This is a genomic window from Streptomyces sp. NPDC045695, assembly GCF_056432025.1.
Window position 1 is genome coordinate 1 of the sequence record NZ_JBWKJU010000005.1, and the last position, 55,251, is coordinate 55,251.

At 72.4% G+C, this 55,251-nt stretch carries 52 protein-coding genes and 2 pseudogenes (1 of these 54 only partly in view); 36 read left to right on the forward strand and 18 right to left on the reverse strand.

The genetic code is table 11. The features are described 5' to 3' along the window. Window positions 1-91: 91 nt before the first annotated feature. On the reverse strand, window positions 92-859 hold the full coding sequence (gene map / locus AC07DU_RS11025; RefSeq protein ID WP_479027912.1) for a type I methionyl aminopeptidase: 768 nt from the start codon (window positions 857-859) through the stop codon (window positions 92-94). Between the two features lie 64 nt (window positions 860-923). Here map and AC07DU_RS11030 point away from each other — a divergent pair, with 64 nt between their 5' ends. The 10 genes from AC07DU_RS11030 (at window position 924) to AC07DU_RS11075 (ending at window position 13,125) form a co-directional block, all read left to right on the forward strand. Further along, the gene (locus AC07DU_RS11030) at window positions 924-1,175 is read left to right on the forward strand and encodes a helix-turn-helix domain-containing protein (protein WP_479110772.1); all 252 of its coding nucleotides are present in this window, start codon (window positions 924-926) and stop codon (window positions 1,173-1,175) included. 125 nt (window positions 1,176-1,300) lie between these two features. Beyond that, entirely contained in the window at window positions 1,301-1,480 is a 180-nt protein-coding gene (locus tag AC07DU_RS11035) for a hypothetical protein (RefSeq protein WP_360889411.1), read from the forward strand. Window positions 1,481-1,571: 91 nt separating this feature from the next. Continuing rightward, window positions 1,572-1,952, forward strand: coding sequence for a PPOX class F420-dependent oxidoreductase (locus AC07DU_RS11040; RefSeq protein ID WP_360889408.1), 381 nt, complete (start codon window positions 1,572-1,574; stop codon window positions 1,950-1,952). Between the two features lie 99 nt (window positions 1,953-2,051). Beyond that, entirely contained in the window at window positions 2,052-3,623 is a 1,572-nt protein-coding gene (locus AC07DU_RS11045; RefSeq protein ID WP_479110774.1) for a hypothetical protein, read from the forward strand. Window positions 3,624-3,803: 180 nt separating this feature from the next. After that, window positions 3,804-4,646 carry a nitrilase-related carbon-nitrogen hydrolase gene (locus AC07DU_RS11050; protein ID WP_453373041.1) on the forward strand — a complete coding sequence of 281 codons (843 nt, stop codon included), beginning with the start codon at window positions 3,804-3,806 and terminating at the stop codon, window positions 4,644-4,646. Then, window positions 4,643-5,938 (forward strand): aspartate aminotransferase family protein, encoded by a 1,296-nt coding sequence (locus AC07DU_RS11055; protein ID WP_479110776.1) that lies wholly within the window; start codon window positions 4,643-4,645, stop codon window positions 5,936-5,938. The genes AC07DU_RS11050 and AC07DU_RS11055 overlap by 4 nt, the downstream gene beginning before the upstream one ends. 12 nt (window positions 5,939-5,950) lie before the next feature. Next, window positions 5,951-7,351, forward strand: a complete 1,401-nt coding sequence (gene hydA / locus AC07DU_RS11060) for a dihydropyrimidinase (protein WP_360889396.1) — start codon at window positions 5,951-5,953, stop codon at window positions 7,349-7,351. Window positions 7,352-7,369: 18 nt separating this feature from the next. Continuing rightward, window positions 7,370-8,371 (forward strand): TIGR03842 family LLM class F420-dependent oxidoreductase, encoded by a 1,002-nt coding sequence (locus AC07DU_RS11065; RefSeq protein WP_360889393.1) that lies wholly within the window; start codon window positions 7,370-7,372, stop codon window positions 8,369-8,371. 126 nt (window positions 8,372-8,497) lie between these two features. Next, window positions 8,498-8,953 (forward strand): hypothetical protein, encoded by a 456-nt coding sequence (locus AC07DU_RS11070; protein WP_479027900.1) that lies wholly within the window; start codon window positions 8,498-8,500, stop codon window positions 8,951-8,953. After that, the gene (locus AC07DU_RS11075) at window positions 8,950-13,125 is read left to right on the forward strand and encodes a tetratricopeptide repeat protein (protein WP_479110778.1); all 4,176 of its coding nucleotides are present in this window, start codon (window positions 8,950-8,952) and stop codon (window positions 13,123-13,125) included. Before AC07DU_RS11070 ends, AC07DU_RS11075 begins: the two co-directional genes overlap by 4 nt. A gap of 251 nt (window positions 13,126-13,376) precedes the next feature. Here AC07DU_RS11075 and AC07DU_RS11080 read toward each other — a convergent pair whose 3' ends face one another. Both AC07DU_RS11080 and AC07DU_RS11085 read right to left on the reverse strand, forming a co-directional pair. Beyond that, entirely contained in the window at window positions 13,377-14,360 is a 984-nt protein-coding gene (locus tag AC07DU_RS11080; protein WP_479110780.1) for a GNAT family N-acetyltransferase, read from the reverse strand. A gap of 42 nt (window positions 14,361-14,402) precedes the next feature. Continuing rightward, a pseudogene (locus tag AC07DU_RS11085) lies at window positions 14,403-14,618 on the reverse strand (IS256 family transposase); the annotation flags it as partial. 291 nt (window positions 14,619-14,909) lie between these two features. Between AC07DU_RS11085 and AC07DU_RS11090 the strand changes: the two are divergent. Beyond that, complete coding sequence (locus tag AC07DU_RS11090) at window positions 14,910-15,602, forward strand: hypothetical protein (protein WP_479110782.1); 693 nt, start codon at window positions 14,910-14,912, stop codon at window positions 15,600-15,602. Between the two features lie 17 nt (window positions 15,603-15,619). Here AC07DU_RS11090 and AC07DU_RS11095 read toward each other — a convergent pair whose 3' ends face one another. Beyond that, a complete protein-coding gene (locus AC07DU_RS11095; RefSeq protein WP_479027895.1) occupies window positions 15,620-16,252 on the reverse strand; it encodes a hypothetical protein in 633 nt (210 codons plus the stop codon). Between the two features lie 293 nt (window positions 16,253-16,545). Here AC07DU_RS11095 and AC07DU_RS11100 point away from each other — a divergent pair, with 293 nt between their 5' ends. From AC07DU_RS11100 to AC07DU_RS11120, 5 genes are all read left to right on the forward strand, one after another. After that, window positions 16,546-18,528, forward strand: coding sequence for an APC family permease (locus AC07DU_RS11100; protein WP_479110784.1), 1,983 nt, complete (start codon window positions 16,546-16,548; stop codon window positions 18,526-18,528). A 196-nt stretch (window positions 18,529-18,724) separates the two neighbouring features. Then, window positions 18,725-19,612 (forward strand): STAS domain-containing protein, encoded by an 888-nt coding sequence (locus AC07DU_RS11105; RefSeq protein ID WP_479110786.1) that lies wholly within the window; start codon window positions 18,725-18,727, stop codon window positions 19,610-19,612. Beyond that, on the forward strand, window positions 19,609-20,016 hold the full coding sequence (locus tag AC07DU_RS11110; protein ID WP_479110788.1) for an STAS domain-containing protein: 408 nt from the start codon (window positions 19,609-19,611) through the stop codon (window positions 20,014-20,016). The genes AC07DU_RS11105 and AC07DU_RS11110 overlap by 4 nt, the downstream gene beginning before the upstream one ends. After that, complete coding sequence (locus tag AC07DU_RS11115; RefSeq protein ID WP_479110790.1) at window positions 20,000-20,473, forward strand: anti-sigma regulatory factor; 474 nt, start codon at window positions 20,000-20,002, stop codon at window positions 20,471-20,473. Before AC07DU_RS11110 ends, AC07DU_RS11115 begins: the two co-directional genes overlap by 17 nt. A 193-nt stretch (window positions 20,474-20,666) precedes the next feature. Next, window positions 20,667-21,947, forward strand: a complete 1,281-nt coding sequence (locus tag AC07DU_RS11120) for a PP2C family protein-serine/threonine phosphatase (RefSeq protein ID WP_479027881.1) — start codon at window positions 20,667-20,669, stop codon at window positions 21,945-21,947. Between the two features lie 21 nt (window positions 21,948-21,968). Here AC07DU_RS11120 and AC07DU_RS11125 read toward each other — a convergent pair whose 3' ends face one another. Continuing rightward, window positions 21,969-22,469, reverse strand: a complete 501-nt coding sequence (locus AC07DU_RS11125; RefSeq protein ID WP_479027878.1) for a MarR family winged helix-turn-helix transcriptional regulator — start codon at window positions 22,467-22,469, stop codon at window positions 21,969-21,971. 410 nt (window positions 22,470-22,879) lie between these two features. Here AC07DU_RS11125 and AC07DU_RS11130 point away from each other — a divergent pair, with 410 nt between their 5' ends. From AC07DU_RS11130 to AC07DU_RS11140, 3 genes are all read left to right on the forward strand, one after another. After that, on the forward strand, window positions 22,880-23,890 hold the full coding sequence (locus AC07DU_RS11130; protein ID WP_479110791.1) for a SpoIIE family protein phosphatase: 1,011 nt from the start codon (window positions 22,880-22,882) through the stop codon (window positions 23,888-23,890). Beyond that, complete coding sequence (locus tag AC07DU_RS11135; RefSeq protein WP_479110793.1) at window positions 23,887-25,158, forward strand: PP2C family protein-serine/threonine phosphatase; 1,272 nt, start codon at window positions 23,887-23,889, stop codon at window positions 25,156-25,158. Before AC07DU_RS11130 ends, AC07DU_RS11135 begins: the two co-directional genes overlap by 4 nt. A 98-nt stretch (window positions 25,159-25,256) precedes the next feature. Further along, window positions 25,257-25,760 carry a MarR family transcriptional regulator gene (locus AC07DU_RS11140; RefSeq protein WP_360889356.1) on the forward strand — a complete coding sequence of 168 codons (504 nt, stop codon included), beginning with the start codon at window positions 25,257-25,259 and terminating at the stop codon, window positions 25,758-25,760. Between the two features lie 35 nt (window positions 25,761-25,795). Here the strand turns inward: AC07DU_RS11140 and AC07DU_RS11145 are convergent, their stop codons facing one another. From AC07DU_RS11145 to AC07DU_RS11155, 3 genes are all read right to left on the reverse strand, one after another. Beyond that, window positions 25,796-26,980 carry a PP2C family protein-serine/threonine phosphatase gene (locus AC07DU_RS11145; protein ID WP_479110795.1) on the reverse strand — a complete coding sequence of 395 codons (1,185 nt, stop codon included), beginning with the start codon at window positions 26,978-26,980 and terminating at the stop codon, window positions 25,796-25,798. Between the two features lie 227 nt (window positions 26,981-27,207). Then, window positions 27,208-27,690, reverse strand: a complete 483-nt coding sequence (locus AC07DU_RS11150; protein ID WP_479110797.1) for an ATP-binding protein — start codon at window positions 27,688-27,690, stop codon at window positions 27,208-27,210. A 367-nt stretch (window positions 27,691-28,057) separates the two neighbouring features. After that, window positions 28,058-28,909, reverse strand: coding sequence for an aldo/keto reductase (locus AC07DU_RS11155; RefSeq protein ID WP_479110798.1), 852 nt, complete (start codon window positions 28,907-28,909; stop codon window positions 28,058-28,060). A 264-nt stretch (window positions 28,910-29,173) separates the two neighbouring features. Between AC07DU_RS11155 and AC07DU_RS11160 the strand changes: the two genes are divergently transcribed. The 5 genes from AC07DU_RS11160 to AC07DU_RS11180 all read left to right on the forward strand — a co-directional run bounded on the left by AC07DU_RS11160 (window position 29,174) and on the right by AC07DU_RS11180 (window position 32,650). After that, window positions 29,174-29,926 (forward strand): hypothetical protein, encoded by a 753-nt coding sequence (locus tag AC07DU_RS11160; RefSeq protein ID WP_479110800.1) that lies wholly within the window; start codon window positions 29,174-29,176, stop codon window positions 29,924-29,926. 9 nt (window positions 29,927-29,935) lie between these two features. Continuing rightward, window positions 29,936-30,181: a DUF3072 domain-containing protein gene (locus tag AC07DU_RS11165; RefSeq protein WP_479027859.1), complete on the forward strand. Its 246-nt coding sequence runs from the start codon at window positions 29,936-29,938 to the stop codon at window positions 30,179-30,181. Between the two features lie 133 nt (window positions 30,182-30,314). Next, a complete protein-coding gene (locus AC07DU_RS11170; protein WP_479110802.1) occupies window positions 30,315-30,710 on the forward strand; it encodes a hypothetical protein in 396 nt (131 codons plus the stop codon). 485 nt (window positions 30,711-31,195) lie between these two features. Further along, window positions 31,196-31,627, forward strand: coding sequence for an NfeD family protein (locus tag AC07DU_RS11175; RefSeq protein WP_479027853.1), 432 nt, complete (start codon window positions 31,196-31,198; stop codon window positions 31,625-31,627). A 3-nt stretch (window positions 31,628-31,630) separates the two neighbouring features. Then, entirely contained in the window at window positions 31,631-32,650 is a 1,020-nt protein-coding gene (locus tag AC07DU_RS11180; protein WP_360889338.1) for an SPFH domain-containing protein, read from the forward strand. A gap of 43 nt (window positions 32,651-32,693) precedes the next feature. Here AC07DU_RS11180 and AC07DU_RS11185 read toward each other — a convergent pair whose 3' ends face one another. From AC07DU_RS11185 to AC07DU_RS11195, 3 genes are all read right to left on the reverse strand, one after another. After that, complete coding sequence (locus AC07DU_RS11185; RefSeq protein WP_479110804.1) at window positions 32,694-33,557, reverse strand: hypothetical protein; 864 nt, start codon at window positions 33,555-33,557, stop codon at window positions 32,694-32,696. Window positions 33,558-33,646: 89 nt separating this feature from the next. Then, window positions 33,647-33,949: a hypothetical protein gene (locus AC07DU_RS11190; RefSeq protein ID WP_479111138.1), complete on the reverse strand. Its 303-nt coding sequence runs from the start codon at window positions 33,947-33,949 to the stop codon at window positions 33,647-33,649. A gap of 273 nt (window positions 33,950-34,222) precedes the next feature. Next, a complete protein-coding gene (locus AC07DU_RS11195) occupies window positions 34,223-35,707 on the reverse strand; it encodes an MFS transporter (RefSeq protein WP_479110806.1) in 1,485 nt (494 codons plus the stop codon). Between the two features lie 141 nt (window positions 35,708-35,848). On the opposite strand from AC07DU_RS11195, the gene AC07DU_RS11200 reads away from it, so the two are divergent. From AC07DU_RS11200 to AC07DU_RS11210, 3 genes are all read left to right on the forward strand, one after another. After that, the gene (locus AC07DU_RS11200) at window positions 35,849-36,670 is read left to right on the forward strand and encodes a helix-turn-helix transcriptional regulator (RefSeq protein WP_479111140.1); all 822 of its coding nucleotides are present in this window, start codon (window positions 35,849-35,851) and stop codon (window positions 36,668-36,670) included. Window positions 36,671-36,763: 93 nt separating this feature from the next. Beyond that, the gene (locus AC07DU_RS11205; protein WP_479110808.1) at window positions 36,764-37,588 is read left to right on the forward strand and encodes an inositol monophosphatase family protein; all 825 of its coding nucleotides are present in this window, start codon (window positions 36,764-36,766) and stop codon (window positions 37,586-37,588) included. Between the two features lie 123 nt (window positions 37,589-37,711). Beyond that, on the forward strand, window positions 37,712-39,130 hold the full coding sequence (locus tag AC07DU_RS11210; protein WP_479110810.1) for a phytoene desaturase family protein: 1,419 nt from the start codon (window positions 37,712-37,714) through the stop codon (window positions 39,128-39,130). A 57-nt stretch (window positions 39,131-39,187) separates the two neighbouring features. On the opposite strand, the gene AC07DU_RS11215 is transcribed toward AC07DU_RS11210, so the two are convergent. From AC07DU_RS11215 to AC07DU_RS11225, 3 genes are read right to left on the reverse strand one after another with little or no spacing between them, the layout of a single operon-like run. Next, a complete protein-coding gene (locus AC07DU_RS11215) occupies window positions 39,188-39,550 on the reverse strand; it encodes an STAS domain-containing protein (RefSeq protein ID WP_479027838.1) in 363 nt (120 codons plus the stop codon). After that, complete coding sequence (locus AC07DU_RS11220; protein WP_479110812.1) at window positions 39,547-40,833, reverse strand: PP2C family protein-serine/threonine phosphatase; 1,287 nt, start codon at window positions 40,831-40,833, stop codon at window positions 39,547-39,549. The genes AC07DU_RS11215 and AC07DU_RS11220 overlap by 4 nt, the downstream gene beginning before the upstream one ends. Further along, window positions 40,833-41,636 (reverse strand): alpha/beta fold hydrolase, encoded by an 804-nt coding sequence (locus AC07DU_RS11225; RefSeq protein ID WP_479027832.1) that lies wholly within the window; start codon window positions 41,634-41,636, stop codon window positions 40,833-40,835. Before AC07DU_RS11225 ends, AC07DU_RS11220 begins: the two co-directional genes overlap by 1 nt. 111 nt (window positions 41,637-41,747) lie before the next feature. Here AC07DU_RS11225 and AC07DU_RS11230 point away from each other — a divergent pair, with 111 nt between their 5' ends. Then, window positions 41,748-42,266 (forward strand): O-acetyl-ADP-ribose deacetylase, encoded by a 519-nt coding sequence (locus AC07DU_RS11230; RefSeq protein ID WP_479027829.1) that lies wholly within the window; start codon window positions 41,748-41,750, stop codon window positions 42,264-42,266. 13 nt (window positions 42,267-42,279) lie between these two features. Here AC07DU_RS11230 and AC07DU_RS11235 read toward each other — a convergent pair whose 3' ends face one another. Further along, window positions 42,280-42,747, reverse strand: a complete 468-nt coding sequence (locus tag AC07DU_RS11235; RefSeq protein WP_360889309.1) for an Lrp/AsnC family transcriptional regulator — start codon at window positions 42,745-42,747, stop codon at window positions 42,280-42,282. 133 nt (window positions 42,748-42,880) lie between these two features. On the opposite strand from AC07DU_RS11235, the gene AC07DU_RS11240 reads away from it, so the two are divergent. From AC07DU_RS11240 to AC07DU_RS11250, 3 genes are all read left to right on the forward strand, one after another. Then, window positions 42,881-43,858 carry a DMT family transporter gene (locus AC07DU_RS11240; protein WP_479027825.1) on the forward strand — a complete coding sequence of 326 codons (978 nt, stop codon included), beginning with the start codon at window positions 42,881-42,883 and terminating at the stop codon, window positions 43,856-43,858. Further along, on the forward strand, window positions 43,851-45,068 hold the full coding sequence (locus AC07DU_RS11245) for an amino acid aminotransferase (RefSeq protein WP_479110814.1): 1,218 nt from the start codon (window positions 43,851-43,853) through the stop codon (window positions 45,066-45,068). The genes AC07DU_RS11240 and AC07DU_RS11245 overlap by 8 nt, the downstream gene beginning before the upstream one ends. Window positions 45,069-45,502: 434 nt before the next feature. Continuing rightward, window positions 45,503-47,572, forward strand: a complete 2,070-nt coding sequence (locus tag AC07DU_RS11250; RefSeq protein WP_360889300.1) for a SpoIIE family protein phosphatase — start codon at window positions 45,503-45,505, stop codon at window positions 47,570-47,572. A 72-nt stretch (window positions 47,573-47,644) separates the two neighbouring features. On the opposite strand, the gene AC07DU_RS11255 is transcribed toward AC07DU_RS11250, so the two are convergent. Both AC07DU_RS11255 and AC07DU_RS11260 read right to left on the reverse strand, forming a co-directional pair. Further along, window positions 47,645-50,434, reverse strand: coding sequence for a SpoIIE family protein phosphatase (locus AC07DU_RS11255; RefSeq protein ID WP_479027818.1), 2,790 nt, complete (start codon window positions 50,432-50,434; stop codon window positions 47,645-47,647). Next, complete coding sequence (locus AC07DU_RS11260) at window positions 50,431-51,429, reverse strand: GlxA family transcriptional regulator (protein WP_479110816.1); 999 nt, start codon at window positions 51,427-51,429, stop codon at window positions 50,431-50,433. Before AC07DU_RS11260 ends, AC07DU_RS11255 begins: the two co-directional genes overlap by 4 nt. Before the next feature lie 112 nt (window positions 51,430-51,541). Here AC07DU_RS11260 and AC07DU_RS11265 point away from each other — a divergent pair, with 112 nt between their 5' ends. Further along, entirely contained in the window at window positions 51,542-52,120 is a 579-nt protein-coding gene (locus AC07DU_RS11265) for a cysteine hydrolase family protein (protein WP_479027815.1), read from the forward strand. Between the two features lie 159 nt (window positions 52,121-52,279). Here the strand turns inward: AC07DU_RS11265 and AC07DU_RS11270 are convergent, their stop codons facing one another. Then, a complete protein-coding gene (locus tag AC07DU_RS11270) occupies window positions 52,280-53,437 on the reverse strand; it encodes a glycerate kinase (protein WP_453373075.1) in 1,158 nt (385 codons plus the stop codon). 238 nt (window positions 53,438-53,675) lie between these two features. On the opposite strand from AC07DU_RS11270, the pseudogene AC07DU_RS11275 reads away from it, so the two are divergent. The 4 genes and pseudogenes from AC07DU_RS11275 to AC07DU_RS11290 all read left to right on the forward strand — a co-directional run. Next, window positions 53,676-54,020 (forward strand): annotated as a pseudogene (locus AC07DU_RS11275) (BCCT family transporter); the annotation flags it as partial. Window positions 54,021-54,073: 53 nt separating this feature from the next. Further along, complete coding sequence (locus tag AC07DU_RS11280) at window positions 54,074-54,346, forward strand: BCCT family transporter (RefSeq protein ID WP_479110818.1); 273 nt, start codon at window positions 54,074-54,076, stop codon at window positions 54,344-54,346. Window positions 54,347-54,355: 9 nt separating this feature from the next. Next, window positions 54,356-54,856 carry an NUDIX domain-containing protein gene (locus AC07DU_RS11285; RefSeq protein WP_453373076.1) on the forward strand — a complete coding sequence of 167 codons (501 nt, stop codon included), beginning with the start codon at window positions 54,356-54,358 and terminating at the stop codon, window positions 54,854-54,856. A 97-nt stretch (window positions 54,857-54,953) separates the two neighbouring features. Then, window positions 54,954-55,251, forward strand: the 5' portion of a protein-coding gene (locus AC07DU_RS11290; RefSeq protein ID WP_468448059.1) for a hypothetical protein. It continues 131 nt past the right edge of the window; the window shows 298 of its 429 coding nt (coding positions 1-298); the start codon lies at window positions 54,954-54,956; the stop codon falls past the right edge of the window.

Sequence of the window (55,251 nt, forward strand, 5' to 3'; positions counted from 1 at the left end):
CGAGTACGTCCCGTACACGGGCGCCCCTCCGCCTTGCGATGCACGGCACCGGACACCGCGGGCCTGACCGGCGCTACTTTGACGACAGCGCCTAGACCGCGGTGAGGATCCGCGGGCCGTCGGCGGTGATCGCGACCGTGTGCTCCGCGTGAGCGGCACGGCTGCCGTCGACGGTCCGCAGGGTCCAGCCGTCGTCGTCGCACCGGTAGTCGTCCGTACCGCCCGCGGTCAGCATGGGCTCGATGGCGAGGACCATGCCGGGGCGCAGCTTCATGCCGCGTCCCGGCGGGCCCTCGTTGGGCACGCCCGGGTCCTCGTGCATGGCGCGGCCGATGCCGTGGCCGCCGAAGCCGTCGGGGACCCCGTACCCGGCGGCGCGGCAGACCGTACCGATGGCGTGGGCGATGTCCCCGATCCTGTTGCCCGGCACGGCGGCGGCGATCCCGGCGGCGAGCGCCGCCTCGGCGGTCCCGATCAGCCGGAGGTCGGCGGGGAGGGCCCGGCCGACGGTGAAGCTGACCGCCGCGTCCCCGACCCAGCCGTCGAGCTTCGCCCCGCAGTCGATGCTGACCAGGTCGCCGTCCCGCAAGCGGTAGGCGTCCGGGATGCCGTGCACGATCGCGTCGTTGACCGAGGCGCACACCACGGCGGGGAAGGGCACCGGGGCGAACCGCGGCCGGTAGCCCAGGAAGGGTGAGCTCGCCCCGGCCTCCCGGAGCACTCCCCGCGCCACCCCGTCCAGCTCCAGCAGGGACATCCCCACGCGGGCGGCCGCCCGTACGGCGGCCAGCGCCTGGGCCACCACCCGGCCCGCGGCGCGCATCTCGTCGATCTCTCGGTCCGTCTTCAGTTCCACCATGCCAATAACTATACCGGTATAAGAATAACGGGATAGTTATTGGCGTGCCGGGTAGGATGAGGGCATGGTTCGTACTCCTCTCACCCCCGAAGAGCGCGAGCGCGGCGAGCGGCTGGGCGCGCTGCTGCGCGAGGCCCGGGGCAGCCGCAGCATGGTCGAGGTCGCGGCCGGCGCCGGGCTCTCCGCCGAGACGCTCCGCAAGATCGAGACGGGCCGGGCGCCCACCCCCGCCTTCTTCACGGTCGCCGCCCTCGCCGAGACGCTCGGGCTCTCCCTGGACGACCTGCTCAGGCGCAGCGCCGCGGTCCCCGTCTGACCGGCTGCTCTGGGCCTCTGCTCTGGGCCTCTGCTCTGGTCGGCGGATCTGCCGTTCGGGCGGGCCCGCAGGCCGATCGGCCCAATCGCGGTGGGACCGCCGGAGCGCGGGGGAAGCGTGAATGCGTGTCAGCCACGAACGCATCCCAGCGACTCGGTTTCGGCCTCGTCGGCGCCCTCCTCGCGGGCGGCCTGCTGCTCGCGGCCTGCGCCGCCCCGGACGGCCCGCCGCGCTCCGGTGACGTGCTCGTCCACCACCCGGGCGTCGTCGCCGGCCACACCGAGCTCCAGCGCGCGACGCCGTGAGGATCACGGACGCAAGTCCGCCCGGTCCGCGTCATCCGGGGGGCGCGGACCGCCGGGCACCCACACGGCCCCGCCCGCTTAGGGTCTCGGTATGGATCTCGAAGAGCTCGGCAGGGCGCGGTACGTCAGTCTGACCACCTTCCGCAAGGACGGCACGGCCGTGGCCACGCCGGTGTGGGCGGCGGCCGACGGCGGTGAGCTGTACGTGTGGACGCGCAGCGATTCGTGGAAGGTCAAGCGCATCAGGAACAGCGGCCGGGTCACCGTCACCGCGTGCGACGTGCGCGGGCGCGTCGTGGAGGGCGCGCCCGTGCGGGAGGGCGAGGCCCGGCTGCTCGACGAGGCGGGGCTGCGGCGGGTGCGGAAGCTGCTGTCGCGCAAGTACACGTGGCAGTTCTGGATGGTGGACGTACCCGCCACCCTGGCGCGGCGGGGGAAGCGCCCGCACACCGCGATCGCCGTCAAGCTTTGAGGCTCCCGTAGCCCGCCCGTAACACAGGTGGGGTCCAATGCGGTCATGGAGAGCGCGACTTCGCCGGCGATCAGTCAACTCTGCGCGTACTTGCGGGGGTTGACGCAGAGGCTGGATCCCGGGGCAGGCTGGTACGGGGAGTTCCTGCGCCGGGATCCGGAGGGGATGCGGGCCTGTCTCGACGGGGCCGCGATGCCGCCCTGGGACGTGGTGGAATCGCTGCTGCGGGACCTGGCGGTGGCGCGGGGCGCGGAGTTCGCGGCGCGCGAGAGCGCACACGCGGCGCGGCTGCGGGCCGCGGCCGTCACCGTGTGGGACCGGCTGCCGGGCGGCGAGGCGGAGCTCCGGACCCTGCTCGCGGCGTCCGCCTCCCAGCGGGCCGAGTCCGAGGCGGCCCTGCGGAGCCTGACGGCGCGTCTCGGCACGACCACCGACCGGGCCGGGGCCGACGCCCTGTCCCGGGAGCTCTCCTGGACCCAGGACGACGCGGCCCGCGCGGCCGCCCGCTACGAGGACCTCGCGGCCCGCCTGACGGCCCTGCAAGCCGACGCACTGGGACCGGCCCCGTCGCCACAACCCCCACCCGCAGCCCCGCCGACGGCCCACCCGACCCCCCCGGTCCCCCCACCGCCCGGACGAACCAACCCCGGCCCACCGCCGGCCCCACACGCCGGGCGCGGTAAGGCTGGGGCGGCGCCCGACGTGCGGGCCGTGCACGACGGGGAGTCGGGGTGGGGTGGAGGGTCCGGGCCGGCTGACGCCGGAACCGCGGTGGCGGCCGAAGGGCCGGTGGGGCGGGCCGAGGGGCGGTGGCTGCGGGGTGGGCGGCGAGCCGGGGGTGCCCGGTACGCCGGCTCGGCCGCCCCCGCGGCCCCGGCGTTCACCGCCCCGCCGGGCCACCCGGGCGGTACCGGCCCGGAGCCCGGGCCCGAGCCCGGCGGCCTTCCCGCCCCGCGCGGCGCCCGCTTCGGCACCCCGCAGGATCCCGCGCCCCGCGGCACCCGCTTCGGCAGGCGCGAAGGGCGGGCCCCCGAATCCGCCGCCCCGGGCGCCCCCGGGTCCCGGCCGGAGCCGGTGTCCGCCGACGCCCTGGTCGAACCGCCCGCGGGGGCCGGGGAGCGCCCCGGTTACCCCCGGGCGGGTGAAGAGCGCCGCGCGGAGGCCCTCGCCGCCGAGCTCCTCGCGCTGCGCGCGCAAGGGCGGAGCGGGGAGGCGCACGCGCTGCTGTGCGAGGCCGCGGCCTGGCCCGCAGGGCGGTTGCCCGCACTGGCCACCGCACTGGCCCGCGCCGGGCTCGCGGCGGACTGGGACACCCTGCTCTGGGAGGCGGCCTCGCTCCCGCCCGGGCACCTCGCGGCCACCGCCGCCGCCCTCGGGGACGCCGGCCGGCGAGCCGACTGTGACCGCCTGCTGCGCCAGGGCGCGGCCCGTCCGGCCGCCGAGGTCGCGGCCGCGGCGCTCGCCCTCGACGGGGCCGGCCGGATCCGGGAGGCCGAGGCACTCCTCGGCGCCTTCGTCCGGGTCCGCACCGCCGAGGAGGCGGCCGGGCTGGCCCGCCGCGACCCGCAGTGGTTCGCCCCGCGCCTGCTCGGGGCGGCCCGCGCCCTGGCCGGGTCCCACCACCGCGACCTCGCCCACGCCTTACGCGTAGCAGGCCTCGTCACCCCCTGAGTCGAGACGTAACCCGCCCGCCTGCTGACCGCAATCGACCGAGGGGCGACGTAACGTGATCGACTACTCCAACTGTGCAAGGCGGTCTTGCCCCGGGCTGTGACGAGGCCTACGTTCTACTCCCTACGTACTCCGTCTACGTGCGTAGAACCCGGCGTTCCCGTTCGCGAGGAGCAGCTCATGGCCCAAGTCGTCCGCGCCGCGCTGGTCCAGGCCACCTGGACCGGAGACACCGAATCGATGATCGCCAAACACGAGGCGCACGCCCGCCGGGCCGCCGCCCAGGGCGCACAGATCATCGGCTTCCAGGAAGTGTTCAACGCCCCCTACTTCTGCCAGGTCCAGGAGCCCGAGCACTACCGCTGGGCCGAGCCCGTCCCCGACGGCCCGACGGTCCGCCGCATGCAGGACCTCGCCCGCGAGACCGGCATGGTGATCGTCGTACCGGTCTTCGAGCTGGAGAGCGCGGGCTTCTACTACAACACCGCCGCCGTCATCGACTCCGACGGCAGCTACCTCGGCAAGTACCGCAAGCACCACATCCCCCAGGTCAGGGGGTTCTGGGAGAAGTACTACTTCCGCCCCGGAAACCTCGGCTGGCCGGTCTTCGACACCGCCGTCGGCAAGGTCGGCGTCTACATCTGCTACGACCGCCACTTCCCCGAGGGCTGGCGGCAACTGGGCCTTGCCGGAGCTCAGCTGGTCTACAACCCGTCCGCGACCCACCGCGGCCTCTCCTCGCACCTGTGGCAGCTGGAACAGCCCGCCTCCGCCGTCGCCAACGAGTACTTCATCGCCGCCATCAACCGGGTCGGCCAGGAGGAGTACGGCGACAACGACTTCTACGGCACCAGCTACTTCGTCGACCCGCGCGGCCGGTTCGTCGGCGAGGTCGCCAGCGACAAGGAAGAGGAACTCCTCGTCCGCGACCTCGACTTCGGCCTCATCGAAGAGGTCCGCACCCAGTGGGCCTTCTACCGCGACCGCCGCCCCGACGCCTACGGAGGACTCGTACAGCCGTGACCAACCCGATCCCGCTCCACAGTCGCCACCGCACCGTCCTGCCCGACTGGCTCGCGCTCTACTACAAGCAGCCCATCGAGCTCACCCACGGCGAGGGCCGCCACGTCTGGGACGCCGACGGCAACCGCTACCTCGACTTCTTCGGCGGCATCCTCACCACGATGACCGCGCACGCCCTGCCCGAGGTCACCAAGGCCGTCTCCGAACAGGCCGGGCGGATCATCCACTCCTCCACGCTCTACCTCAACCGGCCGATGATCGAGCTGGCCGAGCGGGTCGCCGCCCTGTCCGGCATCCCCGACGCCCGCGTCTTCTTCACCACGTCCGGCACCGAGGCCAACGACACCGCCCTGCTGCTCGCGACCACGTACCGCCGCTCCAACCAGATCCTGGCGATGCGCAACAGCTACCATGGCCGGTCCTTCTCCACCGTCTCGATCACCGGCAACCGGGGCTGGTCCCCGACCAGCCTCTCGCCGCTCCAGACGTACTACGTGCACGGCGCGGTCCGCTCCCGCGGCCCCTTCGCCCACCTCGACGACGCCGCCTTCACCGCGGCCGCCGTCGCGGACCTGGACGACGTACTGGGCCAGGCCCGCGGGGGAGTGGCCGCACTCATCGCCGAACCCATCCAGGGCGTCGGCGGGTTCACCTCCCCGCCCGACGGCCTGTACGGGGCCTTCCGCGAGGTCCTGGACCGCCACGGCATCCTGTGGATCAGCGACGAGGTGCAGACCGGCTGGGGCCGCACCGGCGACCACTTCTGGGGCTGGCAGGCCCACGCTCAGAACGGCCCGCCGGACATCCTCACCTTCGCCAAGGGCATCGGCAACGGCATGTCCATCGGCGGAGTCGTGGCCCGCGCCGAGGTGATGAACTGCCTCGACTCCAACTCCATCTCCACCTTCGGCGGTTCACCCGTCACCATGGCCGCCGGCGTCGCCAACCTCGCGTACCTGCTCGAACACGACCTCCAGGGCAACGCCCGCCGTGTCGGCGGCCTGCTCCTGGAGCGGCTGCGCGCCATCGCCGCGCACGTGCCCGCCGTACGGGAGGTCCGCGGCCGGGGCCTGATGGCCGGCCTGGAACTGACGAAGCCCGGTACTGACGAGGCCGACCCGGACGCGGCCGCCGCCGTACTGGAGGCGGCCCGCGAAGGCGGCCTGCTGCTGGGCAAGGGCGGCGGTCACAACACCAGCGTCCTGCGCATCGCCCCGCCGCTCTCCCTCACCGTCTCCGAGGCGGAAGAGGGCGCCGAGATCCTCGAACAGGCTTTGCGCAGCATCCAGTAGGGGGACTCACCCATGAGCATCCGCACCCTGATCCGCGGCGGCCTCGTCGTCACCGCCGCCGACGAACTGCACGCGGACGTCCTGATCGAGGACGGCCGCGTGGCCGCCCTCGCCGCGCACGGCTCGGCCGCCGCCGCGGCCTGGACGGCCGACCGCACGATCGACGCGACCGGGAAGTACGTCATCCCGGGCGGGGTCGACGCGCACACCCACATGGAGCTGCCCTTCGGCGGCACCTCCGCCTCGGACACCTTCGAGACCGGCACCCGGGCCGCGGCCTGGGGCGGCACCACCACCATCGTCGACTTCGCGGTGCAGAGCGTGGGCCACGCCCTGCGCGAGGGGCTCGACGCCTGGTACGCCAAGGCCGACGGGCAGTGCGCGATCGACTACGCCTTCCACATGATCCTCTCGGACGTCAACGAGCACACGCTGAAGGAGATGGACCTCCTCGTCGAGGAGGGAGTCACCTCCTTCAAGCTGTTCATGGCCTATCCGGGCGTCTTCTACAGCGACGACGGACAGATCCTGCGCGCCATGCAGCGGGCCTCCGGCAACGGCGGGCTGATCATGATGCACGCCGAGAACGGCATCGCGATCGACGTCCTCGTCGAACAGGCCCTGGCGCGCGGGGAGACCGATCCCCGCCACCACGGCGAGGTCCGCAAGGTGCTCCTCGAAGCGGAGGCCACCCACCGGGCGATCCAGCTCGCCCGGGTCGCCGGATCGCCCCTGTACGTGGTCCACGTCTCCGCGGAGGAGGCGGTGGCCGAGCTGGCCGCGGCCCGCGACAAGGGCCTGCCCGTCTTCGGGGAGACCTGTCCGCAGTACCTCTTCCTGTCCACCGACAACCTGGCGGAGCCCGACTTCCAGGGCGCCAAGTACGTCTGCTCCACCCCGCTGAGGCCGCGCGAGCACCAGGCGGCCCTGTGGCGGGGGCTGCGGACGAACGACCTCCAGGTGGTCTCCACGGACCACTGCCCGTTCTGTTTCCGGGGCCAGAAGGAGCTGGGCCGCGGCGACTTCTCCAAGATCCCCAACGGGCTGCCGGGGGTGGAGAACCGCATGGACCTCCTCCACCAGGCGGTCCTGGACGGGCACATCAGCCGCCGCCGCTGGATCGAGATCGCCTGTGCGACCCCGGCCCGGATGTTCGGCCTCTACCCGCAGAAGGGCACCATCGCGCCGGGCTCCGACGCCGACATCGTCCTCTACGATCCGCACGCCGAGCAGGTCATCTCCGCCGAGACCCACCACATGAACGTGGACTACTCGGCGTACGAGGGCAAGCGGATCACCGGACGCGTCGACACCGTGCTCTCGCGCGGGGAACTCGTCATCGACCAACGCGAATTCACCGGCCGGGCGGGACACGGGGTCTTCATCCCCCGCTCCACCTGCCAGTACCTGTAAAGCTCAAGGAGCCGCCCCATGGACTTCGGCCTCGTCCTGCAGACCGACCCGCCCGCCGCGCAGGTGGTCAGCCTCATGCGCCGTGCCGAGCGCAACGGCTTCCGCTACGGCTGGACCTTCGACTCGGCCGTGCTGTGGCAGGAGCCGTTCGTCATCTACAGCCAGATCCTGGAGCACACCCGCAAGCTGCACGTCGGGCCCATGGTCACCAACCCCGGGACCCGCACCTGGGAGGTGACCGCCTCCACCTTCGCCACCCTCAACGACATGTACGGCAACCGCACCGTCTGCGGGATCGGGCGCGGGGACTCCGCGATGCGGGTCGCCGGGCGCAAGCCCAACACCCTGGCCCGGCTCGGCGAGGCCATCGACGTCATCCGCGACCTGGCCGAGGGCCGTGAGGCGGTCGTCGACGGCAACCCGGTCCGCATCCCGTGGATCCGGGACGGGAAACTCCCGGTGTGGATGGCCGCGTACGGACCCAAGGCCCTGGCCCTGGCCGGGCAGAAGGCCGACGGGTTCATCCTCCAGCTCGCCGACCTCTACCTCACCGAGTGGATGGTGAAATCGGTGCGGGACGCCGCGGTAGAGGCCGGCCGCGACCCGTCCGCGATCACCATCTGCGTGGCGGCGCCGGCGTACGTGAGCGCGGACCTGGCGCACGCCCGCGACCAGTGCCGCTGGTTCGGCGGCATGGTCGGCAACCACGTCGCCGACCTCGTCGGCCGCTACGGCGAGCACTCCTCGATGATCCCCGACGAGCTCACCGAGTACATCAAGGCCCGCGAGGGCTACGACTACAGCCACCACGGCCGCACCGGAAACCCCTCCACCGACTTCGTCCCCGACGAGATCGTCGACCGCTTCTGCCTGCTCGGCCCGGTGGAGGCCCACATCGAGAAGCTCCGGGCCCTGCGCGACCTCGGCGTCGACCAGTTCGCGGTGTACGACATGCACGACGCGAGGGAGGCCACGATCGACGCGTACGGACAGCACGTCATCCCGGCGCTGCGCGACTGATCCCCGCCGCCTCCGGTGACCTGCCTGTTCGGTGATCTTCCTGCGTCGTCGGCCGTCGGCTCGTAGCGTCTGGTGTGGAGCGGTTGTTCGAGCCGCCGCCGAAGGAGCGCAGGGAGGAAACCGACCATGTCGGAAGTGATCGAGAGCCTCGCACACGAGGGTGGCACCGTGCTCGTCACCGCGTTGGCCACCGGGCTGGTGGGCGCCGCGCAGAGGCTGCCGAGGCTTTGGCGCCGTGAGGGCGCCGAGGAGCGGATGGCGGCGGAGTTGGAGCGTTCGGCCCGGGAACTCGCCGACGCGCAGCCCGAGAACCCCGATGTCGGGGCGCGCGTGGCGGTGGTATGGGAGACCCGGTTGCGCGACCTGCTGCTGACCGATCCGGCAGCCCGCGGCGAACTGGAGCAGCTCCTGGCCGAGATGCGGCGCGAACACCCGCAGGTGACGACGACCACCACCCAGCACATCACGGCGAGCGCTCCGAACTCGACGGCGCAGGGCGTGATCGGAGGCAGCATCCACAACCATGCCCCCGCCGCCCCGCCCGGTCCCGGCGCGCTCCCGTCGTCGGACACCCAGGCATGACGGTGCCCGGGTCACCCGGTGGGGAGGGGCCCGCAGAGGCGTTGCGGGGCGACGGCTCCGCGGGCGCCAGGATCGTCCAGAACGTCTACGCCTTCGACGGCTTCGCGTACGGGGCGATCAACGCGGACGTCCACATCCACGGTGACGGCCGGCCCGTGTACGTACTCGCCGAGCACGAACCCCCGGACGGCGATCCGGACCCGGCCTGGATCGAGCAGCCCAGCCGACTGCTCAACGCGGGCAACGCGGTCGTGCCGTTCACCGGGCGCGAGGCCGAGGTGGACGAGTTGATCCGGTGGCGCGGCCCGGGTGCGGGCGGCCACAGCCCTGCCGGAGGCCGGAGCACCGGCCACGACGGTCGCGCCCTGGCCGTCCGTTGGCTGCACGGCCCGGGCGGCTGCGGCAAGACCCGGCTGGCCGATCACTTCGCCGCGCGGTCCGTCCGTCAGGGGTGGAAGACGATCGTCGTCCGGCACGGCGGGACGGTCCTGCCCGAGTCCGCGGGCAGTCACGACGCCCGCGCCGGCCACCTCCGGGGGCTGCTCGTCCTGGTGGACTACGCCGACCGGTGGCCCCTGCGGGACCTGGCCTGGCTGTTCGCCAACAGCATGTTCGACGGTGGCCCGCGCGGCGGCGACCAAGGGGCGCGGGTTCCGGTACGGGTCCTGCTGATGGCCCGTACGCCGCACGCGTGGCCGGCGGTGAAGTCCATGATCGGTGCACGGGCCGATGCCTCCGAGTGCGAGCTGGCACCACTGGCGGCGGAACCGGGTGACCGGGAGCGCATGTTCACCACCGCGCGCACCGAGTTCGCGGAACTGTACGGGCGACCCGACGCGGCATCGGCCCCCTCCGCGGTGTCGCTGGCGGACCCCGCCTTCGGGCTCACGCTCACCGTGCACATGGCAGCCCTCGTCGCCGTGGACGCGCACGTCCACGGGCGCACGGCCCCTCGGGACCCGGCCGGGATGTCGGCCTACCTGTTGGAGCGGGAGCACGAGAACTGGCGGAGGCTGTACGAGAACGGCGCGGCCGGCCTGGACTTCCGTACCCCACCGGACGACATGGCGAGCGTCGCGTTCGTCGCCACCCTGACCGGCGCTTCCACCTGGGAGGCGGCCGCGACGGCCCTGGAACGGGCAGGCGTGGCCGACGGACCCGGGGCCCAGAGGTCCCTCCTGCGCGACCACGCCCGGGTCTACCCGCCGCTGGACCCGCGCACCGTACTCGAACCGCTCTACCCCGACCGGCTGGCCGAGGACTTCCTGGCACTGACCGTGCCCGGGCACACGGTCACCGGCTACCGCGCCGACGCGTGGGCGGTGGGGGTCCCGAAGGCACTGCTGACGGCGCCCGGCGCCGCCGCCGTCGCCCCGCGCGCCGTGACCCTCCTGGCCTCGGCGGCCGACCGATGGCCCCACCTCGCCGAACAGGTCCTGCACCCCCTGCTGCGGGACCACCCCGACATCGCGCTCGACGCGGGCAGCGCCGCCCTGGTGGCCATCAGCGCCATCGACGGGACCGGCCCGGAGATCCTCGAAGCCATCGAACGGGCCGCGTTCCGGAGGCTGGGCGGCATGCCGCACGTGGACCTCGACACCGGCCTGGCCGCGGTCGCCGTACGCTTGGCCGCCCTCGTCGAACCCGGCGCCTCCGATGCCGGACGGGCCGGGCTGTACCGGCACCTCGCGCTGCGCCTGGGCCGCGCGGGGCGGTGGGCGGAGGCACTCACGTACGCGCGGCGGACCGTGGACCTCCACGGTCACCCCGAGGCCCCGGCACAGGAGCGGGCCGGGGCGTTGTCCTCGCTGGCGGTCGCCCTGGCGCACGCAGGGAAGCACGCGGAGGCCATGGAGCGGTCCCGGCAGGCCGTGGACCTCTACGAGGCCCTGGTGCGGGCCGACCCCGAGGCCCATGCGGTGCTGCTCGCGGAGGCGCTGGGGAACCACGCCAACCGGCTGGCAAAGGCCGGACAGCGGCGCGCGGCCCTGGAGTGTTCCGCCCGTTCGGTCGAGCTGATCGGATCGTCGCTGCCCGACTCCATTCCGTTGCCCCGCGTCCAGTCGCTCTCGGCGGGCATGGCGTTGGCCAACCACGCCAGCCTGCTGTACGAGGAGGGACGGCACGAGGAGGCGCGCGACCACTACCGCCGTGCCACGGAGCAGTTGCGTGGCCTGGGCGAGGTCGACCACGCCTTCGTCCGCCCCATGGAGGCACGTCTGTCGCTCAACCAGTCGCTCCTGGACGCCGCAGCGGGGGACCTGGTGGGGGCGGTGGCCGGTTCCGCGGTGGCGGTCGAGCACTTGACGGAACTGGCTGAGATCAATCCGGGAAGCCACCTGCCGGAACTCGCCGAGGCCCTGGCCACGCACACCGGACAACTGTGGACGTTCGGACTCCGCGAAGAGGCCCTGGAGCGGTCCCGGCAGGCGATCACGGCCTGGGACAAACTGACCGACCAGAACTCCGGCGCGCACCGGGCGGGCCTGGCCGCGGCGCTGCGCAACCACGCCGGGTTCCTCGCGCAGACCGGCCGGCGCGAGGACGCCCTCGACTGCTCGCGCTTGGCCCTGGGGCTGGCGCAGGAGCTGAGCGGGGAATCGGACGGCGAGTCGAACACATCCGACTCCGGGTCCTGCCTCCCGGAGCTGGCGCGTGCCCAGTGGGCGTACGCGTTCGTCAGGTCCGTACTGGACACCGATCTCGACGACGGACTCGTCGTGGCGGCCCGGGCCGTCCTTGTCTTTCGTGATCTGGCGGAACGGGACCCGCAGGCGTACGCCGCTGACCTCCTGGGCGGATACGCACTCCTCGCCGACCTGCTGGAGCGCCTCGGCCGGGGCGAAGAGGCCGCCGACGTGCGCCTCACGGCCGCCCGGCGGCGCGCGGAGACGGCCACCGCCGGACCCGACGGACCCGACGGACCCGACGGACCCGACGGTCCCCACGGACCTGACGCACACGACGCACACGACGCGAAGGACCAGCTGGAACGTGCCTACCGGGCGGAAGCCGAGGCGGGCCACATACCCGCGATGATCCACCTCGGCCGTCTGCTGGAACAGGCGGACCGGATGGACGAGGCCGAACCATGGCTGCGGCGCGCCGCCGAGACCGGCCAGCCCACGGCCATCGTGCTGTTGGCCGGCGCCCTGCTCACCCGGGGCCGGGGCGCCGAGGCCGAACCCTGGCTGGAGCAGTCCGCCCGCAGCGGCGACGTCACCGCCATGAGCCTGCTCGGCGAGCGACTGGTCAGAACGGGCCGCGGATCCCAGGCGGAGCCGTGGCTGCGCAAGGCCGCCGAGGCGGGCAACACCACCGCCCTCTACGAATTCGGAGTCCTCCTGATGACCACCGGGCGGGCGGAGGAAGCCGAACTCCCGTTACGCCAGGCCGTGGGGGCGGCCCATCCACGGGCCGCCGGCACCCTTGGCATCCTCCTGTACGACAGCGGCCGGGCACGGGAAGCGGAACCATTCCTGCGGCAGGCAGCCGACGCCGGCAACGCGAGTGCGATGAGCAACCTCGGAACGCTCCTCTACAAGGCGGGCCGGACGCGGGAGGCGGAGGACGCCTACCGGCGCGCGGTGGCCGCCGGATTCGACCGCGCCCAGTACGACCTCGGCGTACTCATGGAGAACACCGGGCGGCCCGCCGAGGCCGAAGAGTGGTTCCGCCGGGCTGCCGAGTCCGGACACCTGCTTGCCGTCACCGCCCTGGCCATCCGCCTGTGCGAGGCCGGCAAGCTGGGCGAGGCCGAACCATGGCTCCGGCGCGCGAGCGATGAGGGAGACCTGGGCTCGATGGTCAACCTGGGGCTCCTGCTCGGGCGCACCGGCCGGGTCCCGGAGGCGGAACGGTGGCTTACGCGTGCCGCCGAGCGCGGCGAGGTCGGGGCGATGGGGCCGCTCGGGAGCCTGCTCTGCGAGCTCGGCAGGTGGCGCGAAGCCGAGCCGTGGCTTCGGCGCGCGGGCGACGCCGGCGATGTCACATCCATGGTCAACATGGGGTACCTGCTCTTCCACAGCGGGCACAGGGCGGAAGCCGAACAGTGGTACAGGCGGGCCGCAGCGGCGGGCGACGCGACGGCCGCGAAGCTGCTGAGCGGTCGACTGTTCAGGGGAGCCAGGGAGAAGCCCCGGCGCCGCTGGGGCTTCCGCGCACCCGACTGACCCTCCGCCACCGCCGCGCCCGCGCGGCCTTCCCCCGAGTCAGGTGAGTGCCGTGTCTCCCCGCCGGATGGACAGCGGGGGGACACGTCGTTCGTCTGGCGAGGCAGGCTACTTCTTCGGGCAGGTCACCGTTCCTACGACGACGAATCCCTCAGCTCGACGACCATCCGTCGGGTCGAACCGACGGAATCCACTTGAGGGCACTGAGCCTGTTTCATCGAATGGCCCCCTCTCCGCTCGCCGGCGGTCTATCAAGCAAGCGGCTTGCGGTAACGGACGTACTCGTTCTGCCGCCGGAACCCCACACTCTCGTAAAGGTCGTAGGACCGGTGCGGATTTGCCGTGCCCGTGAACAGCCGAGCGGTCGTTGCACCCTGCTCGCGAAGGCTCCGCAGCCCGTCCAGCAGCAGGACCCGGCCGATTCCGAGGCGTCGCTGGTCCGTCCGGACACTCAGCTCTTCCACCTCGCCCACGGTGTGGTCGTGACGGTGGATGGAGCAGAGGGCGACGCCGACCATGTCCTGCCCGTTCCAGGCAGCCCTCCAGCATGCCGGGTCGGCGGTGTCGACGAAGTCCTGGAAAGGCCATCTCTGAGTGAAACCGGGGTCCACGTACGAATCGACGACCGTCCTCCAGGCTGCACGGTAGTGGCTCGTCCCGATCGGCCCTGTCCGTATCCCGGCTGGCAGCTCGCTGCCCGGCTCGGGCACCTGCTGCAGATCGCCCAGCTCCAGCTCGACCAGGCTGAAGACACGTCGGTAGCCGGCTGCGCGCAGAAGGGCCGTGGCGTCCTGCTCGGAGGCCATGGCGTTCGCGCCGATCACTGCTGTCCGCGCCGTTCCATGCTGTTCGACGAGCTGGCGGATCCGCTCTTCGGACCACCTCAGCATGGCTGAGCCGATGCCCTGGCCGCGATGCTCGGGCAAGAGGTAGCCGCGGTGCAGGTACAGCCACGTATCGTCCCGCTCTTGCCACCACCGGATCGTCGAGTAGCCGACGACGCTCCCGTCGAGCACCACCAGGATCTGGTTCTTGGACGGCTCCTCCAACTTGGCAGAAGCTTCGGCGATCTCGGGCGCCGTCGGGAGCCCTTCCACTACCGAATGGACATCGACCCGGTCCCGTTCAACACACCCCAGCCGCACCGCGGCCATGGCGCCGTGGTCTTCGTCGCCGCGATACGGCCGGAACCCGAAGCCGACCGGAAGGTCCTGTCCTGCCGTGCCATCCAACATGACCGGATGATCTCGAACTTCGAGGCAGGTCCGCCACCTTATTCACGCCGCGGTCGTCTGCGGCCGTTCAACGAGCTGGCCGCGTTCAAAGCGGGCCCCCGCGCGGGCGAGGGCAACGAGGTGGGGTGCATTCACGGCTCGCCAGCGGGCCTGGGCGGGCTCGACGAGCTTGAAGACCATCGCCAGGGCGGCGGCCCGGGATCCGGCGTCCTTGGCAACCTTGGTCCGCAGACGGACGGTCGCAAAGGTCGACTCGACGGAGAACCGCTTGCGCTCGCCGGTTGCCTCGTCGATGCGCTTGTCGTTGATGCGTGGCGCCGGACTGGGCACGCCATGGTCGGGATGACGGTCAAGGGCCACCGGCCCGCGATGGCCCTGCTCGTGGACCGAGTAGATCTCTTCCGCTGCTCCCGCGCGTTCCTGCGCTCCGGCCTGTGGAAGACGCACACCTGGGACCACGAGGCCCCACCGTCCCGTGCACACATCTCCAAGAGCCTGGCTCCGCATAAGGTCCGGGGCCGGATGCAAGAACTGAGAGGTGTGGTGGGCATGAGGATGCATCGTCCGGGACGGCCGGAGGACCTGCCGGAGGCGTTGTGGGCGCGCTGGACGGCGTTCGCCGTGGCGACCTGGGACGCCCAGGAGGAGAAGAAGCGCTTCCGGTACGGGTACTGGCTCGACCGCGGCGACGGCGGCAGCCGTTTGCGCTACGACGACGGTGCGTGCAGCCGGTGGACGATGACCCGGGCCGACGCCGGCCGGGCCGTTCTCTTCGGGCGGGACGATTCCGGCACCACCGGGCGGTACGAGCCGCCGATCGACCTCCTCGCCGGGGCGCCCGACTGGGTGCGCCATGAGCTCGGCAACGACCTTCCGGAGCGGGGACGGGTCGAATGCGTCTACTGGTTCGAGGGCGGTTCCTGGCACCGCGCGCCGTACCCCGACGACCTCGCCGACGACGGGCTCGACTGCGGAGTCGGTCATCTGACCTCGCGCGCCCACGCCGTCGACGCGCTCTGTGCGCGGTTCGAGTTCGACGACGACTGCGAGGGCGCCGCGGAGGCGTGCGAGAGGTTCATCGAGCACGCGGAGCGGGGCACGGTCACCGAGGCGGCCGTTCGCTCCTTCGCCGATGAGGTCTTCCGCATCCAGACCGCGTACGAACTGCTCTGGCCCCGGACCCCGGCCCCCAGGCAGGAGACGGACCTTGCCGCGATGACAGCCCTGGCCCGGTCGGTCTGAGGAGGATCGCGGAAGGTTCAGCGGTGACCGAGGAGTTGGACCAGTCCGACCGGGAGGAACGCGGGCCGGTGGGGCTGTCCGATCTGGTACGGCACGAAGCCCAGCGAGGCCGCCACCTCGACCTCCTCGGCCGTCTCCGCCTGGAAGACGAGCCGGCAGTGCCCTGACTCGGTCTGCGCGCGCTGCCAGAGGACGGGAGCCGGTTTGCGTTCCGCCTCGGTGCGGGGGGTGAGGATCCGGCCGCCGAAGTCCTCCCAGGCGAAGGGCACAGAGCCCTTCCACTTGGCGTCGACCTCCTTCTTCAGTCTGGCGGCCCGCTCGGCGTCGGTCGTGCCCCAGGAGGGCGGCACGTTGGTGATCAGGCCGATCGTGATGCGGCGCTCGCGCAGGGCGCGCAGATAGGAGGCCGCTCCGGACCGGTAGGCGATGCTGCCGTCCTCGGCGGTGTGCACGAGGGTCTCGCCCAGGTCGAAGTACACGAGGGGGCAGCCGCGCTCGCCGGCCGGGCGCGCGGCCAAGTCCCTGCCCGCGCCCCCGCTCGCGGTCCCGGGCGCCGCCGCACTCACGGTGGTGCAGAGCACGACCGACGCCAGAGCCGCACCGAGCACGAGGCCCACCCGGGTCGAACCCCTGGAGGCTGATCTGTTCATGGTGGCGTAGCCCCTCTCCCTGTCCACCGCAAGGATGCACGAATGGCCCGTCCATGACATACGGGTGCGGCGGGGGTTTTTCTGAGAGCCCGTCGGCGGCCCCCGCGCGTGAGGGATGCGTCAAGGGTGCTCGGCGATCCCCGGGGCATACGGGGCAGGAAGCGGTGCGGCGGCCGCCCCGGGTGCAGGCCCGGGCTCGGGCGGCCCCATACTCGGTGATCGTCGCGCGGCCCCGGGCCCAGCGGCCCTCGCGCACGCAATGCCACGTAGGTCAGGAAGGGTTGATGGGGGACATGAAGGAAACGAGCCAGCGGGTGATGCCGGAGGTGGTGGACAGCCCCGCCGCCGCGGAGCAGCCGTCCGGCGCACTGGCGCGGTGGATGCTGCGCCACCGGGTCCAGCCGGTGGGGCCGGCGGCCGGTGAAGGCCATACCGAGCCGCAGGCGTGGTGGAAGGTGATGTGCCTGACGGGCGTGGACTACTTCTCCAGCCTGGCGTACGTGCCGGCGATCGCCGCGCTCGCCGCCGGGGCGGTCTCCCCCCTGGCGACGCTGCTGCTCGTGGCGCTGACCCTGCTGGGGATGCTGCCGATGTACCGGCGGGTGGCGAAGGAGAGCCCCAACGGGGCCGGGTCGGTGGCGATGCTGGAGGACCTGCTGCCGTTCTGGTGGGGCAAGCTGTTCGTGCTGGTCCTGCTCGGGTTCGTGGCGACCTCGTGGATCATCACGATCACCCTGTCCACGGCCGACGCATCCGTGCACGTGGTGGAGAACCCCTTCTTCCCCGCCGTGCTGCACGGCCACGAGGTCGCCCTGACGGTCGTGCTGCTGCTGGTCCTGGGCGGGGTGTTCCTGCTCGGGTTCAGCGAAGCCGTCAGCGTGGCCATCCCGCTGGTCGCGGTCTTCCTGGCGCTGAACGCCGTCGTCATCGGCGTCGGCCTGGTCCACGTCTTCACCACCCCCGGCGCCTGGTCGCAGTGGACGGACGCCCTCTTCGACGGCGGAGGGGGCTTCGGGCAGCTGATGGGTCCCGCGCTCCTGGCCTTCCCCCTTCTCGTGCTGGGCCTGTCGGGCTTCGAAACCGGCGTGAGCATGATGCCCCTCATCGCCGCCGGCGGCGAAGACCCCGAACAGCGGCTTCGCTCGCGGGTCCGCAACGCCCGCCGCCTGCTGACCACCGCCGCCCTCGTGATGAGCGTCTACCTGCTCGCGGCCAGCTTCGTCACCACCCTCCTCATCCCCCACGAGGCGTTCGAACCGGGAGGCGCTGCCAACGGCCGGGCCCTGGCGTGGCTCGCCCACGAACACGTCGGGGAGGCGTTCGGCACCGTCTACGACATCAGCACCATCCTCATCCTCTGGTTCGCCGGGGCCTCCGCCATGGCCGGGCTGGTCAACATCGTCCCGCGCTACCTCCCCGACTACGGCATGGCCCCCGAATGGGGACGCGCCGTACGCCCCGTCGTGATCGTCTACACCGCCCTGTGCATCCTCATCACGATCGCCTTCGACGCCGACGTCGACAAGCAGGCCGGCGCCTACGCCACCGGCATCCTGGCGATGATGGTCTCCGGCGCGTTCGCCGTCACCGTCTCCGTCGCCCGCCGACGCCGGCGCGCCACCACCGTCGGCTTCGGTCTGCTCACCGCGGTCCTGCTCTACGCCCTGGTCGCCAACATCGTCGACAAGCCCGACGGCATCGCCATCTCCGCCTTCTTCATCGCCGGGATCATCGTCGTCTCGCTGGTCTCCCGCGTCTCGCGCACCACCGAACTGCGCGCCGACCGCATCGTCTTCGAAGAGGACGCACGCCGCTTCATCGACGACACCCTCGCCCATGACGGGGCCATCAACATCATCGCCAACCGCCGCCAGGGCGGCGACCACGCCGAGTACAGCGCCAAGGAGCGCGAACAGCGCGGCGTCAATCCGGTACCCGGGCAGGCGGACGTCCTCTTCCTGGAGATCGACGTCGTCGACCCCTCCGACTTCAGTGACACCCTCACGGTCCGCGGCGTCGAAGTGGACGGCCACCGGATCCTGCGCGCCGACGCCCCGGCCGCCCCGAACGCCATCGCCGCCATCCTGCTGGCCCTGCGCGACGTCACCGAGGTCCAGCCGCACTGCTACTTCGCCTGGGCCGAGGGCAGCCCACTGGTCCACATGGTCCGCTACTTCCTCCTCGGCCGCGGCGACACCGCCCCGGTCACCCGCGAGATCATCCGCAGCAACGAACCCGACCCCGACCGCCGCCCCGGCATCCATGTCGGTGGCTGACCCGACTCCAGGGCCGCGCCTCGGCTGCCGAGCCGCCGTCACCGAGAGGGACTTCGGCCCGTTCTGCCCGTATTGACTCGTTCGACCTTTCCCCGCAGGGCCCGCTGTGCGTATATTTGCCGTAGAGCAACTATTGCCATGCATCAACTCTTGCTGCCGACGGGGGCGCGCGGGCAGCCAGTGAAGGGAGACCCGCGTGGTCAGCAGTGCGGCCGGTACGGCCGATGTCCGACGTCTCGTACTGGAGTCGCTGAAGGGCCGGGCCGACGACATAGCTGACCGCTGGGTCCTGCTCCAGATGGAGCGGGCCCCCATGGATCCCGCGAACAGCGAGCGCGACCTGCGTTACGAAGCGGACGTGCTGGCCTCCGCGCTCCTGAGCGGTCTGGACAGCGCGCTGCCGGTGGAGCAGGTGGCCGCCGAGCACCGCGAACTGTGCGAGGTGGTCCGGGACCTGTCGCTGCGCCGGGCGCGGGCCGGGGCGGCGCCGACCGCGACCTCGCTGTCCGTACTGGCCGTCAAGGAGGTCCTGCTCGGGATCGTCCAGGAGAGCATCGACGACACCCACGCGCTGCTCGCCGCGGCGCTGCTGATCAACCGGCTCCTCGACGCGGCCGGCGCGCTGTCCTTCGCCACCTACGTGGAAGGCCGCGAGGACATCATCCGGCGGCAGAGCCGTCAGTTGCTGGAGGTCTCGACGCCGGTCGTCCGGCTGTGGCGGCAGGTCGTCGCGGTGCCCCTGATCGGCACCCTCGACACCGCGCGCACCCAGGTGGTGATGGAGAACCTGCTCCAAGCCATCCAGGACGAGGACGCCCAGGTCGCGATCATCGACATCACCGGGGTCCCGACCGTCGACACGGCCGTCGCCCAGCACCTGATGCAGACCGTGCGGGCGGTGCGCCTGATGGGTGCGGACTGCGTCATCAGCGGGATCCGTCCCACCATCGCCCAGACCATCGCGCAGTTGGGCATCGACCTCTTCGGCATCCTCACCCGGGCCACGCTCGCCGAGGCCCTGTCCGAAGCCATGAAGATCACCGGCGGTTCCGCGCCGGCTCCCTGTGCTCCGGTCATCCGGTGACGGCGCCCTCCTCGGCCGTGCCGATCCTGCGTCTCGGCGACGTGCTGGTCACCGGGCTGCTCGACGAGCTGGACGACAAGTCGGCCGTCGCCTTCGCGCGGGAGCTCACCGAGCGGATCTCCGCCGATCGGGCAGGGGGTGTCCTCATCGACATCTCCCGCCTGGAGATCATCGACTCGTTCGTGGCACGGAACCTGATGGAGGTCACGAGCATGGCCCGCTTGCTGGGAGCCAGGGTGATCGTCGCGGGGATGCGCCCTCCGGTGGCCATCACCCTCGTGGAGCTGGGGATCGAACTGACCGGCGTGGAAACGGCGTTGCACGCCGAACAGGGCATGGCCGCGCTGGGCTGGACCCGGACGGCGCCGCCCCGGGAAGGGGCGCCACATGAGGCCACTGGCTGACGGCAGGCACACCAGGGACGGTGACCGTCCGGACGCCCCGCAGCCGGCCGGCCACGGCGACGGACCCCTCCGGATCCCGTTGACCACGGAGGACGACCTGCTCATGGTCCGGCACGCCGTCCGTTCGGCCTCGGTCGCGGCCGGGTTCTCCATCATCGACCAGACCCGCGTCATCACCGCGGCCAGCGAACTGGCGCGCAACGCCTACGTCCACGGCGGCGGCGGGAACCTGACGATCCACTCCGCGCGGGACGAAGGACGCACCGGGCTGCGCCTGACGATCAGTGACCACGGACCGGGCATCCCCGATCTGGCGGCCGCCCTGACCGACGGCTACAGCACCGGGGTGGGCCTGGGCCACGGACTGGGCGGAGCGCGCCGCCTGATGGACGAGTTCGAAGTGCGCACGGAGCCGGGCGCCGGTACGACGATCATCACCACGCGGTGGCGGCGTTGACCTCCCGCAGTGTGTCGTCGGTGGCGCCTCCGGGCGCGGGAAGAGCGGTGCAGGACGCGCCGCGCGCCGCGGGGCGGCTCTCCCCGGGCGTCCAACTCCCCCTGCGGAGCCCCCCGAAGGCGCTGTCCGCGCTTCCGGGCCACCCGGAGGATGCAGGCGGGGCGGCGGCGGTAGCGGCTCGGACCCCGCGACCATGAGCCGGCTGTTCTGGTCTCTGCCCCCGCTGCGCGAAGAGGTGCGCGACCTGGCCGCGGTCTACCGGCTGCCCGCCGACCTGCGGGGGCGTCTCGTCCTGTCCGTCACCGACATGGCCGCCCCCGAATTCGAGGCCGGGCATCCGGTCAGGCTGACCGCCGTCCGTGACGCGTCGGGCACGGGCGCCCACCTGGCCGTCACCCTGACCGCTCCCCGGGCAGGGTCCCCCTTGCAGGCCGGCGGGCTCGCCCTGACGGCGCTGGCCGCCTCCGCCACCTCGGTGACCTGGAACATCACCCTGCCGGCCCCGGAATCCACGCTCCCCGGCGGAACGCGGCGCGCCGACCGGCCCGAGCACGGCCCCGGCGCACCGGCCGACCACACGGGAGCGGCTGACGAGGAACTGCGCGCCGCCCTCGCCCTCGCGGACGGGCTCGCGGCCGAACGCCGGCGGCTCAAACACGAACTGGCCGAGACCAACGCCGGGGTCCTGGCCCTGTACGTCCACCTGGAAGAGCGGGAGGAGGAGGCCGGCCAGGCGCACGGACGGGTGCTGCGGGAACTGGAGGACGCGCTGCGCCCCGAGCCGCTGGAGGTCGAGGGGGTGGAGCTGGCCGTGCACTTCGCGCCTGCCGACCCCGGCGCCCCGACCGGCGGCGACCTGTACGACTGGTTCACCCTGCCGGACGGCACGGTACACATCACCGTGGTCGACGCCCTGGGCCACGGCGTGCGCGGCATCCGGACCGCCATCACCGTCACCCACGCGGTGCGCACGCTGGCCCTGGAAGGGCATTCGCTGGACTCCGTCCTGGCCCGCAGCCACCACATCCTCATGTCCTTCGATGCCGATCTGATGGCGACGGTGCTCCTGGCCCGGCTCGATGTCGTCACGGGGGAACTTCAGATCGCCAACGGCGGCCATCCCGCGCCGGTCCTGGTGCGGACGAGCGGAACCGCACGGTGCCTCGCATCACGGGGAAGGGGCATCGGTCACCCCGGCTCGGGCAGTGAGGGAGTACGCAGGGAGCGCCTGGACCCCGGTGACCTGCTCCTGCTGTACACCGACGGACTCCTGGAAGGCCGCAAGGATCCGGCCGAAGGTGAGCGCAGGCTCATCGCGTCGGCCCGGACGCACGCCGACCGCCCTCTGCGCGAAGTCCCTCCCGCCATCGCCGCGGACATGCACTCCGTCGTCCCGCACGCGGACGACACCCTCGCCCTGGCCGTCCGGATCACACCCCGCATACCGCCGTCGGCGCCGCCTCGGCCTTGGTGACCGGAGCACCTCCGCGGCCGCTCACCGCCCAGGGGCACGGTCGGGTGGAGCGCTGTCGGGTGGAGCGCTGTCCGGGGGGTGTGCGGCGCGGGTGAAAGCGCGCAGGCCGGCCAGGAGGGCGTCCCGTTCCCCGTCGGGCACGTGCCGCAGGACGTCGCGCAGGTCCTCCGCGCGCCGTTCGGACAGGGACAGGAGGGCGTCCGCGCCGTCCTTGGTCAGGGAGAGGCCGATCTCGCGGCGGTCCGTGGCGGCGCGGTCGCGGCGCAGGAGGCCTGCGGCCTCGAGCCGGTCGCACAGTCTGCTCGCTGCCGGAACCGATGCGCCGACCATCTCCGCCAACCGGGAGAGGTTGGCTCCCGGTACGCGCCGTACGGCCACCAGGGCCCGGACCTGAAGGGCCGAAAGGCGGGGTGAGGAGTTCTGGCCCGCGCGGTTCCAGCAGTCGACCAACGCCTCGGCGGCGTCCGCGACCTCACGGGACGCCTCGTACAGAGGATCGTCGGCCGGTTCCGCGCGGTTCATTGTGGCGGTCGCCTCCATGAGCAGGTGCAATGCCCCCAGAAGCCGCCGGCATCCGCCACCGCCTCCGCGCGGGGTCTCCCGCGTCTGCCCTCTCTGGCGAAAGTATGCCCTCTGCAACGGCCGCATCCGCCCGTATCCCGACGACACCACGAGCAACTCCTGCCCCGGTGACCGGCGGATGCGGGTCCGGCTTCCCTTCGGCGGGCCGTCCATCCTATAGTTGTCCCAGGGCAACAGTTACCGCTCGGCAAATACCCGGCCCTGCGGACGGCCCCGGCCCCCTAGCCGAAAGGCGCCCTCGTGATCAGCAGAGCGGTCCGTACCCGCCCACGCGCAGAGCGCCGGCTGGAGGGGCGGACGGCTTACGGGGCCATTGACCGGACCGGTGAACACGACAGGTGGACGCACTGATGGCCGGCTCTCCCTCGCCGGCGACCCGCCGGGTACGGATCGACCACCACAGCGCCGTGCACGACGCCGCCGAAACCGCCCGGTCCCTCGCGCGGGAATGCGGGCTGCCCGGTGCCATGCCGGACCAGGCGGCGGTCCTCGCCTCCGAGCTCGCCGGAAACCTCGACAAGCACGCCGTCGACGGCAGCCTCTACCTCCAGCCGCTGCCGCTGGGCGGCGGCCTGGAGATCCTGGCCGCGGACCGCGGGCCGGGCATGGCCGAACTCGAACGCTGCCTCACCGACGGCTACACCACCAAGGGCACCCTCGGCGCGGGGCTCGGCGCCGTCCGCCGCATCGCCACGGACCTCACCATCAGCACGCGGGCCGGCACCGGAACCCTGATCTGCGCCCGGCTCACCCTTCCCGAGGCACGCGAGGCGGCCCGGGAGGCGGTAGGACTCCTCAGCCTGCCCGCGGCGAACGAGGACGAGTGCGGGGACGCCGCAGCGGTCACCGACCTCACCGGTCTGCGCACCGCCGCCGTGGTGGACGGCCTCGGGCACGGCCCCGACGCTTCCGAGGCCGCACAGGCGGCGGTGCGCACCTTCCGGACCCACGCCGAACGGCCGCTCACGGAGATCATGACCGCCATGCACCGGACCCTGCGCCACACCCGCGGCGCCGCCGTCGGCCTGCTGCGGCTCGCCGCCGGAGAGGCCGAGTACTGCGGCGTGGGAAACGTCCGGGCCGTGGCCATAGGCCCGGACGAGGTCCACCACCGGCTGACCGGCCAGCCCGGTACGGTCGGCTGGCGGATGCCGGCGCCCCGGACGCACGGCTTCCCCCTCGCCGGCGCCTCCACCGTCGTCCTCCACAGCGACGGCATCGACCTCCGCTGGGCCCACACCCCACCGCCCCATCTGCTGCGTCTGCCGGCCTCCCTGCTCGCCGCCGCCCTCGTACACGGCTACCACCGCACCCGTGACGACGCCACCGTGGTCGCGGCCCAGCCCCGCAGCTCACGATGACGAACGGTGAGACCTTCCGCGACGTGACGGCCCTGCGCCGGGCCGTACGCGCCCTCGCCCGCCACCACCGGCTGCCCGCCGAGGTGCGCGGCCGTCTGGTCCTGTCCGTCACGGAACTGGCCACGGGGCAGTTCGAGGCCGGACATCACGTCGAGCTCGCCGCCGCCTGCGACAGGGGCGCCGGAGACGACGGCGACCAGCTCGTCGTCACCCTGACCGCCCCGCAAGCGGCCGCGGCCCTGCCCTGCGACGGCTTGGCGCTGCCCGCCCCCACCACCACGGCGAACTCCGCCACCTGGCGGACCCCCCTCACGCACTCCGCCGGCCTGCTCCCCCCGCCCCGACAGCAGATGTCCCCGGGGCGGTGTACCGACGCCCAGGCCGACGCGGACGCCCAGGCCGACGCCGAGGAGGAGATGCGCGCCGCACTCGCGCTCGCGGACTCGCTCGCGGCCGACCACCGGCTCCTCAAGCACGAACTGGCCGAGACCAACGCGGGCGTCCTGGCCCTCTACGTACAGCTCGAAGAGCAGGAAGAGCAGCTGCGCAGCGCCCACGGCCGGGTGCTGCGCGAACTCGAGGACGCACTGCGCCCCCCACCACCGCAAGTCGACGGCCTCGAACTCGCCGTCCACTACGCACCGGCCGACCCGGCCGCCCCCACCGGCGGAGACCTGTACGACTGGTTCGTGCTGCCCGACGGGACGGTCCACGTCACCGTCGTCGACGCGCTGGGCCATGGCGTCACCAGCACCCGCAGTGCCATCACCGTCACCCACGCCGTGCGGGCGCTGGCACTGGAGGGACACTCCCTGCAGTCGCTCCTGGCCCGGACGCACGAGCTCCTGAAACCCATCGACGCGGACCTGATGGCCACCGTGCTCCTGGGCCGGCTCGACCCGGCCACCGGGGAACTGCACCTGGCCAACGGCGGCCATCCGCCCGCCCTGCTCCTGCGGGCCGACGGCACGGCGCACTACCTGGAGGTGAGGGGCCGAGGCATCGGCTTCCCCTCCCCGGGCAGCGACACGGTCCTGACCGTCCACATCGCACTGGGGGACCTGCTGCTTTTGTACACCGACGGGCTCACCGAGAGCCGCCGGGACATGATCGAAGGCGAGCGCAGGCTGATCCGGGCACTGCGCGACCACGCCCACCTGCCGATGGCCGAGATTCCCGGCGCCGTCGCAGCCGACATGCACACCATCGTCTGCCACGCCGACGACACCCTGGCCCTGGCCTTCAGAATGAGGGGACCGAACAGATGAGCCGGACCGGCATCCCGACCGGGCAGCACCCCGTGTGCCGCGGATGGGCACACGCGAGCGGGCTGGCGAACGCCCGCAGGGGTGACTAGATTAGTGCGATGCCGTACGCCTTCCCGTTGCCGTCCCCCCACCCTGAACAGGTGGGTCTCCAGGCGTCCGCTCTTCTGGAGATGCTGGACCTGCTCTGGGGCCGCGGTCAGGAAGCCATGACCGCCGTGCCGCCGTCCCAGCTGCGCGCGCTCACCGTGATCGACGAGCGGGAGGGCATGAACCTGCGGGACCTCGGCGAAGTGCTCGGTTCGACGCCCCCGTCCGTCAGCCGGCTGTGCGACCGGCTGGAAGCCGCCGGCCTCATCCACCGCTCCCGTGCCACGTCCAACCGGCGGGAACTGGAAGTGCGGCTCAGCCGCGGGGGACGCGCCGTCCTCGCGTCCGTACGCGCCGCCCGGGCGGGCGAGCTCCAGGCAGTCCTCACCCGCATGTCGCCCGCGCAGCAGCGAGCCCTCTTCGAGGGCATGACCGCGTTCCACAGTGCCGCCCTGGAACACATGGGCGTCACCGGAGAAGCTCCCGCCGCGAACGACATCTGCGACATCGCCTGATCGACGGATGCCGCCGGGCGGGGGGCCGGGGGCCCTCAGCCCGTGGCTGCGCGGCCGAACCAGTCCATGCACAGCACCAGGGCGTCGTCCTCGGCGTCCGCGCCACGGTGCGCGGCCAGTTCCTGGAGGATGCCGCGCGGCACCGCGGCGGCGGGCAGCAGCCGGGTGGCCTGGATGGCCCGGGCCAGCGCCCGCTCGCTGTACACCTCGCCGCCCGCGGAAGCGGCCGCGTACACACCGTCACTGACGAAGACCAGCCGGTCGCCGGGCAGCGCAGCGAAGTCCTGCGTCACATAAGGGGTCTCCTCGAACATGCCCAAGGGGAGCTGCGCCTCGAACTCGACGCGCTCCACCGTCTTGTCCCGCAGCCTCCACAGCTGCGGAGAGCCGGCGTCCACGACGTGCCCGCGCCCCGTGGCCAGCTCGACGGACAGCAGGAGCGTGGAGACGTACTCCGTGCCCCGGTAACGGGCGTAGATGGCCTGGTCGGCCAGGGCAGCCTGATCGGCGATCCCGATGCCCGCCCGACGGGCGTTGCGGAGGGCGTTGATCGCGAGGTTCGTCAGCAGTGACGCCTCGATCCCCTGGCCCATGCCGTTGGTGACGGTCAGGGTGAGGGTCTCTCCGGTGGTCGACCAGTCGAAGTTGTCGCCGTGGATGTCGTAAGCGGGCTCCAACTGGGCGCCGATCGCGTACTCCGGGCGGGCGCAGGAGCGAGCGGGCAGCATCTGCCACTGCATCTCCGCGGCCAGAGTGAGCCGGGAGGCCCGGCGCGCCTGGAGGTACAGGTCGGTGTCGCGTTCGGCCACGATGATCTCGTGCCCCAACAGCTCTGCCAGTTCCCTCAGTTCGCCGACGGCCTCGGACGTGCATCTGTGCTCGGGAAGGCGCACCGTCAAGATCCCCAACCGGTCACCCCGTACCGTGACGGGCAGATGCAGATCGACGGCGTCGTTCTCGGCCGCGTCCTGCCGGTACGGCTCCTGACTGGCGAACGCCCTGCCCTGGGGGGTGCTCTGTACGGGGAGCGGCTCCGCGGTGTGAGGCAGGAAGGTCACGGGCTGCAGGCACGTGAGGCTGTAATCCGCCAAGAGCAGCTCCACCGCGGTCGCCTGGAAGTGCTCGACCAGCGCGTCGCGGAGCGTACGCAGGAGATCGTCCGGGGCTGCCGTGCGGACAGCGCGCTCCACGGCCAGGAAGTTCGTCATGGTGAGGGCCATTCTGTCGAGACGTTACGAAGGAGGACGAGACCTGCGGTGAGCGGGCGCACCGATGAGCCGTACGCGGCCGGCGGTGTCCGCACGACCACCATGTCGAGCGGGTCTCGCAGCCGTCGGGGCAGTCAGCCACCTTCATAGTTGTCATGTGACAATTATGAAGGCTAACCGGCCCCGTGATGAAGGCTCGCCGACGGGGAGCCGCCGGCCGGCGGCCGGCGCCGCGTCACTTACTCCGCGGCATCGCCAGAGGGGGACGGTACGGCCCTGCGCCCGCGCGCCGACGGGACCGGATGGCGCGCCATGCGGGCGCGGACGGTCTTTCCGCTGTGCCCTTCGCGGGTCACCGTGACCGCGTTCGCCAGACGGTGCACCAAGGGCAGTCCGAACCCGCCCGTCTCACCGCTCAGGTCGGGGGGACGTATGAGCGGGAGACGGGAGCTGGTGTCGCGCACACAGACGTCGACATGGGCTTCGGCGGCCGCCAGCTCGAAGGAGCACGTGCCGCCTGTGTGGCGCAGTGCGTTGGTGACCAGCTCGGAGACGACCAGCACGACCGCGTCGCCCACGCCCTCCTCGACGGCCGGGTCCAGACCCCGCAGGAACCCCCGTGCTCGCCTGCGCGCCTCCGCGACGGCTCCGGGCCGGCGTGCCGAGAGGCAGACGACTTCCTGTGCTGACACGACGGCTGTGCTCTTCTCCCAGCGGTTCACGCGGCTCACCTCGGCTTCTGGCCTTCCGGTTGCGATGGCTTTCCACCTCGAAGCAATTGCCCGGAATAACAGGTGCGTAACGCCGCCTGTCGCACCGTGTCGGTAGCCCGCACCCCGGAGCGGTGAAGGTGATCGCCCTCTGGCGTGGGATGCGTGGAAACTCTCGGGCGTTCGTGCGGGCGGACACTCGCGCCTTTGTCCGTCGTCGGCCGGCGTCAGGCGCTCGCCCTGCGGCAGGTACGCGTGTGCGTCGCGAATACTCTCCAATCTCTCACCCGCCGGATTCCTTCATTTCGAAAAGAAATTCGTCATTCAGGTCGAGGGCTTGACCTGAAATGCTGCGTCGGGCTGCGGTATGAGCAGGCGATCAGCCGTCGATGCGGCGCTTGGCGAACCAGTCGGCCATGGCCGGGTCGCGGTGGTCGAAGAACAGCGACTTTCCGGTGTCGAGGGTGGCGATGGCCGCCATCTGGTCGTCCGTGAGCGCGAAGTCGAAGACGTCGAAGTTCTCCGCCATGCGCTCGGGACGGACCGACTTGGGGATGGCGACGACGTCGCGCTGGATCAGCCAGCGGAGCACGACCTGGGCGACGGACTTTCCGTGCCGGGCGCCGATCTCGCTGAGCAGCGGATGGGTGAACAGGTCGTTCCTCCCCTCGGCGAATCCGCCCCAGGACTGGATCTGCACGCCCCGCGCCCGCATGAGTTCCTGGTCGGCCGTGCGCTGGAAGAACGGGTGGGTCTCGATCTGGTTCACCGCGGGCGTGATCTCGTTGTTGAGGATCAGGTCGACGAGCCGGTCGGGGTAGAAGTTGGCGACGCCGATCGCCTTGGCGAGGCCCTCCCGGTTCAGTTCCTCCATGGCGCGCCACTGGCCGTAGACGTCGCCGTAGGGCTGGTGCATCAGATACAGGTCGACGTGGTCCAGGCCGAGCCGGGCCAGCGACCTCTCGAAGGCCCGCCGGGCGTTCTGCTCGGCGGGGGTGTCCTGGATCCACAGCTTCGTGGTGACGCACAGTTCCTCGCGCGGGATGCCGCTCTTCTTGATCGCCCGGCCGACGGCCTCCTCGTTCCCGTATGCGGCGGCCGTGTCCAGCAGCCGGTAGCCGGCGGCGAGGGCCGCGGTGACGGCCTGCTCGGTCTCCTCGGCCGGGATCTGGTACACGCCGAAGCCGAGGATCGGGATCTCGACGCCGTTGTTCAGCGTGACGTTCCGCATGGGGTCTTCCTTCGACGAGGTCAGTGGGTGGGGGTGGAAGCCTTCCGCGCAGAGCCGGGTAGGCGTCGTCGGATGCGTGAGCCGCCGAGCGGACCAACGGGGGCCACAGCGGTGAGTTACTCCGCTCCGCCCCCTTGTCCATCGGACGGGCGCGCGCTGCGGAGCCGGACCAGCCGTCGTACACGCGGTCGCCCCGTCGGGTGTCAGTGGCGGGTACGAGGATGTGACCGTACCGCTCAACCGGCGCCATCCAGGGGGATCCTCATGTCCGCACCCGTACCCGTACCCGCACCAGCACCCGTACCCGCGCCCGCGTCCTTCCGTTTCCCCACCGGATGGTGCGCCACCGACCTCGGCTCCCACCGGCCGTGCGAGTTCACCTACGAGGTCTACCCGCTGGAGAGCCTGCCCTCCCTGGACTCCGTCCGCCTCGACGGCGGCTTCGGGTGGCTGGGGCCGGAGTCGGGGCCGGAGCCAGGTCACGGGGAGCGCCTCGCGGCCGTGGAGGCCGAGTTGGCGCCCCTCGGCCTGCGCCTTCCGGCCGACTTCCGCACCTTCTACGGCAGCGGCAGCCTCTGCCGCGCCTTCGACGAGGTGTCGGTGACCGCCTGCTGGAGCGATCTGTCCGGAGCGCTGCGGAGTCCGGTCGAGGAGGGCGCACGCCTCGTACGGTTCCTCCGGGATCAGCAGGACTGCGTCATCTGGTACTTGTACCTGCGTCCCTCGGGGGAGACGTTCGTGGTCTGCTCGCACATGGACCTGGAGCTCGCCCCCGACATGGCGCTCGCCGAGCAGGAGCCGGTCGCGGCGCAGGCGGCCGATTTCCGTGCCGCGGCGGCGGAGTCGCTGGTGCGGTGCGCCTCGACCTTCGAGGAGTTCGCCTACCGTTTCGTGGTGGAGAACGAGCTGTGGATGCACCTGAACACCACGAACCCGGGCGTCGCGTTGGCCCCCCACCTCCAGGAGTACCTCGACCACTACGCCGCCTCCGTGGGATCCGCGGCGAATAGTGGGTAGTCCCACAGTATGAGCGAGCAGAATCCGAGCAAGGACGTAGAGGAATGGGTGACTGGAGACGAGCCCGCGACCGGACCCCAGCTGAGTTACCTGCACACCCTTGCCAGGGAAACGAGCGAAGAGGTCCCTGCGAACCTCACGAAGGCTGAAGCCTCCAAGATGATCGACCGGCTACAGGAGGCCTCGCCCAGGACCGGCGGCTCGGCCGACACCGGCAGGGAAGGCAGCGGGCCCGGCGCCGCATCGGCTCCGTAGGCACGGCGTCTCCGTAGGCGGCGGGCCGGGGTGGCAGGGCCGGTCGCGGCCGCCCGCGATGGTGACGGGCACGCTGGGTACGTTACGGGTGAAGGGGAGACAGAAGGGACGTTCCGCTCGCGGGAGGCCGACGATGTCCCGCACGCATCGCTTCCACGTGGATCTGGAGGGGCACTCCGTCACGGTGCTCCTCGAATGGCCCGGGCATGAGACCGAGGTCCTGGTCGACGGGAAGGTCGTGGCCTACCGCCGTAGGCCGGAGAAGCGCGGCACGGTGCTGCACGCGGAGCTCCCCACGGACCCGCCGAAGCCCCTCACCCTCCTCGTCGAGGACATGGGTGACACCCCCTTCTGCTCCCTGATGACCCCCGACGCCCGCTACCGCCGCTTCCTCATGCCCGAGGTGCCCTTCCCGACGCGCGCGTCGGGTGGGTGGCGGCCCGCGAGGACGTTTCGGCGACTGGTCCGGCAACTGCTTCGAAGACCGCCCTGTGCCCTGCGCCGCCTCCTGCGCCGTGTGCCCGGGTGAGGGCGGCGGAGGCCGCCCTCACGCCATCCGCGCCCGTCGCGATCATCAGGGCCGGGGCCGCGTGGTGGCGAGCCGGGCGACGGCGTGCCGAGCGTGACCTCGTGCCGCTGCTGCCACGGGATCCGGTCGATCCTGGCGGCCGTCACCAGCCCCCACCGGCGAGGAACTCCTCGATCGTCGTCCCGGCCGCCACGGTCACCGGATCGGGGGTCATGACACGGCCCACGGACACTCCCGCGAGGCGTGGCACACATGCGCCTGCTGGCCCTCGGCGGTGGCGGTGGCGATCATGAATCTCTGCGGACCTTCGCGTCGGACGGAAGCCCCTGTCCTTCACCTACCCGGACCAGCCGCCGGGACCCGGGACCCGCCGAAACCCCGCGATCGATCGGATTCCCTTCACCGCAAATGGGTAAATTCCGGTAAAAGTACGGTCGAACCGTCCGCTTCTTCGTTCCGCCCCCGTGACGTGAGGAGGGGCTGGCATGGAACCGTGGTTGATGTGGCTGATCGCCGCGGCGGTGCTCGCCGTCGCGGAGGTCTTCACCCTCACCGCCGCGCTGGGCCTGCTGGCGGCCGCCGCGTCGGTCACCGCCGGCTGCGCCGCCCTCGGCCTTGCGCTGCCGTTGCAGTTCTTGGTGTTCACCCTGGTCGCGACGCTCAGCGTGCTGTTCGTACGCCCCTTCGCCCTGCGCCACCTCCTCCCGCTGCAAGAGGCGCGGTTCGGCGTGGACGCGCTGGTCGGCAAGGCCGCCTACGTCGTCACCGAGGTCTCGGGGCGGGGCGGCAGGGTGCGCATCGACGGCGAGGAGTGGAGTGCCCGCGCCTATGACGACACGCTGGTGATCCCTCCCGGAACGACCGTCGACGTCATGGAGATCAGCGGCAGCACCGCACTCGTATACCCCCGGGAGTGAACCATGGAAGCTTCGGCGTTCCTCGTCGTCGGCCTCATTGCCGCGGTCTTCGCCGTCTTCACCGTGGTGCGGGCGGTACGCATCGTCCCCCAGGCGCGCGCCCGCAACGTCGAACGGCTGGGTCGCTACCTCCGCACGCTGAAACCCGGCCTCAACGTCGTGATCCCCTACATCGACCGCGTCCATCCCGTGATCGACCTGCGGGAACAGGTGGTCTCCTTCAAACCGCAACCGGTCATCACCGAGGACAACCTCGTCGTCGAGATCGACACGGTCCTGTACTTCCAGGTCACCGACCCGCGGGCGGCCGCCTACGAGATCGCGAACTTCCTGCAGGCGGTCGAGCAGCTCACGGTCACCACGCTGCGCAACGTCGTCGGCTCCATGGACCTGGAGAAGACCCTCACGTCGCGCGACACCATCAACAGCCAGCTCCGTGGCGTCCTGGACGAGGCCACGGGCAAGTGGGGGCTGCGCGTCAACCGCGTGGAGATCAAGGCCATCGATCCGCCGCAGTCGATCAAGGACGCGATGCAGAAGCAGATGCGGGCGGAGCGGGACAAGCGGGCCGCGATCCTGGCGGCCGAGGGACAGCGGCAGTCGCAGATACTCACCGCCGAAGGGGACAAGCAGTCCGCCGTGCTGCGCGCGGAGGGTGCCCGGACGGCCGCGATCCTCAAGGCGGAGGGCCAGTCCCGCGCGATCGACGAAGTGTTCCAGGCCGTGCACCGCAACGACCCGGACCCCAAGCTGCTCGCCTACCAGTACCTCCAGGTGCTGCCCCAGCTCGCCCAGGGAGCGGGCAGTACCTTCTGGGTGATCCCCGGCGAGGTCACCTCCGCGCTCCAGGCCGTGTCCCGCGCCTTCGGCGAGGTGCTCCCGCAGTCGCCCGCCACGCGCGCGTCCTCCTCGGAGGACAGGGCGGCCCAGGCCGCGGACGACGCGGCCCAAGCCGCGCAGGCCGCCGCCCAGGCCCTCGCGGACGCGGCGAAAGCCGACCCCACCTCAGGGCCGCTGCCGTAACGGGCCCGGCCGCCCGTCCGGCGGAGCTACGGAGCTGGGCGCGTCACTCGTCTTCGTCGTCGAAGTCGTAGGGCGGGATGGTCCACCGCATCACCATCCCTCCCGCCTCGTCGGCTTCGAGCGTGACCGGATAGACCTGGCCGGCGTCCCGCTCACCGCGGTGCCTGATCGAGTGGTCGCCTGGGTCCCACGCGATCCCGAGCACCTGGCAGCCGCCCACCTCGATCGCGCCGACGCGGAGAGGGTGGTGCCGTCCGGCTCGCCGGAAGCGGTGGAAGTCGGTGTGCTTGTCGATCGAGACCATGAGGCCCTTGCCATGAAGGCGGTCGCACCAGGCGGTGAGTTCAGCCGCGCGTGCGGCCGCCTCGGACAGCGGGAGGTCGAGCCAGCCGTGCGGTCCGTCGACGCCGTACTGCCCGATCCGCTCACCGCTGAACCGGGCGTAGGCCTCCTCCTCGTAGCGACCCCAGTAGGTGACATCTGCGAGCCCGTCGGCCGGCTCGTCGTCCATTCCCGTCCACGCGTCCAGCCCTGCGGCGTCGCCGATGGCCATGCCGCACCGGTCGACGGGAAGGTCTCCCAGCCGGACCGGCACCGATCGGTCCGCGGTCCCAGGCCAGGGGAGTCCGAGACTGATCTCCAAGGTTGCGATGGTCGGTTCCTCGTCGAACGGGGAGCGCGAGGTGCTCGCCCGCACGGACAAAGGCCGGTCGCCGGCCGCAGGAACCGCGACTGCCTCACACAGCCACTCCCGAAGGTGACCTCCTCCCGACGACGCTACTGCCTTGGCGCGCTCGGACAGGGGCCGGCCCAGTTCCCGCCAGTGGTCGAGCCACCCGGCCATGCCCAGCACCAGCACGCCGAACGGTGCGGTGACGGATCCCAGCTCGACGAAGGTTTCATGCATACGCTGATTGTGGGCAGACGGGTGCGGCAAGTGACCACCGCCCCGGCGAGTAACCACAAGGGGTAGCAGCGGCTCAAAGCCTGCTGACGTCATGACGGGCGGGCTGCGATCTGCCTACGGGCTGCGTCCCAGACCTCCTCGAACTCGTCGCAGGTCAGCTGCTCCGGTTCGTGGCCTTCCCACTCGGAGACGGGCAGTTCTGCTGTGATCCCGAACCGGTCGTCGTACTCGACGAGGCGGCCCGTGTCGTGGGCGTGCTGCCATTCGGCGAGGGAGGCGGCTGCGATCGGCCTCAGCTCAGGCCCTTGGAGCTCGATTTGCCGGGTCACCCAACTGTCGACGTCGACCTCGAAGTAGAACCAGATGTCTTCCTCGTCCCAGTAGCAGCGCATCCATGTCGTCACCAACCCATGATGACGGGCGCCTCAGAGCCTCGTGACACTTCACGGCCACGAAACGGCGCTCTTGGGCCGGCGGCCGCAGCGTGCAGCTACCCCCTGGGATCGATCAGCTGGTGTCGGGGGGAGGGCACGAGCCCTGAGGACGCGGCGAGACTTCGGCCAGCAGCCGGGACGCCTGACCGTCGGCGAACGTGACACCCGGGGCCTGGTGGGGGCCCCGTCACGGCCCGGGCCCCGCCCCCGCCCCGGCCGGGGGGACTGGACTCAGGACGTCGTGCGGCGCAGGCCGAGGCCCACCAGGAGCGCCGCCGCGAGCAGGATCACCGCGTCGACCACCAGGACCGTACGCACCCCGTCGAAGAGCGAGGCCTGCGTGGTGGCCAGGACACCGAGCAGCGGGATGCCGATCGTCAGGCCCACCTGCTGCGTGGTGGTCACCAGGCCGGTCGCCAGGCCCTGTTCCCCGTCCGGTACGCCACTCGTCACCACCAGCCCGTACGAGATGATCGCGCCGAGGTGGCACATGCTGGCCAGCGACACGGCCGCGGTCGCCACCCACACGCCCGACTCCGCTCCCACGGTGAGCAGCGCGGCGGTCAGTACGCCCTGGCCGAGCAGGGAGCCGACCAGTGTGCGGCGGGCGCCGAAGCGGCCGATGACCTTCGGGGCGTAGGACCCGGCGAGGACGGAGGCGGCGCCCTGGACGCCGAAGACCAGACCCGTCAGGAAGGAGGACAGCTCCAGCGTCTCCTGGAGGTAGAGCGTCAGCACGAAGACGACCGTCGACATCATCGAGAACGTCACCAGGCCGCCGAAATTGCCCCAGGCGACCGTGCGCCGCTTCAGCATCGGCAACGAGACCAGCGGAGCGGGGGACTTCGACTCCACCGCCACGAACGCGGTGAGCAGGACGAGTCCGAGCACCAGCGTGCCCCACACGTCCAGGTCGCCGAAGCCGCGGCGCGCCGCCGTCGACAGGGCGTAGATCAGCGCGAGCAGACCGCCGGTGACGGTGACGGCGCCGGGGACGTCCGGGCGGGGCCGCTCGGTGGTGCGGGACTCCGGCAGCAGCCCCGGGGCGAGGGCCAGTACGACCACCGCGGCGACCGAGAGCAGCCCCATGGTGGAGCGCCAGCCCAGGGTGTCGGTCATGACGCCGCCGAGGACCATGCCGATGGTGAAGCCGAGGGACAGCAGGGTGCCGGAGATGCCGAGCGCCCTGTCCCGCAGCGGGCCCTCGGGGAAGGTCGTCGTGAGCAGTGACATGCCCGTGGGCACGATGACGGCCGCGCCCAGGCCCTGCAGCGCGCGCCCGGCCAGGAAGGACGCCGGGTCCCAGGCGAGGGTCGCGAGCAGGGAGGCCGCGCCGAAGACCAGGAGTCCGGTCAGGAAGAGCTTCTTGCGGCCGTACAGGTCGGCGATCCGGCCGAAGAGGAGCAGGAAGCCGCCGGACGGCAGCGCGAACGCGGTGACCGCCCACTGGAGGGCGGACTGGCTGAGCCCGAGGTCCTTGCCGAGCACCGGCAGGGCCACGTTCAGCACGGAGAAGTCGAGCGCCACCATGAACTGGGCGGCGCAGAGTACGAAGAGGACGAGCCGGGCGCGGCCGGAGAGCCGGCCGTCCCCGGGAGCCGGGGGAGCCCCGGGAGCCGGAGGGGCCGGGGGAGTCGAGGGGGCCGCGGGAGCCCCAGGAGTCGGGGGAACCGCCGGGTGCGGCCCGCTGGTTGTCGTCTGTGTGTCGATCGCCATGGCCACCACCTTCGTGGCCCGGGAACGTCCGTGGAGAGGAGGAACTTATCCTGGTGTCGCCGCCACCAGGCAGCTGACAGGGGGGACTCAGTGGCCACACCGATCGACGCACACCGACGGAGCGAACTCCGCGAGTTCCTGATGAGCCGGCGGGCCAGGATCACCCCGGCGCAGGCCGGCCTCCCCGACGGCGGGGCCCGCCGCCGCACCCCGGGCCTGCGCCGCGAGGAGGTCGCCGTACTCGCGGGGGTGGGGGTCTCCTGGTACCAATGGCTGGAGCAGGGCCGCGACATCACGGTGTCCGCGCAGGTCCTGGACGCGGTGGGCCGGGTACTGAAGCTGACCAGCGCCGAGCGCCGGCACCTGTACGTGCTCGCCGGACTCAATCCGCCGGCCCTGGAAGTCGCCCCCGACGACCGGGACATGTGCGCGGGCCTGAAGCGGCTGATCGAGGCATGGATGCCCTTCCCCGCGCACATCATGGACGCCTACTGGAACACCGTGTTGTACAACGACGCCGCCGCGCTGGTGTTCGGGATGCGGCCGGAGATCGTCCAGAACTGTCTGATCGCCTTCTTCACCGACCCCATCTACCGTTCCCGCTCCCCGCATTGGGAGGAAGTCGCCAAGGCGGTGGTGGCGCAGTACCGGGCCGCCTGCTCGGAGAGTCCCCACGACGAGGGGTTCCGTGCCGTCGTCGAGGAGGCGCGCGAGCTCAGCCCGGAGTTCGCCGAGCTGTGGGACCGGCGGGACGTGCGGCCGGGCGGGCAGACGCAGAAGCAGATGGAGCATCCGCTGGTCGGCACCCTGCACGTGGAGTCGACGCAGCTGCGCGTACCGGCCCGCCCCGACCTGGCGATCGTGCTCCACACCCCGCTGCCGGAAACCGGAACGGCCGAGAAGCTGCAGTGGCTGGCCTCGCCGGAGGGCCGGCGGGGGGCGATGTTCCCCCTGGCCGGCTGAAGCGGCGCCGTTCACCCGGCGGCCACGGGGTGGACGGCCGCCCGTTCGGGCTCGGCGGTGGGGTTTGTCGGCCGGGCGTGCTTTGCTGGAGACATGATCGATGAGTTCCTGGCCCATGGCCTGTCCGATGTGGAAGAGGCCGTCCGCAAGGCGGCGGCGATCGAGATCATGCCGAGGTTCAGGCAGCTGGCCGAGCACGAGGTCGTCCAGAAGAGCGGTCCCCACGACCTGGTGACCGTCGCCGACCGCAAGGCGGAGGAGCACCTCACGGCCTCCCTGACCCGACTGCTGCCCGGTTCGGCCGTGGTCGGCGAGGAGGCCGTGCACGCCGACCCGACGGTGTACGGGGCGCTGCGCGCGGACGCGCCCGTGTGGATCGTCGACCCCGTGGACGGCACCCGGCAGTTCGTCAACGGCGAACCCGCCTTCTGCACCCTCGTCGCGCTGGCCCACCGCGGGGAGATCCTCGCCTCCTGGACCTTCGCCCCGGCGCTGGAGGAGCTGGCGACCGCCGTGCGCGGGCAGGGCGCGTACGTCAACGGCGAGCGGATCCACAGCGGTTCGCCGGAGCCGGGCGCCGACCTGCGGGTCGCCGTCGCCCACCCGCTCTACACCTCAGAGGCGGACAAGCGGACGCTGGGCCGGCTGGACGTGCCCGGGGTGGCGGCCAGGCCGTGCGGTTCGGCGGGCCTGGAGTACCTGAAGGTGGCCCGCGGCGAGGTGGACGGCCTGGCCTTCACGTGGCCCTCGGCCTGGGACCACGCGGCGGGGCTGCTGCTGGTCGACGAGGCCGGCGGCTCCCAGAACACCGTCGAGGGGGTCCCCTTCCGAGTGGACCGGGACAACGCGCTGCCGTTCGCGGTCGGCCGCGACGAGGCCACGACCGCCCGCATCCTGGCGCTGCTCCGGGGAGCCTAAGGGCGCCTGAGGTGCCCGGAGCCCGCCGCGGGTTCGTGTTCCCGGAGTCACGGGTGTGCACCCCGCCGTGTCCGGCGCCATATCCTGAGGGTGCAGGCGCCGCCGGAGACGAAGGAGTCGCAAGTGCCGTCGATTCTCGATGCGGTCGTGGTGGGGGCGGGGCCCAACGGGCTGACCGCCGCCGTCGAACTGGCCCGGCGCGGCTTCTCGGTGGCCGTCTTCGAAGCCGCGGACACGGTCGGGGGCGGAGCCCGCACCGAGGAGCTGACCCTGCCCGGCTTCCGGCACGACCCCTGCTCGGCGGTGCACCCGCTCGGCGCCGGCTCGCCGGTCTTCGCCACGATGCCGCTGAAGCAGTACGGGCTGGAATGGCTGCACGCCCCGCTGCCCATGGCGCACCCCTTCGACGACGGTACGGCCGCCGTCCTGTCGCGCTCGGTAGCGCAGACGGCGGCGTCGTTCGGCCCGCGCGACGCGGGCGCCTACCGGCGTCTCGTCGGGCCGTTCCTCGGCAAGTGGGACACCCTGGCGCGCGACTTCATGTCCCTGCCGAACACCGCGCTGCCCCGCGATCCCCTCACCCTCGCCCGCTTCGGGCTCGCCGGGCTGCCGCCCTCCACCTGGCTCCTGCGCCGCTTCCGCGACGAGAAGGCGCGTGCCCTGTTCGCGGGGCTCGTGGCCCACGTCATCGCACCGCTGGGCGGGATCGCCACCGGCGCCGTCGGCCTGACCTTCGCCCTGGCCGCGCACGCGAACGGCTGGCCGATGGCGCGCGGCGGGTCGCAGTCCCTCTCCGACGCGCTCGCCGGATACCTCCGCGACCTCGGCGGCACCGTCCACACCGGCACCGAGGTCAAGCGCCTCGACGAGCTCCCGCCCGCCCGGGCCTACGTCTTCGACACGTCGCCCACAGCACTGGCCCGGATCGCCCGCCTAGGCCGCGTCTACGACGGCTACCGGTACGGCGCCTCCGTGTTCAAGCTCGACTACGCGCTGGACGGCCCGGTCCCCTGGACCGCCGAGGCGCCGCGCCGCGCCGGCACCGTCCAGATCGGACCGCGCACCCGCGACATCGACGCCGCGCTGCAACTCGCCTCGGGCGGCCGGGCCCCCCGTAACCCCTTCCTGATCACGGCGCAGCCCAGCCTGGCCGACCCCGGCCGGGCGCCGGCGGGAAAGCACGTGTTCTGGGCGTACGGGCACGTCCCCGCCGGCTGGGACGGCGACCTCACCGACGCCGTCGAACGCCAACTGGAGCGCTTCGCCCCGGGCTTCCGCGACCTGGTCCTGGCCCGCGCCACTGCCGGACCGCCCCAGCTCGCCGCCCGCAACCCCAACTACGTCGGCGGGGACATCGCCTGCGGAGCCGCCTCGGGACTCCAGCTCCTGCTGCGGCCGAAGCTCACCCTCTCCCCGTACACGACGGCGCACCCGGCGGTCTTCCTCTGCTCCTCGGCGACCCCGCCGGGCCCGGGCGTGCACGGCATGTCCGGCCACAACGCGGCCAAGGCGGTCTGGCGCCACCTGCGCAGGCTCCCCTGACCGTGTACGCCCCGCAGTACGCCCCGTACCCGGGGGCCGGGCCCGGCGTGCACACGTCTACGAGGGGGCCCGGGTGGCCGGTCGGACCGCTGTGGCCGTGTCGACGTCGGCGTGCATGGGGAAGACGTGGTCGAGGCCGACGATGCGCAGGACGCGGGCCGTGCCCGCGGGGACCGCGGCCAGGGCGATGTCCGCCCGGGCGGCCACGGCGCGGTTGCGGGCGAGGATGAGGGCGGCGATGCCGCTGGAGTCGCAGAACCGCAGGCGGGAGAGGTCCAGGACGAGCCGCTGGCCCGGTTGGAGGCTGAGGGCGTCCAGAGTCCGGCGTAGGCGCGGCGCCTGGTCGAAGTCGAGGTCGCCCGCGATCTCCAGGACGGGACCGGTCGTGGCGTCTCTGGTGGTGATCGTCAGGGAGCTCATGTCACCTCGTGTCCTCGCGGAACGGCAGGGGGGTGCGGCACGCCGAGGGCGAGGAGGGCGGTGTCGTCGTCCAGTCCCTCGCCGAAGCCGGCGAGGAGCCCTGTGAGGGCGGTGATCAGCTCGTGCGCCCCGCCGTGAGCGCAGTCGGCGGCGAAGGAGCGCAGGGCTTCCTCCCCGTAGAGCTCGCGGTTTGGGCCGATACGGGCTTCCGTGAGGCCGTCGGTGTAGAGGAGGAGGGTGTCGCCGGGGCCCAGTGTGGTCTCGGCGGAGGTGAAAGGGGGATCGGGCAGGACACCGACGAGGAGACCGCCGGGGGTGGGGAGGTAGTCGGCCCGTCCCTCGGCACGCAGGACGAGAGCGGGGGGATGGCCGCCGGACGCGAGGCGCACGGCTGTCGTGCCGGCGGTGGCGTCGTGTTCCATCACGCCGAAGATCGCGGTGCAGTAGCGCGGGTCCCCACTCGTGAACTGCTCGTGGAGCACGGTGTTCAGGGTGGTCAGCGCGGCGGCGGGGGCGGGGTCGTGGAGGGCCGCGGCGCGCAGGGTGTGCCGGGTCAGGGAGGTCACGGCTGCGGCCTGGGGGCCTTTGCCGCAGACGTCTCCGAGGAAGAACGCCCAGCGCTTGTCGTCCAGCGGGAAGAGGTCGTAGAAGTCCCCGCCGAGCCGGTCGACGGAGGCCGTGTGGTAGTAGGAGGCCGCCGCCATGCCCGGTACCGCGGGCAGGGCGGCGGGCAGCAGGCTCTGTTGCAGGACCGCGAGTGCTTCCCGTAGCCGTTCCCGGTCCGCTTCGGCCTGGCGGCGTGCCTCTTCCGCCGCGCGGCGCTCGCGGAGCAGTTCGTTCTCGTAGGCGCGTCGCTGCCGTGCGTCGAAGACGGTGGTGCGGATGAGCATCGGCTCGCCGTCGCCGCTCGTCTTCACCGTTGAGGAGATCAGGACCGGGAGCCGTCTTCCGCCGGAACCCTTGAGCTCCAGCGCGATCTCGCTGATCTTTCCCTGCATGCGCAGCAGTGGCGCGAAATGCGTCTCGTGGTACAGCTTGCCGCCGACGGTGAGCAGGTCGGTGAAGCGCTTGCGGCCCACGACCTCCTCGCGCGTGAGGCCGAGCCACTCCAGGAGCGTCGCGTTGACCTTGGCGATGGTGCCGTCCATCAGGGTGGACAGGTAGCCGCAGGGCGCGGACTCGTAGAGTTCGTCGGCGGTGTCCTCCAGCAGGGTGGAGAACGCGGCATCGGTGGCGGCCTTCTCGCCCTCCGGTCGCTGCGGGTCGTGCGCGGTGCGGCACATCACCGCAGGCTCCGGACGAACGACCTGATGGCCGACGTGGTGGCCTCGGGGGCGCTGAGCTGGGGGCAGTGGCCCGTCGCGTCAAGGGTGATCAGGCGGCTTCCGGGGATGGCCGCGTGGACGTAGGCGCCGACCTCTCGCGGTGCGATCACGTCCTCGGAGCATTCCAGCACCAGCGTCGGCACGCCCACCGACTTCAGGTCGCCGCGGCTGTCGGAGAGGAACGTGGTGCGGGCGAAGACGCGGGCCATGGCCGGATCGGTGGCGCAGAAGCTGTTGGTCAGCTCCTCTCCCAGTTCCGGACGCTCCGGGTTGCCCATGATCACCGGCGCCATGGCGGCCGACCAGCCGAGGTAGTTGGACTCGAGCGACTCCAGCAGCTCGTCGATGTCCTCGGCGCTGAAGCCGCCGCGGTAGGTGTCGTCGTCGATGTAGCACGGTGAAGGGCCGACCATGACCAGCGAGGAGAGGCGCTCGGGGGCGGCGGCCGCCGCGAGGACGCCGATCATCGCGCTGACCGAATGCCCGACGAAGGTCACGTCTCGCAGGTCCAGGGCCTCGCAGACCTCGATCACGTCGCGGGCGTACCCGTCCAGCGACCCGTACCGCTCGTCGTTCCAAGCGGACGGATCGGAGCCGCCCGAACCCACGTAGTCGAACATGACCACCCGGAATTCCCCGGCCAGCGCGGGCGCCACCAGGCGCCACATGTTCTGGTCGCAGCCGAACCCGTGGGCCAGCATGACCACGGGGCTGCCGGGTGAACCACTGACCTTGACGTTGTTCCTCCGCATGGTGTCCATCGCGCCATCCTGTCATCCGGAACACAAGCGGTCTCCCGGCCGCCCTGTGCTTCCATGATCATGGCCTGGTGGGGGGCGCGCCCCCGCAGGCCCGACCCCGAAGGGAATCCGATGGTCCGCATCACCCTGGTCCTGGGCGACATCACCGCCGAGGCGGCCGACGCCATCGTGAACGCCGCGAACTCCTCGCTGCTCGGCGGCGGCGGGGTCGACGGGGCCATCCACCGGCGCGGCGGGCCGGAGATCCTCGCGGCCTGCCAGGACCTGCGCCGCTCGCACTACGGCAAGGGCCTGCCGACGGGCCGGGCCGTCGCCACCACGGCCGGCCGGCTCCCCGCCCGGCACGTGATCCACACGGTGGGCCCGGTCTGGTCGCGCGAGGAGGACCGCTCGGAGCTGCTGGCCTCCTGCTACCGGGAATCGCTGCGGGTCGCCGACGAGCTGGGCGCCCGCACGGTCGCCTTCCCGGCCATCTCCACCGGGATCTACGGCTGGCCCATGGACGACGGGGCGCGGATCGCGGTGCGGACCGTACGGGCGGCCCGGACCGAGGTGGAGGAGGTGCGGTTCGTCCTCTTCGACGCGGCCGCCTACGCCGCCTTCGAAGAGGCGGCCGGGGACGCCGGGTAGGACCTCCCCGCGGCTACCCGCGGGGCCGGGGGCGGGGGTACGTACGGGACTGCTTGACGCTGCCGTACGCGAAGCTCGACTCGATGGAGGCGATGCCCGGGATCGCGTGGATCCGGTGGCGCACCAGGGCCTCGTACGCTTCGAGGTCCTCGATGACCACGCGGAGCAGGTAATCGCTGCTGCCCGCCATGAGGTAGCAGTCCTGGATGTGCTCGATGAGCGCGACGTGCTCCTCGAACACCCGGACCGCCTGCGCCGTGTGGCGTTCCAGGCGGATCCGGACGAAGACGGTGACCGGCAGACCGAAGGCGACCTGGTCGACCATGGCCGTGTAGCCGCGGATGAGGCCCGCCTCCTCCAGGCGCCGGACCCGGCGCAGGCACGGCGACGGGGACAGGCGTACGCGGTCGGCGAGGTCCTGGTTGGACAGGCGCCCGTCGGCCTGCAACTCCCGGATGATCTGCAGATCGACTGCGTCCATGGCTCTCCTTGGCAGATCCTGCCCCAAACGTATGTCCGAGGAGCAGAACTGGCAATCGGCTGCCCCGCCCCACGCCCTAACGTTGCCCGGGACGGGCCGGACCGGCCCGGTCCCAGAGGCTGGAGCAATTCCCTTGGTCGCGACGAACACCTCCCCGGCGGCCGCGCCTCCCGATGCGGCGGGCCCGCAGGCCGGACACCCCGGCCGGCGCGGGCTCTCCCCTCACGCCGAGGGCATGCTGGCCCTGCTGGTGACCGTGGCCATCTGGGCGGCCTTCGCTCTCAGTGCCCGCGCCCTGAGCGCCTCCTCCCTGCTGCCCGCCGACGCCGCACTGCTGCGGTTCGGGGTGCCCCTCGTCGTCCTGTTCCCCGCTCTGTGGCGGCGCCGCCGTCGCATCGCGGCGGTGCGGCTGGGCGCCGCCGCCAAGATCATCTGCGGTGCCGGGGTGCCCTTCTTCCTGGCGGCGATGCACGGCGGCGCCCTGACCTCCGCCGCGTTCGTCGGCTCGATCGTCCCCGGGATGGTCCCGCTCTTCGTCTCCGCGATCATGATCCGGCGCGGGCACGGTGTCCCGCGAGGGACACAGGCGGCCGGTCTCGCGCTGATCGCGGCCGGTGTGGCCGCCCTCGTCTGGCGCTACGTCGTCCCCGTGGACACCGACGTACTCGCCGGCTCCGGCATCCTGCTGGTGGCCAGCGGACTGTGGGCGCTCTACACGGTGGGCCTGCGCGAAGTCGACCTCGACCCCGTCGGGTCGATCGGACTGCTCTGCCTGCCCTCCTTCGCGGTGATCGGGCTCCTCGCCCTGACCGGCGTGCTCCCGACGGGCATCGCCCACGCGGCGGGCGGCGACATCGCGCTGTTCCTCGTGGTGCAGGGGCTCGGGGTCGGACTGTGCGCCGGCCTGCTGTACGCCTTCGCCATCCGCAGGCTGGGCGCCGAGCGCAGCTCCGTCGTCGGCAGCCTCAGCCCCGTCGCCGTCGTCCTGCTCGCCGTCCCCCTGCTCGGCGAGTCACCGACCCTCGCCGTGCTCGTCGGCGTCCCCCTCATCACCGCCGGCGTCGTCCTCGCCAACCGCCGCCCCCGAACCAAGGTTCCCGCAGATGCTTGAGCTCCTTCCCCCGCCGCCCACCGACCCGCTGTGGGACCTGACGTACGAGTTCGGTGACGACGAGCGGCCCGAGCGCCTGAACCTCGTCCTCGGCGTCTACCGCGACCAGACGGGCACCACGCCCGTCATGGCCGCCGTACGCGAGGCCGAGCTCCGCCTGGCCCAGCGCTCCGAGTCCAAGGAGTACCGCGGGCTCTCCGGCAACGCCGCCTTCAACCGCTCCCTGCTGGACCTGGTCCTGGGCACCGCCCCCGGCGGACGGGCCCCCCGGGCTGCGGCCGTGCAGACCGTCGCGGGCTCCGGCGCGCTGCGGCTGCTGGCCGATCTGATCTGCCGGACCCGCCCGGGCACCACCGTGTGGATCAGCGACCCGGCCTACGTCAACCACCGGCCCATCCTGGAGGCCGCCGGGCTGAAGGTGCGTACCTTCGGCTGGCGCGACCGGGAGGGCGGATTCGACACCGCCGGCGTGCTGCGGGACCTGCGCGACGCCCGGCGCGACGACGTCGTCCTGCTCCAGGGCTGCTGCCACAACCCCACCGGCGTGGACCCGCTGCTCGACGACTGGGAGGCGCTGGCCGAGTCGGCCGTCCGCGGTGGCTGGGTGCCCTTCGTCGACCTCGCCTACCACGGGCTCGGCGACGGCCTGGAGGCCGACCTGCTGGCCACGCGGCTGCTGGCGGCGCGCGTGCCGGAGATGCTGATCGCCGTCAGCTGCTCGAAGAACTTCGGCCTCTACAGCGACCGCGTGGGCTGCGCCATCGTGCTCGGCGCCACGGAGCGGTCCGTACGCAACGCCGAGACGGCCCTGCAGAACGCCGCCAGGACGCTGTACTCGATGCCGCCCGAGCACGGCGCGGCCGTCGTGACCACGATCCTCCAGGACGAGGGGCTGCGGGCCGCCTGGCGGGCGGAGCTGGACGTCATGCGGGACCGGATCACGGCCAACCGGGCCGACCTGACCGCCCACCTGGGCAATCTGGGCTGCGAGGAGCAGGCGCGGACCCTCGCCCGGCAGAAGGGCATGTTCTCGATGCTGCCGCTGACCCCGCACGACATGCTCCGCCTGCGCAGGCAGTTCGCGATCTACGGCACGACCTCGGGGCGGATCAACATCGCGGGCATCCCGGCGCACCGGATCCCCTGCCTGGCGCAGGGCATCGCGGGGGTCCTCGGCGCGGCGGACGCGCCCCGGCCGGTCATCCTCTGAAGGGGCGTCCGCTCACCTGTCGGGGGGCCGGTCGGCCGGACAAGACAGTCCCCGGCAGTCCGTCGTTTCCATGAGCCATCTGCCGTCGCCGATGGCTCCCCTGGTCGACAAGACCTGCCGGGGGCCTGGCCAGAGCCTGGACTAGGGTCACGCGAGCCTCAGGACGTCTCCTGAGGGAGGTGCGGCTCTATCCGGTGATCCGGTGTATTCATGAGTTTCCTCCCTATTTGTCCGTAGTCAAGACTTTGCCGGACGTGCGCTGGAGGAAAAGCTGAAGGAAGAGCCGAAGGAAATCCGCGTCGGGCGCGCGAGCGGCGACCGCTCGGCGCCGATCGAACCGGCCCAGGGCCGATCGCCGTACACGGAGCCCCGCGCCCAGGCCTCGGATAGGGTGAATCGGTAGGAATCAGGCCCCCCGGGGTGAGGTCGGTGCATTGGACGCTTACCAGTCGACGAGCGAGGTGCCCGACCAGCCCGTGGCGGCTGTCGGGTACGCCGGCGTGCTCCGCGAGCTGCTGCCCATCGCCCTGTGGCGGGAGGACGCCGACGGCCGCATCGTGGAGTGGTCGCTGGCCGCCCGGGACCTGCTCGGGCACCGCCCCGAGGACATCCTCGGCCGCCCCGGCACCTCCGTCCTCGTCCCCGAGGCCAATCGCGAGCTCGCCCACCAGCTCACCCGGCGCGTCCAGGCCGGGGAGACCGTGGTCGGGACCCTGCCCGTCCGCCACCGCGACGGCCACCGCGTCCGGATGGAGATGTGGATCGTCCCCGCCGTCGACCCGCAGGGCCGTACGGGGGCCATGCTCATCGCCGTGGAGACCTCCGAGGTCCTGCACATGCGGGACTCGCTCGCGGCCCTGCAGAGCCTCTTCACCCAGTCGCCCATCGGCCTCGCCACCCTCGGCCCCGACCTGCGGTTCCTGCGGGTCAACGACGCCCTGGCCCGGATGAACGGCGTCTCGGCCGCGGCGCACCTCGGCAAGCGCCTGACCGAGGTGGTGCCCGGGGTCAACGCCACCGCGCTGGAGGCGACGATGCGCCAGGTGCTCGACCAGGGCACCGCCGTCGTCGACGTCCGCCGCACCGGGCGCACCCCCGCCGACCCCGAGCACGACCGGACCTGGTCCTGCTCCTACGCCCCGCTGCTGGACGGCTCCGGCCGGCGCCTGGGCCTGATCGCCTCCCTCATCGACATCACCGAGGGCCAGCGGGCCCAGGCCGAGGCCGAACGGGCCCAGCACCGCTTCGCCCTGCTGGCGGAGGCGGGCACCCGCATCGGTACGACCCTGGACCTCCACCAGACCGCCCAGGAGATCGTGGAGGTGCTGGTACCGCAGCTCGCGGACTCGGCCGACGTCCAGCTGCTGGAAGCGGTCCTGGGTCCCGACGAGGGCGGGGGGACCGCGGGCTCCACGGCCGGTGTCATGCGCCGTCTGGCGGCCCACTTCCCCGACCCGTCGGCCCCGACCGCGCAACTGGCCGCGGGCCAGACCTTCCAGATCCCCCCGGGCACCGTCTACGAGCAGGTCATCGCCGAGGGACGGCCCATGAACCTCTACGCCTCCGACATCCCGGCGCTGATCACCTCCCCGCGCGCCCAGGCCCTGCGCGCCTACCTCGCCACCCTCGGCTCGGCCCGCCTGGTCCCGCTGGTCGCCCGCGGCACCGTGCTCGGCGCCGTCGCGGTGACGCGGACGCGCGAGCGGGAGCCCTTCGACGAACAGGACTGCGTGCTCGTCGACGAGCTGGTCGCCCGCGCGGCACTGAACATCGACAACGCGCGGATGTACACCCGCCAGCGCCACGCCGCCCTGACCCTCCAGCGCAGCCTCACCAACAGCGCCCTGCCCGAGGTCCCCGGCCTCGAACTCACCGGGCGCTACCTGCCGGCCAGCGACCACGACGTCGGCGGCGACTGGTTCGACGCCATCCCGCTGCCCGGCGGCCGCACCGGACTGGTCATCGGGGACGTGATGGGGCACGGGATCCACGCGGCGGCGGTCATGGGGCAGCTGCGCACCTCGGTACGGACCCTCGCGCGCCACGACGTGCCCCCGGCGCAGATGCTCCGCTCGCTCGACGCCGTGGTGGCCGACCTGGGCGAGGACGAGATGGCGACCTGCGTGTACGCCGTGCACGACCCGGCGACGGGCGGCTGCGTGGTCGCCCGCGCGGGCCACCCCCCGCCGGCCGTGGTCGCGACCGACGGGAGCATCACCTTCCTCGACGGGCCGCCCGGGACCCCGCTGGGCACCGGCGGCCAGGACTTCCGCACCGAGGAGGTGCGGCTGCCCACCGGGAGCCTGCTCGTGCTCTACACCGACGGCCTGATCGAGGCCCGGGACCGGGACCTCGACGAGGGCATGGCCCAGCTGGCGCAGGCCCTGCGCGGGGCCCGGCAGCCGCTGGAGGAGCTGTGCGACGGGATCCTGGAGCGGCTGCTGCCGCACGCCCAGCAGGACGACGTGGCGATGCTGCTGGCCCGGACCCGGCAACAGCCCTGACCCGACAGCGGCCCTGACGCCCTGACGCCCTGACGCCCTGACGCCCCGACTTCCCGTGCCGGGAGGCACAGGTCACCAGGCCATGTCCTCCAGTGCGTCCAGGTCCAGCGGGGCCGGCGCCTGCGGCTCCGCGCCCCCGGTCAGCGGCAGCTCGGCCCAGATGACCTTCCCGCGCTCGGTGTAGCGGGTGCCCCACCGGTCGGCGTACTGGGCGACCAGGAACAGCCCGCGCCCGCCCTCGTCGGTGGTGGCCGCGTACCGCAGGTGCGGGGAGGTGCTGCTGCCGTCGGAGACCTCGCAGATGAGGTTGCGGTCGCGCAGCAGACGCACCCGGACGGGCGCGCTCCCGTACCGGATGGCGTTGGTGACCAGCTCGCTGAGGATCAGTTCGGTGGTGAAGGAGACGTCCTCCAGGCCCCATGCGGCGAGCTGCGCCGAGCCGGCGTTGCGCACCCGCGAGACGGCCGAGGGCTCGCCCGGCACCTCCCACTCGGCGATCCGGTCGGCCTCCAGCCGCCGGGTGTCGGCGATCAGCAGGGCGATGTCGTCGCTCGGCACCGGGAACAGCATCGCCGCGAGCACGTCCGAACAAGCCTGGTCGGGGCTGCGGCCGGGCCGCGACAGCGTGTCGCCCAGCAGGTGCAGGCCGGCGTCGAAGTCCCGGTCGCGGTCCTCCACCAGGCCGTCGGTGAACAGCACCAGCCGGCTTCCCTCGGGCAGCCGGAACGTGGCGGCTTCGAAGGGCATGCCGCCGACGCCGAGCGGCAGCCCGGTGGGCAGCTCCGGGAACTCCACCTGCCCGTCGGGGCGGATCAGCGCGGGCCCGGGGTGTCCGGCGCTGGCCATCGAGCAGTGCCCGGAGACCGGGTCGTAGACCGCGTAGAGACAGGTGGCGCCGGTGATCCCGGCCGGCCCGGCCACCCCGTCGGAGTTGCCCTCCTCCTCGTCCCCGCCGTTGCCGGCCTCGTTCTGGTCGATCCGGTTGATCAGCTCGTCCAGGTGTCCCAGCAGCTCGTCGGGCGGCAGGTCCAGGGTGGAGAAGTTGTGCACGGCGGTCCGCAGCCGGCCCATGGTGGCCGCCGCGTGCACCCCGTGCCCGACGACATCGCCGACGACCAGCGCCACCCGGGCGCCGGGCAGCGGGATCACGTCGAACCAGTCGCCGCCCACCCCCGCCGTCGCGGGTAGGTAGCGGAAGGCCACGTCCACCGCGCTCTGGTCGGGCAGCACCCGGGGCAGCAGGCTGCGCTGGAGCGTCACGGCCATCGCGTGCTCGCGGGTGAAACGGCGGGCGTTGTCGATGGAGACGGCGGCGCGGGCGCCCAGCTCCTCGGCGAAGGAGAGGTCCTCCTCCTCGAAGGGCTCCGGGGTGTCGGCCCGCCAGAAGTTGGCCATGCCGAGGACCACGCCCCGCGCCTGGAGGGGTACGGAGATCAGTGAGTGCAGCCCGTAGTCCAGGGCCGCGCGGGTCCCCTGGGAGTCCTGGGCCCGCCAGCCCATGGCCGCGTGCAGGTCGGCCGCCAGCACCGCGTGCCCGGCGTCCAGGGCCGCCGCCATCGGGGCCGTCGGCACGACGAACCGGATGACGTCGCCGACCGGCTGGAGCGGCGAGTCGGTGCGGATCCCGGAGATGGCCGCCCGGCGCATCTCGGTGTAGACGCCGTTGACCAGCGAGGGCTCGTCACCGCGCAGCACCGGATCCAGCAGTTCCACCGTGACGAAGTCCGCGAAGCGCGGGACGGCGACCTCCGACAGCTCCTCGGCGGTCCGCACCACGTCCAGGGTCGTACCGATCCGCACCCCGGCGTCGTACAGCAGCTGGAGCCGGCCGCGGGCCACCTCGGCCCGGCCGGAGAGCGCCGCGAGCTCGGTGGAGTCCCGCAGGGTCACGACGTGGCCGGTGGGGCGGCCCTTGAACGGCTTGGTGGGCCGTACGTTGACGGCGAGGAGCCGGTCGCCCGCCAGGTGGACGAGGTCCGTCACGATCCGGCCGGAGGCCAGCAGCTCGGTGGTGCGCGGGTCGAGGCCCAGTTCGGCGACGGGCCGCCCCTCGGCCTCGGCCGACAGGTCGAGGAGCCGACGGGCCTCGTCGTTGGCCAGGACCAGCCGCCGGTCGGCGCCGATGATCAGCACGCCCTCGCGCACGGCGTGCAGGACGGCTTCGTGGTGCTCGTTCATCCGGGTCATCTCCGCGGCCCCGAGCCCGCGGGTCTGGCGCCGCAGCCGCCGGCTGACCAGGGCGGCGCCGCCCGTGCCGAGCAGCAGGCCGCCCGCCGCGGCGCCGAGCAGGAGGGGCAGCTGACCCTCGACCACCTGGGAGACGTTGGCCACCTCTATGCCGGTGCCGACCAGGCCGACGACGGCGCCGCTCGCGTCCCGGACGGGGACCACGGCCCGGACGGCGTCGCTCGGCTCCCCGGTGAAGGTCTCGGTGAACGACTCCCCGGCGACGGCGCGGTCGAGGTCGCCGGTGGCCTTCTGGCCGATCAGCTCCGGCCGCGAGTCGGTGTAGCGGACCCCCTCGGTGTTCATCACGGCGATGAAGTCGACGCCCGAGCCCCGCCGGGCCGCCTCGGCCAGCGGCTGGAGCGCGCCGGTCGGATCCGGCGACTTCAGCGCCTCGGGCAGACCGGGCGCGTGCGCGAAGGCCTCGGCGGCCGCGAGCGAGCGGTGACGGGCGTCGCGCTGGCTGTCGTAGCGGGCCTGGACCACCAGCGCCACCGCGGCCGCGGCGATCAGGAGCAGCACGATCACCGCCTGGAGGGCGAAGACCTGACCGGCGACGCTGCGCCCCCACCGGGACAGGCGCGGGAGAAGGCGCGAGCCCCACCCGGTCGGCTGGCGACCAAAACGTCCCGTCATGAGCCCTTTTTAACACTGTCCAGTGAGTTTGGGGCTGGCTGCCCCGGGGCGGCTGCGGCCGCACGGTACGCGCGAGGACCGAGGCCGACGTACGCGGTGAAGTGCTGGCGGAAGGTGACCTCGCTGGCGAATCCGGTCCGGCGGGCCACCTCCCGGACGGGGTGGTCGGTGCGCTCCAGGAGCTTGCGGGCCGCGTCCAGCCGGTGCTCCAGCAGCCAGCGGTGCGGGGTGGTGCCGGTGGCCGCGGTGAAGTGGCGGGCGAAGGAGCGCGCGGACATCCCCGCCCAGCCGGCCAGGGTGGCCACGTCCACCGGCTGGTCCAGGGAGCGCAGGGCGCGTTCCCGTACGGCGGCCAGTGCCTCGGCGGTCCGGTCCGCGGCCGGGACGGGCCGGTCGAGGTACTGGGCGTGGGCCCCCGCACGGAAAGGGCCCGTCACCATGGAACGGGCGATGGAGGCGGCGGCCTCGGCGCCGTGCGCCTCCCGGACCAGGTGCAGGCAGAGGTCGATCCCGGCGGCCACCCCGGCAGAGGTCCACAGCCCGTCGTCCTCCACGTAGAGCGGGGCGTCCTCGACCACGACCGCCGGGTACCGTGCGGCCAGCTGCGGCGCCAGCCACCAATGGGTGACGGCCCGGCGGCCGTCCAGCAGCCCGGCCTCCGCCAGTACGAACGCTCCGGCGCACAGGGCGGCGACGGGCACGCCCCGGGCGTGCGCCGCGCGCAGGGCGGCGAGGACCGGCTCGGGCGTCGGATCGGCGGGCTCGGCCAGTGCCGGTACGACGACCAGGTCGGCCGTGGCCAGCCAGTCCAGCCCCCGGTCGGGGGTCAGGGTCAGGCCGCCGGGCAGGGCGACGGGACCGGGCTCCAGGGCGCAGCGGCGCAGCTCGAAGGCGGGCACGGCGCCGCGGCTGCGGCCGGCACCCCAGACCTCGGTGATGACGGCCAGGTCGAAGCTGCGGATGCCGGGCTGGACGACGATCGCGACGCGGTGCATGCCGGCATCCTGCCAGGGGCGCCCCGTCACGGCTGCCAGGTTGGCAGGATCCCATCGGTTCGGGACATCGGTGGTCCTGTCGGACCGGCCGCGCGGCGGACAGCATGGAGGCATGACAACGAACGCGATCGAGATCGCCCCCGACAGTGCCCTGCTGGTCATCGACGTGCAGAAGGGCTTCGACGACGCGTCCTTCTGGGGGCCCCGCGACAACCCCGCCGCGGAGGACAACATCGCCGCCCTGATGGACGCCTGGCAGGGCGCGGGCCGCCCGGTGGTCCTCGTACAGCACCTCTCCGAGCGCCCCGGTTCCGTCCTGGCCGCGGACCACCCCGGTCACGCCTTCAAGGACCTGGTGGAGAAGCGGCGCGCCGGCGCCCTCGTGATCACCAAGAGCGTGAACTCCGCCTTCTACGGGACGCCGGACCTGGCCGAGTGGCTCACCGCCCGGGGGATCGGCCAGCTGGTCGTGGTCGGCATCCAGACCAACATGTGCGTCGAGACCACCGCACGCATGGCGGGCAACCTCGGCTACGACGTCATCGTGCCGCTCGACGCCACCCACACCTTCGACCTGGCCGGACCGGCGGGGGCGTCCCTGACCGCCGCCCAGCTGGCGACGGCCACGGCGGTCAACCTCCAGGGGGGCGGCTTCGCCCGCGTGGTCACCACGGCGGAGCTCCTCGGCTGAGGCCGCCTGCCCTTCAGCCTCGCCGGCGTTTGAGTGGAGGTCCCCCCGGACGGAGTCCGGGGGAGGGTCCGGGCAGGGCCCGGTGCCCGGCGGAGCCGGGTTTTCTGGGGCTCCGCCCCAGACCCCGCGCCTCAAAAAACGCCGGCGAGGCTGGATGATTCAGAGCACGTCGGCGGCGATGGTGGCCGCGACCCGCTCCAGCAGGGGACCGGCGTTCGGGATGGACTTGGCCGGGTCGGGCTCCAGGTCGGTCAGCGGGTACGCCCGCTGGATCCCGGCCGACCGAAGGGCTTCCTCGCTCAGCAGCAGACGTCCGCACACCGCCACGACCGGCTTGCCCGCCGCGCGGGCGGCCGCGGCCACACCGGCCGGGGCCTTGCCGTGCAGGGTCTGCTCGTCCAGCGAACCCTCCCCGGTGATGACCAGGGTGGCCCGCTCCAGCGCCGGCGCGAAGCCCAGCACCTCCAGCATCAGCTCGATGCCGGGGCGGAACGTCGCGCCGAGCAGCAACGCCCCGTAGCCGATGCCGCCCGCACCCCCCGCACCCGGGAGCACCGCGCACTCGGCGGCCTTCGCTCCGATCGACTTCTCCAGGACCACCGCGAAGTGGGCCAGCGCCGCGTCCAGCGTGGCCACGTCCTCGGGCGAGGCGCCCTTCTGCGGGCCGTAGACAGCCGCGCAGCCCTTCGGGCCGGTCAGCGGGTTGTCCACGTCGCTCGCCAGGACGAAGTCCACGTCGGCGAAGCGCGGGTCGATGCCGGACAGGTCCGCCGAGGCCAGGCCGGCCAGCGCGCCGCCGCCCGGACCGACCGGTTCGCCGTTCGCATCCAGGAACACCGCGCCGAGCGCGGCCAGCATGCCGGCGCCGCCGTCGGTGGTGGCGCTGCCGCCCACGCCGAAGACGATCGAGCGCGCACCGGCGTCCAGCGCGGCCTTCAGCAGCTCGCCCGAGCCGTACGTGGTGGCCGTCAGGGGGGCGAAGGTGCCCGCCGGCAGCAGCTGGAGTCCGGAGGCCTCCGCCATCTCGACCACCGCCGTGCCCTCGCGGAACGCGAAGGCGGCCGTGACCTGGTCACCGAGGGGCCCCGTGACCCGTACCTCCCGGCGTTCAAAACCGGCCGCCACCGCTGCCGCGACCGTCCCGTCGCCGCCGTCCGCCACGGGGAGGGTCTCGATCTCCACGCCCGGGACGGCCTTGCGAAGACCGGCCGTCACCCGCTCCGCGACCTGAACGGCCGTGAGCGAGCCCTTGAATTTGTCCGCGGCGATGAGCACGCGCGCGGCCTCAGTTACTGCTCCGTCCGTCACCTTTGCCATTCCCTTGCTATCGAACAGTGCAGTCGCGCCGCCATGAGCTTATCCGGAGGATCCTCCTATGCCCATGAGTGGCCTGGGCCACACCCGGCGCGCCATGTCCCTAAATCGGGATATACGTCTGCATAGTGGGGCGGCATGAGTACGGAAGCGCGGGAACAGTCACGTCCGGACGTGCGGGCGGGGGCCCGGACGTCACCGCGGACGGTGTCGCGAACCGGTGGACGGCGCTCCCGACCACATGGTCGTCACCGTGGGCCTGATCGCCGTGCTGGCCGTCGTCGCCTGGGCGGCTTTGGCCAAGGGCTCCTTCGACACGGCGTCGCGCACCGCGCTCGCCTGGGTCCTGGAGAACTTCGCCTGGCTCTTCGTGATCGCCGCCGACCTCTTCCTGGTGATGTGCGTCGTGCTCGCCGTCAGCCGCTTCGGCCGGATCCGGCTCGGCCGGGACGACTCCCAGCCCGAGTTCACCAACCTCGCGTGGATCGCGATGATGTTCAGCGCCGGCATGGGCATCGGCCTGATGTTCTTCGGAGTGGGCGAGCCCCTCACCCACTACCTGAACCCGCCCCCCGCCTCCGGCGCAGCCGGGGGTCCCTGCACCCGCCCACCTGGCTCGTCGTCACCTGGGGCGTGCTGATGGCCGCCGTGGCCGCCGTCCTGCTCGTCGCGGGCGGCCTGAAGTCCCTGCAGACCGCCACCATGGTCGCGCTGCCCTTCGTCGTCGTCATGCTGCTGCTGTGCTGGGCCCTGGTGAAGGAGCTCCGCGAGGACCCCGGCGCCGGACCGGCCCGCCACCACCCCCCGCACGGCGCGCGGGACGCCGTCCGGGCCATGGCAGGCGACGCCCTCACCGGGCGGGGCCGGGGCCGGGGCCCGGGCCGCGAGGACGGCCTCGGCCGCCCTGGGTAGGGTGGCGCGGTGACCACCACGGATGACTACGCCACGTACATCGCGAGCCTGCCCCGGGTGCTGGCCGGCGCCGCCGCCCTCTACCGGGACGCCGAGGGCAGGGTCCTGCTCGTCGAGCCCAACTACCGCGAGGGCTGGGCGCTGCCGGGCGGCACCATCGAGTCGGACCAGGGCGAGTCGCCGCGTACGGCCGCCCGCCGCGAGAGCGCCGAGGAGATCGGCATCGACGTGCCGCTCGGCCGGCTGCTCGCCGTCGACTGGACCCTCGGCGCCGCCCGCCCGCCGCTGGTCGCCTACCTCTACGACGGCGGGGTGCTCGATGCGTCCCAGCTCGCCTCGATCACGCTCCAGGAGGAGGAGCTGATCTCGTGGCGGCTGGTCGAGCCGGCCGAACTCACCGCCTACCTGCCGGGATCGCTCGGGCTGCGCACCCAGGAGGCGTACCGCGTCCTGCTGTCGGGCGAGGGCACGGCGGAACTGGAGAACGGCCGGCGCCCGGTCTCCCCGTGAGCCGTGGCCAGTGGCCAGTGGCCAGTGGCCACTGGCCTGCGGTCCTGCCCCGTCCCCTGTAACACCGGGCTTACTTCGACCAGGACAGAATCAGCAGATGATCACGATGTACGCCTGGCCCAGCACCGCCGACGGGCCCGACGCCCTGCCCATGGTCCACTTCACCACCGACCAGCAGGCCGGCGGTGAGGTCACCCCCGAGGGCACTCCCGTCTGGCTGTTCGACACCGCGATACGCGAAGGCGGCTGGGCCCGGTTCACCGATTTCGAGGGCTGGTCCGCGCCCGCCGCCGACTGGCAGGCCTTCTACCGCCGCGAGGACGACCTGCTCGCCGTCACCGGCCCCGGCTCCTGTGAAGGCTGGTACCAGGGCAACCTCGGTGCCGACGCCGACT

What these genes read in the sequence shown, in the direction of transcription:
- map (WP_479027912.1), bottom strand. Translation starts at nt 859, where the DNA reads ATGGTGGAACTGAAGACGGACCGAGAGATCGACGAGATGCGCGCCGCG.
- AC07DU_RS11030 (WP_479110772.1), top strand. Translation starts at nt 924, where the DNA reads ATGGTTCGTACTCCTCTCACCCCCGAAGAGCGCGAGCGCGGCGAGCGG.
- AC07DU_RS11040 (WP_360889408.1), top strand. Translation starts at nt 1,572, where the DNA reads ATGGATCTCGAAGAGCTCGGCAGGGCGCGGTACGTCAGTCTGACCACC.
- AC07DU_RS11050 (WP_453373041.1), top strand. Translation starts at nt 3,804, where the DNA reads ATGGCCCAAGTCGTCCGCGCCGCGCTGGTCCAGGCCACCTGGACCGGA.
- hydA (WP_360889396.1), top strand. Translation starts at nt 5,951, where the DNA reads ATGAGCATCCGCACCCTGATCCGCGGCGGCCTCGTCGTCACCGCCGCC.
- AC07DU_RS11065 (WP_360889393.1), top strand. Translation starts at nt 7,370, where the DNA reads ATGGACTTCGGCCTCGTCCTGCAGACCGACCCGCCCGCCGCGCAGGTG.
- AC07DU_RS11070 (WP_479027900.1), top strand. Translation starts at nt 8,498, where the DNA reads ATGTCGGAAGTGATCGAGAGCCTCGCACACGAGGGTGGCACCGTGCTC.
- AC07DU_RS11075 (WP_479110778.1), top strand. Translation starts at nt 8,950, where the DNA reads ATGACGGTGCCCGGGTCACCCGGTGGGGAGGGGCCCGCAGAGGCGTTG.
- AC07DU_RS11080 (WP_479110780.1), bottom strand. Translation starts at nt 14,360, where the DNA reads ATGTTGGATGGCACGGCAGGACAGGACCTTCCGGTCGGCTTCGGGTTC.
- AC07DU_RS11090 (WP_479110782.1), top strand. Translation starts at nt 14,910, where the DNA reads ATGAGGATGCATCGTCCGGGACGGCCGGAGGACCTGCCGGAGGCGTTG.
- AC07DU_RS11095 (WP_479027895.1), bottom strand. Translation starts at nt 16,252, where the DNA reads ATGAACAGATCAGCCTCCAGGGGTTCGACCCGGGTGGGCCTCGTGCTC.
- AC07DU_RS11100 (WP_479110784.1), top strand. Translation starts at nt 16,546, where the DNA reads ATGAAGGAAACGAGCCAGCGGGTGATGCCGGAGGTGGTGGACAGCCCC.
- AC07DU_RS11115 (WP_479110790.1), top strand. Translation starts at nt 20,000, where the DNA reads ATGAGGCCACTGGCTGACGGCAGGCACACCAGGGACGGTGACCGTCCG.
- AC07DU_RS11120 (WP_479027881.1), top strand. Translation starts at nt 20,667, where the DNA reads ATGAGCCGGCTGTTCTGGTCTCTGCCCCCGCTGCGCGAAGAGGTGCGC.
- AC07DU_RS11125 (WP_479027878.1), bottom strand. Translation starts at nt 22,469, where the DNA reads ATGAACCGCGCGGAACCGGCCGACGATCCTCTGTACGAGGCGTCCCGT.
- AC07DU_RS11130 (WP_479110791.1), top strand. Translation starts at nt 22,880, where the DNA reads ATGGCCGGCTCTCCCTCGCCGGCGACCCGCCGGGTACGGATCGACCAC.
- AC07DU_RS11135 (WP_479110793.1), top strand. Translation starts at nt 23,887, where the DNA reads ATGACGAACGGTGAGACCTTCCGCGACGTGACGGCCCTGCGCCGGGCC.
- AC07DU_RS11140 (WP_360889356.1), top strand. Translation starts at nt 25,257, where the DNA reads ATGCCGTACGCCTTCCCGTTGCCGTCCCCCCACCCTGAACAGGTGGGT.
- AC07DU_RS11145 (WP_479110795.1), bottom strand. Translation starts at nt 26,980, where the DNA reads ATGGCCCTCACCATGACGAACTTCCTGGCCGTGGAGCGCGCTGTCCGC.
- AC07DU_RS11155 (WP_479110798.1), bottom strand. Translation starts at nt 28,909, where the DNA reads ATGCGGAACGTCACGCTGAACAACGGCGTCGAGATCCCGATCCTCGGC.
- AC07DU_RS11160 (WP_479110800.1), top strand. Translation starts at nt 29,174, where the DNA reads ATGTCCGCACCCGTACCCGTACCCGCACCAGCACCCGTACCCGCGCCC.
- AC07DU_RS11165 (WP_479027859.1), top strand. Translation starts at nt 29,936, where the DNA reads ATGAGCGAGCAGAATCCGAGCAAGGACGTAGAGGAATGGGTGACTGGA.
- AC07DU_RS11170 (WP_479110802.1), top strand. Translation starts at nt 30,315, where the DNA reads ATGTCCCGCACGCATCGCTTCCACGTGGATCTGGAGGGGCACTCCGTC.
- AC07DU_RS11175 (WP_479027853.1), top strand. Translation starts at nt 31,196, where the DNA reads ATGGAACCGTGGTTGATGTGGCTGATCGCCGCGGCGGTGCTCGCCGTC.
- AC07DU_RS11180 (WP_360889338.1), top strand. Translation starts at nt 31,631, where the DNA reads ATGGAAGCTTCGGCGTTCCTCGTCGTCGGCCTCATTGCCGCGGTCTTC.
- AC07DU_RS11185 (WP_479110804.1), bottom strand. Translation starts at nt 33,557, where the DNA reads ATGCATGAAACCTTCGTCGAGCTGGGATCCGTCACCGCACCGTTCGGC.
- AC07DU_RS11190 (WP_479111138.1), bottom strand. Translation starts at nt 33,949, where the DNA reads ATGCGCTGCTACTGGGACGAGGAAGACATCTGGTTCTACTTCGAGGTC.
- AC07DU_RS11195 (WP_479110806.1), bottom strand. Translation starts at nt 35,707, where the DNA reads ATGGCGATCGACACACAGACGACAACCAGCGGGCCGCACCCGGCGGTT.
- AC07DU_RS11200 (WP_479111140.1), top strand. Translation starts at nt 35,849, where the DNA reads ATGAGCCGGCGGGCCAGGATCACCCCGGCGCAGGCCGGCCTCCCCGAC.
- AC07DU_RS11205 (WP_479110808.1), top strand. Translation starts at nt 36,764, where the DNA reads ATGATCGATGAGTTCCTGGCCCATGGCCTGTCCGATGTGGAAGAGGCC.
- AC07DU_RS11215 (WP_479027838.1), bottom strand. Translation starts at nt 39,550, where the DNA reads ATGAGCTCCCTGACGATCACCACCAGAGACGCCACGACCGGTCCCGTC.
- AC07DU_RS11220 (WP_479110812.1), bottom strand. Translation starts at nt 40,833, where the DNA reads ATGTGCCGCACCGCGCACGACCCGCAGCGACCGGAGGGCGAGAAGGCC.
- AC07DU_RS11225 (WP_479027832.1), bottom strand. Translation starts at nt 41,636, where the DNA reads ATGGACACCATGCGGAGGAACAACGTCAAGGTCAGTGGTTCACCCGGC.
- AC07DU_RS11230 (WP_479027829.1), top strand. Translation starts at nt 41,748, where the DNA reads ATGGTCCGCATCACCCTGGTCCTGGGCGACATCACCGCCGAGGCGGCC.
- AC07DU_RS11235 (WP_360889309.1), bottom strand. Translation starts at nt 42,747, where the DNA reads ATGGACGCAGTCGATCTGCAGATCATCCGGGAGTTGCAGGCCGACGGG.
- AC07DU_RS11245 (WP_479110814.1), top strand. Translation starts at nt 43,851, where the DNA reads ATGCTTGAGCTCCTTCCCCCGCCGCCCACCGACCCGCTGTGGGACCTG.
- AC07DU_RS11255 (WP_479027818.1), bottom strand. Translation starts at nt 50,434, where the DNA reads ATGACGGGACGTTTTGGTCGCCAGCCGACCGGGTGGGGCTCGCGCCTT.
- AC07DU_RS11260 (WP_479110816.1), bottom strand. Translation starts at nt 51,429, where the DNA reads ATGCACCGCGTCGCGATCGTCGTCCAGCCCGGCATCCGCAGCTTCGAC.
- AC07DU_RS11265 (WP_479027815.1), top strand. Translation starts at nt 51,542, where the DNA reads ATGACAACGAACGCGATCGAGATCGCCCCCGACAGTGCCCTGCTGGTC.
- AC07DU_RS11270 (WP_453373075.1), bottom strand. Translation starts at nt 53,437, where the DNA reads ATGGCAAAGGTGACGGACGGAGCAGTAACTGAGGCCGCGCGCGTGCTC.
- AC07DU_RS11280 (WP_479110818.1), top strand. Translation starts at nt 54,074, where the DNA reads ATGGCCGCCGTGGCCGCCGTCCTGCTCGTCGCGGGCGGCCTGAAGTCC.